The sequence below is a fragment of the Methylomonas rosea genome (assembly GCF_024505055.1).
GTDB classification, from domain to species: Bacteria; Pseudomonadota; Gammaproteobacteria; order Methylococcales; family Methylomonadaceae; genus Methylomonas; species Methylomonas rosea.
Genome location: NZ_JANIBL010000031.1, coordinates 1 through 55970, shown reverse-complemented (window position 1 = coordinate 55970; position 55970 = coordinate 1). Strand labels below are relative to the sequence as shown.

At 53.4% G+C, this 55970-nt stretch carries 50 protein-coding genes; 22 read left to right on the top strand and 28 right to left on the bottom strand.

Features of this window, described 5'->3' with window-relative positions:
* Positions 1-454: 454 nt before the first annotated feature.
* A complete protein-coding gene (locus NP589_RS11380) occupies positions 455-2116 on the bottom strand; it encodes an ATP-binding protein (protein WP_256607089.1) in 1662 nt (553 codons plus the stop codon).
* A gap of 263 nt (positions 2117-2379) precedes the next feature.
* On the opposite strand from NP589_RS11380, the gene ald reads away from it, so the two are divergent.
* Positions 2380-3495: an alanine dehydrogenase gene (gene ald / locus NP589_RS11375; protein ID WP_256607088.1), complete on the top strand. Its 1116-nt coding sequence runs from the start codon at positions 2380-2382 to the stop codon at positions 3493-3495.
* 352 nt (positions 3496-3847) lie between these two features.
* On the opposite strand, the gene NP589_RS11370 is transcribed toward ald, so the two are convergent.
* The 10 genes from NP589_RS11370 to NP589_RS11315 all read right to left on the bottom strand — a co-directional run bounded on the left by NP589_RS11370 (position 3848) and on the right by NP589_RS11315 (position 17000).
* A complete protein-coding gene (locus NP589_RS11370; RefSeq protein ID WP_256607087.1) occupies positions 3848-4855 on the bottom strand; it encodes a cytochrome-c peroxidase in 1008 nt (335 codons plus the stop codon).
* Positions 4856-4976: 121 nt separating this feature from the next.
* Entirely contained in the window at positions 4977-8480 is a 3504-nt protein-coding gene (locus NP589_RS21665) for a response regulator (RefSeq protein WP_305890992.1), read from the bottom strand.
* A 16-nt stretch (positions 8481-8496) separates the two neighbouring features.
* Positions 8497-9012 (bottom strand): YfiR family protein, encoded by a 516-nt coding sequence (locus NP589_RS11350; RefSeq protein WP_256607086.1) that lies wholly within the window; start codon positions 9010-9012, stop codon positions 8497-8499.
* Positions 9012-11912, bottom strand: coding sequence for a TonB-dependent receptor (locus NP589_RS11345; protein WP_256607085.1), 2901 nt, complete (start codon positions 11910-11912; stop codon positions 9012-9014). Before NP589_RS11345 ends, NP589_RS11350 begins: the two co-directional genes overlap by 1 nt.
* 175 nt (positions 11913-12087) lie before the next feature.
* Positions 12088-14109, bottom strand: a complete 2022-nt coding sequence (locus NP589_RS11340) for a two-component system response regulator (protein ID WP_256607084.1) — start codon at positions 14107-14109, stop codon at positions 12088-12090.
* Between the two features lie 46 nt (positions 14110-14155).
* Positions 14156-14578, bottom strand: coding sequence for a response regulator (locus NP589_RS11335; protein WP_256607083.1), 423 nt, complete (start codon positions 14576-14578; stop codon positions 14156-14158).
* A gap of 122 nt (positions 14579-14700) precedes the next feature.
* Positions 14701-15513, bottom strand: coding sequence for an arylamine N-acetyltransferase family protein (locus tag NP589_RS11330; RefSeq protein WP_256607082.1), 813 nt, complete (start codon positions 15511-15513; stop codon positions 14701-14703).
* 99 nt (positions 15514-15612) lie between these two features.
* Positions 15613-16077 (bottom strand): metallophosphoesterase family protein, encoded by a 465-nt coding sequence (locus NP589_RS11325; protein ID WP_256607081.1) that lies wholly within the window; start codon positions 16075-16077, stop codon positions 15613-15615.
* A 22-nt stretch (positions 16078-16099) separates the two neighbouring features.
* Complete coding sequence (locus NP589_RS11320; RefSeq protein WP_256607080.1) at positions 16100-16321, bottom strand: hypothetical protein; 222 nt, start codon at positions 16319-16321, stop codon at positions 16100-16102.
* Between the two features lie 421 nt (positions 16322-16742).
* Positions 16743-17000 carry a helix-turn-helix domain-containing protein gene (locus tag NP589_RS11315; protein WP_256607079.1) on the bottom strand — a complete coding sequence of 86 codons (258 nt, stop codon included), beginning with the start codon at positions 16998-17000 and terminating at the stop codon, positions 16743-16745.
* On the opposite strand from NP589_RS11315, the gene NP589_RS11310 reads away from it, so the two are divergent.
* Positions 16989-17423, top strand: coding sequence for a carboxymuconolactone decarboxylase family protein (locus NP589_RS11310; RefSeq protein WP_256607078.1), 435 nt, complete (start codon positions 16989-16991; stop codon positions 17421-17423). The genes NP589_RS11315 and NP589_RS11310 overlap by 12 nt on opposite strands.
* Positions 17424-17509: 86 nt before the next feature.
* On the opposite strand, the gene NP589_RS11305 is transcribed toward NP589_RS11310, so the two are convergent.
* Genes NP589_RS11305 through NP589_RS11290 form a run of 4 tightly spaced genes read right to left on the bottom strand, consistent with a single transcriptional unit; the run spans position 17510 to position 20062 of the window.
* Positions 17510-18082 (bottom strand): HvfX family Cu-binding RiPP maturation protein, encoded by a 573-nt coding sequence (locus NP589_RS11305; protein ID WP_256607077.1) that lies wholly within the window; start codon positions 18080-18082, stop codon positions 17510-17512.
* A 17-nt stretch (positions 18083-18099) separates the two neighbouring features.
* Positions 18100-18861: an HvfC family RiPP maturation protein gene (locus NP589_RS11300; protein WP_256607076.1), complete on the bottom strand. Its 762-nt coding sequence runs from the start codon at positions 18859-18861 to the stop codon at positions 18100-18102.
* The gene (locus NP589_RS11295; RefSeq protein ID WP_256607075.1) at positions 18858-19736 is read right to left on the bottom strand and encodes an HvfB family MNIO-type RiPP peptide maturase; all 879 of its coding nucleotides are present in this window, start codon (positions 19734-19736) and stop codon (positions 18858-18860) included. The genes NP589_RS11300 and NP589_RS11295 overlap by 4 nt, the downstream gene beginning before the upstream one ends.
* A gap of 17 nt (positions 19737-19753) precedes the next feature.
* Positions 19754-20062, bottom strand: a complete 309-nt coding sequence (locus NP589_RS11290) for an HvfA family oxazolone/thioamide-modified RiPP metallophore (RefSeq protein WP_256607074.1) — start codon at positions 20060-20062, stop codon at positions 19754-19756.
* Between the two features lie 472 nt (positions 20063-20534).
* Here NP589_RS11290 and NP589_RS11285 point away from each other — a divergent pair, with 472 nt between their 5' ends.
* Together NP589_RS11285 and NP589_RS11280 are read left to right on the top strand one after the other, a co-directional pair.
* Positions 20535-21554 (top strand): reverse transcriptase domain-containing protein, encoded by a 1020-nt coding sequence (locus tag NP589_RS11285; RefSeq protein ID WP_256607073.1) that lies wholly within the window; start codon positions 20535-20537, stop codon positions 21552-21554.
* A gap of 2 nt (positions 21555-21556) precedes the next feature.
* Positions 21557-22891, top strand: a complete 1335-nt coding sequence (locus NP589_RS11280) for an AAA family ATPase (RefSeq protein WP_256607072.1) — start codon at positions 21557-21559, stop codon at positions 22889-22891.
* A 237-nt stretch (positions 22892-23128) separates the two neighbouring features.
* Here NP589_RS11280 and NP589_RS11275 read toward each other — a convergent pair whose 3' ends face one another.
* The 6 genes from NP589_RS11275 to NP589_RS11250 form a co-directional block, all read right to left on the bottom strand.
* Positions 23129-23329, bottom strand: coding sequence for a zf-HC2 domain-containing protein (locus tag NP589_RS11275; protein ID WP_256607071.1), 201 nt, complete (start codon positions 23327-23329; stop codon positions 23129-23131).
* Positions 23322-23945: a sigma-70 family RNA polymerase sigma factor gene (locus tag NP589_RS11270; RefSeq protein WP_256607070.1), complete on the bottom strand. Its 624-nt coding sequence runs from the start codon at positions 23943-23945 to the stop codon at positions 23322-23324. The genes NP589_RS11275 and NP589_RS11270 overlap by 8 nt, the downstream gene beginning before the upstream one ends.
* 149 nt (positions 23946-24094) lie before the next feature.
* Positions 24095-24568 carry a nuclear transport factor 2 family protein gene (locus NP589_RS11265; protein WP_256607069.1) on the bottom strand — a complete coding sequence of 158 codons (474 nt, stop codon included), beginning with the start codon at positions 24566-24568 and terminating at the stop codon, positions 24095-24097.
* Between the two features lie 31 nt (positions 24569-24599).
* Positions 24600-25205 (bottom strand): glutathione S-transferase family protein, encoded by a 606-nt coding sequence (locus NP589_RS11260; RefSeq protein WP_256607068.1) that lies wholly within the window; start codon positions 25203-25205, stop codon positions 24600-24602.
* A 129-nt stretch (positions 25206-25334) separates the two neighbouring features.
* Positions 25335-26618 carry a pyridoxamine 5'-phosphate oxidase family protein gene (locus NP589_RS11255; RefSeq protein WP_256607067.1) on the bottom strand — a complete coding sequence of 428 codons (1284 nt, stop codon included), beginning with the start codon at positions 26616-26618 and terminating at the stop codon, positions 25335-25337.
* Positions 26619-26766: 148 nt separating this feature from the next.
* Positions 26767-27312, bottom strand: a complete 546-nt coding sequence (locus NP589_RS11250; RefSeq protein WP_256607066.1) for a carboxymuconolactone decarboxylase family protein — start codon at positions 27310-27312, stop codon at positions 26767-26769.
* 135 nt (positions 27313-27447) lie between these two features.
* Between NP589_RS11250 and NP589_RS11245 the strand changes: the two genes are divergently transcribed.
* The gene (locus NP589_RS11245) at positions 27448-28347 is read left to right on the top strand and encodes a LysR family transcriptional regulator (RefSeq protein ID WP_256607065.1); all 900 of its coding nucleotides are present in this window, start codon (positions 27448-27450) and stop codon (positions 28345-28347) included.
* Between the two features lie 554 nt (positions 28348-28901).
* On the opposite strand, the gene hepT is transcribed toward NP589_RS11245, so the two are convergent.
* From hepT to uvrA, 3 genes are all read right to left on the bottom strand, one after another.
* A complete protein-coding gene (hepT, locus tag NP589_RS11240) occupies positions 28902-29279 on the bottom strand; it encodes a type VII toxin-antitoxin system HepT family RNase toxin (RefSeq protein ID WP_256607064.1) in 378 nt (125 codons plus the stop codon).
* A 32-nt stretch (positions 29280-29311) separates the two neighbouring features.
* The gene (locus NP589_RS11235) at positions 29312-29518 is read right to left on the bottom strand and encodes a hypothetical protein (protein WP_256607063.1); all 207 of its coding nucleotides are present in this window, start codon (positions 29516-29518) and stop codon (positions 29312-29314) included.
* Positions 29519-29655: 137 nt separating this feature from the next.
* The gene (gene uvrA, locus NP589_RS11230; protein WP_256607062.1) at positions 29656-32472 is read right to left on the bottom strand and encodes an excinuclease ABC subunit UvrA; all 2817 of its coding nucleotides are present in this window, start codon (positions 32470-32472) and stop codon (positions 29656-29658) included.
* A gap of 174 nt (positions 32473-32646) precedes the next feature.
* On the opposite strand from uvrA, the gene NP589_RS11225 reads away from it, so the two are divergent.
* The 3 genes from NP589_RS11225 to NP589_RS11215 all read left to right on the top strand — a co-directional run bounded on the left by NP589_RS11225 (position 32647) and on the right by NP589_RS11215 (position 36935).
* Positions 32647-35178, top strand: a complete 2532-nt coding sequence (locus tag NP589_RS11225; protein ID WP_256607061.1) for an AMP-binding protein — start codon at positions 32647-32649, stop codon at positions 35176-35178.
* Between the two features lie 11 nt (positions 35179-35189).
* Positions 35190-35864, top strand: coding sequence for a CDP-alcohol phosphatidyltransferase family protein (locus NP589_RS11220; protein WP_256607060.1), 675 nt, complete (start codon positions 35190-35192; stop codon positions 35862-35864).
* 150 nt (positions 35865-36014) lie between these two features.
* Positions 36015-36935, top strand: a complete 921-nt coding sequence (locus tag NP589_RS11215; protein WP_256607059.1) for a phosphatidate cytidylyltransferase — start codon at positions 36015-36017, stop codon at positions 36933-36935.
* Here NP589_RS11215 and NP589_RS11210 read toward each other — a convergent pair whose 3' ends face one another.
* Genes NP589_RS11210 through NP589_RS11200 form a run of 3 tightly spaced genes read right to left on the bottom strand, consistent with a single transcriptional unit; the run spans position 36936 to position 38805 of the window.
* Positions 36936-37283 carry a hypothetical protein gene (locus NP589_RS11210; RefSeq protein ID WP_256607058.1) on the bottom strand — a complete coding sequence of 116 codons (348 nt, stop codon included), beginning with the start codon at positions 37281-37283 and terminating at the stop codon, positions 36936-36938. It abuts the gene before it with no gap.
* A gap of 5 nt (positions 37284-37288) precedes the next feature.
* Positions 37289-38125, bottom strand: a complete 837-nt coding sequence (locus NP589_RS11205; protein WP_256607057.1) for an amidohydrolase family protein — start codon at positions 38123-38125, stop codon at positions 37289-37291.
* Positions 38126-38139: 14 nt separating this feature from the next.
* The gene (locus NP589_RS11200) at positions 38140-38805 is read right to left on the bottom strand and encodes a hypothetical protein (protein WP_256607056.1); all 666 of its coding nucleotides are present in this window, start codon (positions 38803-38805) and stop codon (positions 38140-38142) included.
* Between the two features lie 359 nt (positions 38806-39164).
* On the opposite strand from NP589_RS11200, the gene NP589_RS11195 reads away from it, so the two are divergent.
* From NP589_RS11195 to NP589_RS11155, 9 genes are all read left to right on the top strand, one after another.
* A complete protein-coding gene (locus NP589_RS11195) occupies positions 39165-40550 on the top strand; it encodes an MFS transporter (RefSeq protein WP_256607055.1) in 1386 nt (461 codons plus the stop codon).
* Positions 40551-40586: 36 nt separating this feature from the next.
* Positions 40587-41048 carry a single-stranded DNA-binding protein gene (locus NP589_RS11190; protein ID WP_064009746.1) on the top strand — a complete coding sequence of 154 codons (462 nt, stop codon included), beginning with the start codon at positions 40587-40589 and terminating at the stop codon, positions 41046-41048.
* A gap of 254 nt (positions 41049-41302) precedes the next feature.
* Positions 41303-41626 carry a hypothetical protein gene (locus NP589_RS11185; protein ID WP_256607054.1) on the top strand — a complete coding sequence of 108 codons (324 nt, stop codon included), beginning with the start codon at positions 41303-41305 and terminating at the stop codon, positions 41624-41626.
* Positions 41627-41679: 53 nt separating this feature from the next.
* Positions 41680-45537 carry a response regulator gene (locus NP589_RS11180; RefSeq protein WP_256607053.1) on the top strand — a complete coding sequence of 1286 codons (3858 nt, stop codon included), beginning with the start codon at positions 41680-41682 and terminating at the stop codon, positions 45535-45537.
* Between the two features lie 7 nt (positions 45538-45544).
* A complete protein-coding gene (locus NP589_RS11175) occupies positions 45545-46540 on the top strand; it encodes a response regulator (protein WP_256607052.1) in 996 nt (331 codons plus the stop codon).
* 258 nt (positions 46541-46798) lie between these two features.
* Positions 46799-47881: an MlaE family ABC transporter permease gene (locus tag NP589_RS11170; RefSeq protein WP_256607051.1), complete on the top strand. Its 1083-nt coding sequence runs from the start codon at positions 46799-46801 to the stop codon at positions 47879-47881.
* A 3-nt stretch (positions 47882-47884) separates the two neighbouring features.
* Entirely contained in the window at positions 47885-48676 is a 792-nt protein-coding gene (locus NP589_RS11165) for an ABC transporter ATP-binding protein (protein ID WP_256607050.1), read from the top strand.
* Positions 48673-49665, top strand: a complete 993-nt coding sequence (locus NP589_RS11160) for an MlaD family protein (protein WP_256607049.1) — start codon at positions 48673-48675, stop codon at positions 49663-49665. The genes NP589_RS11165 and NP589_RS11160 overlap by 4 nt, the downstream gene beginning before the upstream one ends.
* 32 nt (positions 49666-49697) lie before the next feature.
* Positions 49698-50279 carry a PqiC family protein gene (locus tag NP589_RS11155; RefSeq protein ID WP_256607048.1) on the top strand — a complete coding sequence of 194 codons (582 nt, stop codon included), beginning with the start codon at positions 49698-49700 and terminating at the stop codon, positions 50277-50279.
* A gap of 164 nt (positions 50280-50443) precedes the next feature.
* Here NP589_RS11155 and NP589_RS11150 read toward each other — a convergent pair whose 3' ends face one another.
* Positions 50444-50752, bottom strand: coding sequence for a DUF6156 family protein (locus tag NP589_RS11150; RefSeq protein WP_256607047.1), 309 nt, complete (start codon positions 50750-50752; stop codon positions 50444-50446).
* Between the two features lie 323 nt (positions 50753-51075).
* On the opposite strand from NP589_RS11150, the gene NP589_RS11145 reads away from it, so the two are divergent.
* The 5 genes from NP589_RS11145 to NP589_RS11125 form a co-directional block, all read left to right on the top strand.
* Positions 51076-52431: a (Fe-S)-binding protein gene (locus NP589_RS11145; protein ID WP_256607046.1), complete on the top strand. Its 1356-nt coding sequence runs from the start codon at positions 51076-51078 to the stop codon at positions 52429-52431.
* Positions 52432-52435: 4 nt separating this feature from the next.
* Positions 52436-54142 carry an AAA family ATPase gene (locus tag NP589_RS11140; RefSeq protein ID WP_256607045.1) on the top strand — a complete coding sequence of 569 codons (1707 nt, stop codon included), beginning with the start codon at positions 52436-52438 and terminating at the stop codon, positions 54140-54142.
* A gap of 545 nt (positions 54143-54687) precedes the next feature.
* Positions 54688-54834 (top strand): hypothetical protein, encoded by a 147-nt coding sequence (locus NP589_RS11135; RefSeq protein ID WP_256607044.1) that lies wholly within the window; start codon positions 54688-54690, stop codon positions 54832-54834.
* Complete coding sequence (istA, locus tag NP589_RS11130) at positions 54768-55649, top strand: IS21 family transposase (RefSeq protein WP_371929668.1); 882 nt, start codon at positions 54768-54770, stop codon at positions 55647-55649. The genes NP589_RS11135 and istA overlap by 67 nt, the downstream gene beginning before the upstream one ends.
* The coding region (locus NP589_RS11125) for a Mu transposase domain-containing protein (protein WP_443190289.1) at positions 55628-55970 on the top strand (343 nt) is incomplete at its 3' end. The genes istA and NP589_RS11125, both read left to right, overlap by 22 nt.

Genomic DNA, 55970 nt, shown 5'->3' with positions numbered 1-55970 from the left:
GGTTCGGCTGCCGGTTCCGCAAGCGCGGCGTCCGTCGTCGCAGCCGCCGCGCCGTCGAACAAAATACGCGGTTCCAGCGCAAAAGCGTAACAACGCGGGATCGCTTGGACAGATTTGGCTTGTTGGACTTTCGCGAATTTAGGTTTGCCGAAATTCATCGTGATGCCTATAGATTTGGTTGATTGAAACGGTTGCCGATCAGCTTTAGCCTTCAACCGCCCCGATTTACACCCTAACGATGCGACTTTCACCCGATCCGAGAGCAGCGGGCGGCGAGTTTACCATCGCTACCCGACTCGGTAAATCTGCTGAAAAGAATTAGTGAGTCGACGATCCAATTTGCGACGAGCGCCACAGATACCGAACCATGGCGGACTCTATCGATAGCGAATATCAATCTACTATAGAAGCTTATTTAGTCTAACGCCCGGATAATGAGTTCGCAACGCTAAAATCAATGCCTATTCTGCGTGCGCCAATTCTCGACTATACCTTCCACATCCAGATCGTCCGGGCCTTCGCGCCAACTGGTGTAGTAATCCACGTCGTTACTTTTCGGTTCCGGGTTGGGCCGGTAGATTTGTACTCGGGTTGGTAGCGGCGCGGCCTCACCGAGCACTAACGCTTCACCTCTACCGAGCGAGCTGAGAATATCAGCCAAATCGCCTTCCGCCTCCGGCACTAGGCCGCGAATGTATTGCTGGTCGTCCGGATTGGTGGTGCGCAGGCAAATAAACGAGCTACATTGCGCCAGCATGGTTTCCGATAATTCGGTGGGCCGCTGGCTGACCACGCCGATGGACACCCCGTATTTACGGCCCTCCTTGGCGATCCGTTCCATCATTTTCTTGGTGCCGTCGAACTGCCCGCCTTTTTCGCGCGGGATATAGGCATGGGCTTCCTCGCAGATCAATGTGATCGGAAACTCCCGGCGGCGCGGATTCCAATAGTTAAACTCATACGCCAGCCGGCCGACTTGCGCGGACACAGCCGGCCGCACATCGGTAGGTACGGAGCTGAGATCGACGACGGTGATGTTGGCTTTTTTTTGCCCCAAACCCACGAATTGTCTGAGTAAATCCGCCATGCTGGCCGAGTTGTTCCGTTTTTTGGGTTTTAATAAAAAGTCGTAACGCACATCATTAAAACGGCTCTGCATCGTCACCAGAAATTCATCGAACTGGCCAAACAATGCACCCTTGGTTTTCCCGAAGTCCTTGCGCTCCTCGTTGGCGGCCTTGAATTGCATATACATTTCCGCCAGCGAGAAATAAATCGGCGTGTCTATCGAAACCACCCCCAGGCCAATGGCTTTGGCTTCCTTGCGTTTCAATTGTTGCAGCACTTCGCGCATGAAGGACATCTGCATCGATGCGCCTCTGTCGTCTCTATCGATGAACAAGTCCACCAGTTCGGCGTAAGACATCATCCAGTACGGCATCTCCAGGTCCATTGCGTCCACGTAATTGACTTGCTCGGCCGGAAACGCCGATTCGATGCTGCCATCAGGCCGCTTCCAACAATATTCGCCGTGCAGATCCAGCATAATCATATGGGTTTTCGGCATCGCCCGCATAGTATGCTGGATCAAACTGGTCACGGTCCAGGACTTCCCTGATCCTGACTGGCCGATAATCGCAAAATGCCTGCCGAACAAGGCGCGCGGGTCCAGACTCAGGTGATAATCCTTATGACTGGCCAGCTGCCCGATAAAAAATTCGTAATCGCGGAATTTGGAAAAAATCGCGTTGATCTCGCTGAGACCGACCGCATACACCGCCGCGCCCGGCGTCGGATAATGCCGTACGCCGCGAATGAACACATTGCTTTCGTTCAACTCGCCGACCGGGATCAAGGCAATAAAGCGGTCGGTCGCGCGATTGCCGGCGGCGTCAAAGCGGTCGCGTTCCCACATTTTAAACACCAAGGCCAATACGCCGATATGCGACTGGCGGATCACAACATATGAGCCGATATGGCCGGCCAATATTTCTTCATCGCCGAGCTTGATGATGGGGGCCGCCGTCGAATGTTCTTCGGTAATACGGGCATCCATACCGTCGCCTCTGACTTCGGTTAAATGGCCGATCAGGATGTTTTGCGTTTGCTGCGTCATGATGTTCTCTCTGGTAAAGCCGCTGGGCTAAGCTTAGACGATTTTTAAGGTCCGTCCCGCCCGCGATAGTCTATTCATTCGCCTAGGACAGAGCAGCGGTTTTGCGCCAAAATGGCAAACAAAGCGCTACAAACGCTACAACATGGGACTAGGTCCGCCATGGTAAGCCGTTGAACGTTTGGCACTTTTGGTTGACAAAGCCTTACGGTCTGATTATTGCTACCATCAAACCGGCATCATTTAATATTGCACAAGAGGTGAATATGAAAATCGGCGTACCCAAGGAAATCAAACCTAATGAAAACCGGGTATCGGTGGTACCGTCCGGCGTTGCCGCGCTAGTAAGCGCCGGCCACACTGTCACAATGGAAAGTGGCGCGGGCGTTGGCGCCGGCTTCGAAGACTCGCTATACCAAACAGCCGGCGCACAGCTGGTGGAAGGTCCGGAACCGGTTTGGGCCTCCGCGGATATGATAGTCAAGGTTAAGGAGCCGATAGAACCCGAATGGTCGTTGATTCGGCCCGGCCAAACGCTATTTACCTATTTTCATTTTGCCGCCAATCGGCCGTTGACCGAGGCGCATCTGGCTTCCGGCGCCACCTGTATCGCGTATGAGACCGTGCAATTGGCCTCCGGCGAATTACCCTTGCTGACGCCGATGTCCGAAGTAGCCGGCCGGCTGGCGGTGCAGGAAGGCGCGCATTACCTGGAAAAACTCTATGGCGGCCGCGGCATGTTACTTGGGGGCGTACCGGGGGTATTGCCGGCCAAGGTGTTGATTTTGGGCGGCGGGGTAGTCGGCACGCAGGCGGCAAAAATGGCGGCCGGTTTGGGTGCACAAGTCACGGTCATGGATTTGTCGCTGGAGCGTCTGCGCCAGCTCAGCGATATTTTACCCGCCAATGTGCAACTGCTGTTTTCCAGCAGACACGCTATTCTCGAGCAAATCCGCACAGCAGACTTGGTCATCGGCGGCGTACTCGTAACCGGGGCAGCCGCACCCAAGCTGATCCGCGCCGAAGATTTAAAATTGATGCAAGCCGGCGCGGTAATCGTCGATGTGGCGGTAGACCAAGGCGGCTGCGTGGAAACCACACATCCCACTACCCATGCCGATCCTATCTATGTTATCGACAATGTCGTGCATTATGCAGTCGCCAACATGCCCGGCGCAGTGCCGCGCACCTCGACTCTGGCCTTAACCAACGCCACCCTGCCCTATGCCCTGCAACTCGCCAACAAGGGCTGGCAACAAGCGTTGCGCGAGAATTCGGCTTTGCTGAAAGGGCTAAACATCGTGGCCGGCAATGTTACTTGCCAAGGGATTGCCGATGCGTTTGGTTTTAATTATCTGCCGCCGGATCAGTTCCTGAGCTAAACCAATCAGCCTGGCCTGACCGAACAGAATAAGCACTCGAACGTTATTCTGATTATAAGGATGCTTGAGCCATATCAAATATCGTCATCTCGGCATGGATCGCCGGGATCCAGGAGCCAAGGATGGCAAGCGCCTAACACATCCATGTAGTCTGGATTCCGGCAATCCATGCCGGAATGACGTCGTTGCTGGGGCAGCTTTATAATCAGGAACGTTTAACCTGGCCCCTAATTTTCTGGGGCTGTCACTCCCGCAGGCACCGGACCGACGATATTTAGTAGCCGGGCAATAGCCAATCTCATGACAAAAAAAGGGGCCTTTCGGCCCCTTTCCTTTAGCTGCCTGATAAAGCTCAGTTAAAGCTGGAACCCGGTGTTCCTGGCAATTGCGGCATGGTTTGCGCTGGGAATTCGCCTGTCAGCGCATTCAAAAACGCGACGATGTCAGCCACATCGGCATCCGACAATTCTTGATTTAACTGCAATTTACCCATCAACCAAACGGCTTTATCCAAGGTTTTTACCGAACCGTTATGCATGTAAGGTGCAGTCAAAGCCACGTTACGCAGAGTCGGAACTTTAAACATGTGCTCGTCGCTTTCCTTTTTAGTGACTTCGGCCAGGCCTTTGTCTTTTTGGAAGTGATATTGCGCTTCGAAATAGCCGCTGGAGTTAACGGGGAATTTTTGGAATACGCCTGGACCGTTGAAAGCCGGTCCGCTGTGGCAGCTGGTGCAACCCAGTTCCACGGCTTTTTTCAGGCCGCGTTCTTGCTGTTCCGTCAAGGCGTCTTTATCGCCTTTGACATATTTGTCGTAAGCGCTATTCGGCGTGATCAAGGTTCTTTCGTAAGCGGCAATCGCTTTGGTGGCGTTGTCTTTGGTAACGGCCTCAGAGTCGCTGCCGAAGGCCACTTCGAAAGCATGGCGATAACCTTTAATGGTTTTCAAGCGAGCGACCACATCATCCCAGCTTTTCATGCCCATTTCGATAGGGTTGGTGACTGGACCTGCCGCTTGGGCTTCCAGGCTGTCGGCACGGCCGTCCCAGAACTGCACTTTATTGAATGCAGCATTCCAGACTGTTGGCGCGCTGCGGCCGCCGGTTTGACCATTTACGCCCATGGAGTTTGGCCGATTATCTTCACCGCCCAACATGGTGTTGTGGCAAGACGCGCAAGAAACGGTGCCCGTGGAAGACAGACGCGGATCGTGATACAGCATTTTGCCAAGTTCAACCTTCTCGGGGGTTGTGGGGTTATTGGCAGGCGCCGGCGCCGTGGTGGGCAGCGCATCGGCTGCCATAACAGACATCGAACCAGTCAGCGCTAGCGCAGAAACCAGCATACGAAATTTAAACATGAGATCCTCCTAAGTAATTATAGTGAGCCAAGGGCTGCCGAATTGTAAGATATTGACGCTCGGCAGGTAAATTAAATTGCATCTTCAACGACGGCAAGCGGCAAAAGGGCCCAAACCGGCGTTATAGCTTTTGCACCAACTCGCCCAGTTGCGTCAGCGCTTCGTCGATGGCAAATCGGTCGATTTTTTTGGCGATGTCCTCCAACAAGGGCAGATATTCATGACCGGCCATACTAAGCTGCAATTGCTCCAACATCGCTTCGGCCGCGCCTAGATCGCTTTCCAGCAACTGCGACAGTTTGTGCAAATCCGCCGCTATCTCGGCATTGGCAACCGGTGCCTGAGGCTGATCCGGGCCGGGCGTTCGGCTGTCCGCCGCTGTTTGCAAGGCCTGAATTTGAGCAATTACTTTGCGCAAAAATCCTTCCATGTGCAGCAAGTGTTCGGCGGGCGGAATTTGATTTTGCTTAAGCACAATATCGACACCGGCGGCGGCTTCGAATAAATCCGTCGCCCCCAGATTGCCGCTGACGCCTTTCAAGGCATGACAGCGCTCTTCAGCCTGCCTCAGTTCGCCGGCATTGATCAAACCGCGAATCTCGGCGACCGCATCCGGGTAGTGTTCTTTAAAACGGTATAGCTGTTTGCGATAGGCATCCGGATTGCCGCCAATCCGGCGTATACCTTGCACAATATCCAGGCTGGTCAAGGTTTGTAAATCTTCCGGATAATCGGCAATTTCATAAATCTGCGCCGCTTCCTGGCCCTGACCGCCGTCGGCAGTGAGCGGAATCCAGGTCGCCAAGGCTTTGAACAGCCGGTCGGGATCGATTGGTTTGGTGACGTGATCGTTCATACCCGCCTCCAGGCTTTTTTCGACATCGCGGGCCATGGCATGGGCGGTCATCGCGATGATGGGCATGGCGGCATAGCGTTGATCACCCTCGGCTTGCGCCAAGGCCCGAATCTTGACGGTGGCTTGCAAGCCGTCCAGCACCGGCATCTGGATGTCCATCAAGACCGCATCGTAATGCCGTTGCCGAACCATGCTCACTGCTTCCTCGCCGTTCACCGCTTCATCGACCTGAATATCGTGACTGCGCAGCAATTCGCAGGCAAATTCGCGGTTGATTTCATTATCTTCCACCAGCAACAAGCGAATCCCCTGCAGCTGTTTGATGCCGGCAATATCCGCCCCGCCCAGTTGCTTGAATTTATCCACCGCCCCAAGCACCCGCCCGCGGCCCAGTGCGGATAAAATCGCATCCAGTAATGAAGACGGCGATACCGGCTTGATCAAAAAGCCATCGATACCGGCCCGGCCCGCCAAACGCATCACATCTTCGCTACCGTAAGCCGTCACCATGATGATCTTGGGCTGCGGCACCAGGCTGGTGTCGGCACGAATCTGCCTGATCGCCTCGTCGCCGTTCATGCCCGGCATTTTCCAGTCCATCAACACCACATCGAAAGGCTGACCGGCCGGCATGTCCCGCAAAGCGCTCAGCGCGGCGGCGGCACTGGCCGCACAACTTACCCGTAATTGAAACGGCCGCAGCATGTCGCTGATGATTTCCCGGGACGCCTCGTTGTCATCCACCACCAATACCCGCACCTCGGCTAGCAATACGCCTATGCTTTGCTCCAGCGCGTCTTGATGCAACAAGGTGTCCGTAGCAACACCCAAGCGCACGGTAAAACAAAAGGTTGTGCCCTGACCCAGTTGCGACTGCTCGATCCAGATCCGGCCGCGCATCATTTCCACCAGGGTTTTGCAGATGGCCAAACCCAAACCGGTGCCGCCAAAGCGCCGGCTGGTGCCCTGATCGGCTTGAGTAAACTCTCGAAACAGCTTTTTCTGATCGTCTTCCGACATACCGATGCCGGTGTCCCGCACCGAAATCCGCAAATCGATAGTGCTATCGGTCTTGGCCAGGCAATGGAAAGCCAGTTCCAATTCGCCGGCTTCGGTGAACTTCAGCGCGTTGCCGCACAGATTGGTCAACACCTGGCCGAAACGCAAAGGATCGCCCAACAACACCGGCGGAATTTGCGGGTCGTGACGAATCAGGAACTCGATACCTTTCAAGCCGGCTTGGTAACCGATCATATCGGCCAATTGTTCCACCACGCTATCGAAGCGAAATTCGGTTTCTTCCAGCGCTAATTTACCGGCCTCGATTTTGGAGAAATCCAGAATATCGTTAAGAATCCCCAACAAGGTGCGTGCGGAACTGTGCGCTTTTGCCAAATAATTGCGCTGCGATGCCGTCAGTTCAGTCTGTAAGGCCAGATGCAACATCCCCAGCACGCCGTTCATCGGGGTGCGGATCTCGTGCGACATATTCGCCAGGAACTGGCTTTTAGTTTGAGTTGCCGACTGGGCGGCGTCCCTGGCTTCTTTCAATGCCAGCTCGGCCTGCTTGCGCAAGGTCACATCTTCGTAGGTACTGACGAAACCGCCATCGGCAATCGGCCCGCCGCTGACCTCGATGACTCGATTGTCCAGTCGTTGCCGAGTAAAATTGTGCGGCTGAAACCGTCTTATTTCGTCCAATAACTGCCTGAGTTCGGCATCGGGATTTCTGAAACGCAGCTGCGGATCCGTCAAGTCGAACTGCATAAAATCGGCATGGTCTCTGCCCACTGCCAGCATACTTTCCGGATAGCCGCGCACCTCGCTGAGCTTTTTATTCCAAACCAATAATTTTAAATTGCTGTCAAAGGCAATCAAGCCCTGCGACATGCTATCCAACACCGTTGCCAGCATCACGCTGTTATGTGCCAGTTTGGCGTTACTGTGCGCCAACTCGGCGGTGCGGGCGGCCACACGTTCTTCCAGACCTTCATTGATACTGGCCAATAGTTTTTCGTTTTCGGCAAGCTGCCAATTCAAAGCCAGCAGTTCACTATCGCGGGTTTCGATAGTGGCAATCATGGTGTTAAAGGCTTGAATCAGCGCCCCTAGTTCGTCGTCGCTTTCTTGCACGGCGCGCAAGGTGTAGTTCTTTTCACTATTGATAGTCTCGACGGTTTTTTTCAACCTGACCAGCGGACCGGACACCACTTGCTGCAAACTGGACGCCAACAGCAAGGCAAACAGACCGGACATCATGACAATACCCGTCGCAGCGGCTAAAAAATCCCGCCACAAGGAATCCAGCTCCGCCAAACTGGAGGCTATCCATACCCTTCCCAAGGTCCGGCCATCCAAGGCTATCGTTTCGCTAACGGTGCAATATGCATTGTCGAATAGCGGCCGTTCGCTAGCCGAAGGCTCGGGATGGTGCAGCGGACAGGCCAAGCCGGGCTCGTAAAGCGCAAACAGCTGATTGGCGCTATCGTAAATACAGGCCGAAACCACGCTTTCCTTGACGCTTAAAGCTGCCAATGTCGCGTTGGCGACACCGCTGTCATTGAAGGACAAGGCCACGGTACTGCGACTGGCGATGATGCGGGCCAGAGAACTCAAATCCCGGCCCATATCCTCTTTCACCCGCATGTGTTCCTGGGCAATAAAACCAGCTCCCGCCAACAACAACGACAAGATGCTGGTTGCCAGCATGATCAGCACCAGCTTGGTTTTAATAGTCAGATCGCGTTTAAATTCAGCCTGGTTTGTCATGGTGTTCTGGATTGAATTAACGGACGATACGGGCGATTTCCATCAACAACGCGTTGACTTTTAATTGCGCACGGCGCACGGCGTCGGGATTGATTTCCAGTTTGATTTGGCCGTTTTCGCTGTAGAAACCAATACAACCTCCCCGGCCGGCAAACCCCTCGGCATCGCTGACCGTCAGAATCTGATTGCCGCGCACCTGCTGCGTCAAGGCGTGCAACTCCGGCGCTTCATGGTCGATATACAAAATCTGGCAAACCTGCGGATCGTCTATGCCCGACCAGATTTGCAGTAAATGCCCCTTGGTATCCCGGCTGGCCAAGTCGCTAAGCACGTTCACGATAGGCTCGGCGCCGACGATACAGACATGCAGCGTATCGTTCATCAGCGCCGGCCATTCCACGAACTTGGTGAAATTGAACAAATAATTGGCCTTGGTTTTAGCATTCAGCACATCGTCGGCCGCAACGGCCGGGCCGAGGCCGCTGAGCAACACCCACAAACATAAACCCAAGCCCGCTAACCTACCCGCCATCAAAACTCCAGGCGGGCGGTCAATTTCACCGTCAAACCCGGTCCGGCCAGCACGGTAAGCGGCGTACCTAAATTCGGCGAGGCAAAGTCGCTGTTAAATGCCGCATAATTTTTAAAATCGAATAAATTCAATACATCCAAACGTAGCTTCATGCGGGTATCGTGCGGCGTATCGAAGCTTTTGATCAGGGCAATATCGACTTGTTTGTACCCCCACCACTGCCCCGGAAAAATAAAATCGCTACCCGGCGGCGTAAAGGTATCGAAGCGGCAAGCACCAGTTGTGCAGTTGATGCCGGAGCGGGTGTCGGGCGTAGCCAGCGTCAGTTTGGTGGAAAAAATCAAATCCCATGGTAAATCGACGCTGGCGGTCGTCACCAGCTTATGCTTACGAACCCCGGCGGTATCCAGCCAGCCGTTGGTGTGGGTATTGGGATACTCGAACAAATAACTGCTGTTATCGACGAAGGATTGCGGTTTGTTTTCTTCGGAATCGGTATAGGTGTACGCAAAAGTCATACCCCAACCGCTGTCCTTGCTGTAAGGTTTTTCGGCTTTAACAAACACCGAATTGGTTTTGGTCTGTACGCCGTTATCGAACAAGATCAATTGCCCAAACCCCGGCACAGCCTGAAAGGTGCCGCCGAACCCAGACCCAGCTGCGTAAAAACTGCCGTCGGCATTGCGGCCGCCCAGCAAACCGACCAAACCGTTGTAACTGTGTACGTGCGACACGCTGATCTCGGTATGCCAGTCGCCGAAACGATTGCGCATGCCGATATTGAACTGGTCGGCATAGGGTGTGCGCAAATCGTTGCGCATCAAATTGATTTCCCTGCTGCTGCCAACACCGGCACCGGTCAGCGCAGACAATTGCGCCGGCGTATAGTTTAGATACTCGGGGTTCCAGGCAATGCAATCGACGCCGGCAACACAATCGTAATTGGGGTCGCCCTGAAAATTCACGCTAAAACCGGGATAACTGCCCTTGGTCCGTTCCAGTTGCAGCACGTCGTAAATATTGCGGTCGTAGGCTTTGGCGTAGCCGCCGAACAATACATGCCGCTGATCTGCAAACAGGTCGTAAGCAAGACCGAGTCTGGGTGCAATATTATTGCTGTCTGCGGTTCGATTGCCGCCGTTGCTAAGGTAATTTTCGATGTCGTAACCGGCATTGGCGTTTTGAAGGTTGCGCCAGTTGCGTAGCGCGCTGCTGACATCGCCGGGTGTGACATGATTCAGATAACCGGGGTTATATTCGTAATCCCAGCGCACGCCCAGGTTGACGCTCAGATGTCGATTAGGGTTCCAATCGTCTTGCAGATACGCGCCAAATTGCGTGACGTCAGAGTGGGCGGAACCGTCGCTGCCTCCGTTCAACGGCGTTGCCCAGCGTACTTGATACGGATTGCCGGCAGCATTATTCAAATTTAATCCGAACTGCGGGTGGTAAGGATCGCGCTCCACCGCGCCGAGTTCTATCTGTTTTACTTTAGCGCCCAATTTTACGACATGGGTGCCGTGCCAATTCAATCCGCTGAAGGTTAGATCGTCTTGAAAACCCGGTCCGCTCTGCCCCTTGTCCTGGTAATTAGTGGTGCCGCCGCTATTCAGCACGCTCCGGCTAGTCAAATTACCCCCACTCAGAGTACCGTCCAGGCGACGCAACAGCAAACCCGCACTTTGCGTGGCCGGCAGTTGCCGCCAACTGGCATCTTCATAGGTAAAGCGCGCTTCGTTGACCCAATGTTCCGCGCTGTATTGATATTTAAAGTCCAGGCGCTTTTCACTATTACCCTTTGCCAACGCATACGATTCGGCGTTTTGACCGCCAATGCCGAGGGTTTCGGTTTCATCACGCAACTTAAAAGAGACTTCGATCAAGTTGCTATCGTTAAGCGCCCAATCCAGTTTGCCGAAAAACAAGTCCGCCGTAAATGGCCTATTCACACTGCCCAGTTGCGCTTGATACGGCTCGGGTAAACTGGAGCCGTCACCGCTGCTGACATTGGCGTAATCGTCGTTGAGTTTACGTTCGTATGCCATGAAAAAATGCGCCACATCCCTAGCAATCGGCCCGCTTAAGGTTACACCGAACTGGGCTTGCTCGGTATCGCGCTTGCCGCCGGCGAGTTGCTCGCTGGGTGTGACGCTGCGCAAATCCTGATTGGTATGATCGTAAAAGGTTTCGCCGTGAAAGGTGTTGCCGCCGGATTTGGTCTGCACCGAAATTGCCGCGCCGCCGACTTGATCGTACTCGGCTTTATAGTTCTGACTGATGACCTTGTATTCGGCAACGGCCGATTCCGGAAACACATTGCCGCGGCTGGAATCCTGGCCGGCCACCCCGCCCCTCACCACATAGTTTTTCTGACTGACGCCATCGATAAACAAATTAACGCTATCCGGCCGCTGCCCACCGCTTTGCAAACGGGTGCTGCCGTTCTCATCGGTGACCACATTCACACCCGGTGCAAGGTCGGCATAATTTAAAAAATTGCGGTTTACCTGCGGCAGGCGCTGCATTTGCTCAGGGGTTAAATAAGTAGCCAACTCCGCCGAATTGCCCTCGCTCGCGTGCTCGGCAACACTCTCTTCAGCCCCTAGCGCAATGTCCACCACGGCCACTTGCCCAACTTGCAGCGTCAGCTCCTGGCTGTTCTGCTGCCCGTCAGGCGCCAACACTTTGAGCTGGTAACGGCCTGGTTTTAAAGCCATCAGCACATAAGAGCCATCGGCTCTGGAAAAGGTCCGCGTGGAAAAGCCCCGCTCCAGGCTGGTGACGATTATTTGCGCGCCCGCCTGACTGTCGGCCCCCCCGAGCGTGACTTGACCGCGAATCGTCGCCGCACTGATGTCGGCATGCGCCGGGTTACTAACGCTAATTATTGCCAGCAGCACGCCGGCAGCAATTGATTGCCGACGAAATATGAACCTTAGGAACCGTCGATTAAGCCCTGTAAGCCGCTCACCACGAACAACGAAAGCCTGTCGCATGCTATGACTCCGCGCCCGCTTTAACATCGGCAATGGCTGGATATGCCTTACTCATGATGGAGCCAAGCAAGGCATGGGCTCAATCATTGCCGGGCATCGCCAGCGGTTGAGGTGCCGGCTTGCCTAGATAAAAACCTTGCGAGAAATCGATACCCAACTCCACTACCTTGGCTTGTATCTCCGCACTCCCCACAAACTCGGCGACCGTGCGCATGCCCAAGCGCCGCGCAGCATCGACGATGACGCGGGCGATCACTTCGGAATCCGGATTGTCGATAATATTCATGATGATGGAGCCGTCGATCTTTAAATAATCGATCTTTAAACGCAATAAGTGCACGAAATTGGAATAACCGCTGCCGAAATCGTCAATCGCAAAATGACAGCCGTAACCTTTCATTCGATTAACAAACTCGCGCACTTCCTCGTAACTTTCGATACCTTCGGATTCGGTGATCTCCAGGATAATGCGCGAACCGACACCGGGCTGAGAGAGTTTTTCGGCAATGAAGCTCACAGTATTGGCATCGATAATATCCTCTACCGTCAGGTTGATACTCATCGCCTCCGCCGACTCGGGCAAGGCTTGCACGACTTGTTCGATCATGGTGCGAGTCAAGGCGGTATATTGCCGGGTACGTTTTGCGACCCCGAGAAAGCTGGGCGGAATCACGTTGCCGTCTTCGTCTATCATCCGCATCAGCGCTTCGTATTTGACGACTTTACCGCTGCGATTGTCGATGATGGGTTGATAAAAAGGCACGATGCGGCCGTCGGCCAAGGCACTGCGAATCTTTTGGCTCCAATGGATGTTGTCCTTGTAGTGCGATTTGATCTGCATCTGATCGGTATAAATCAAATAATCCCGACGTTCGATTCTGGCTCGCTCCAACGCCAGCGCCGCATGCGTATAAGGATTGTCGGCACCTGAACAGATGCCGGCCGTCACGCGGATATTAATCTTGTCTTCACCGCAATCGATCGCTTCCGATTCCAAATGCTTGATAATCCGATCTATCAATTGCTCGAAACTACCCGGATCGCCGCCGTTTTTTGAGAGTAACGCAAACAAATCGCCGCCGATGCGATAAGCCTGCGCATCGGCGCCGCTCATTTTTTGCAAACGCTCGCCAATTTCCAACAAGACTTTATCGCCGTTGCGCAAGCCGTAAAAATCATTGATGGCTTTGAATTGATCGATATTGATCATACCCAGCATCGATTGCTCGGCATTCGCCAAGTCCTGCATCAATTTTACTCGATTGGGCAAGCCGGTTAACGCGTCCGTGGTCTGTTCCCGAATCAACTCTTCCTGTTTGATCAAATGGGTGACATTCACGCTAGTGGATATAAACTCGCGAATCGCCCCGTCGGCGTCGAGGATGGGCACGATGGTGTTATTGATGTAAATCACCTCCCCGCTTTTAGTCAGATTGCTGTAGGTGCCGCGCCAGATTGCTCCGCCTAGAATCGTGTTCCATAACTCTCTATGCAGGCCGGGAGCCGCGTCGGGATCTTTGAGAATCCGACTGGTTTTGCCGATCACCTCCTCGCGGGTGTAGCCGTAGGTTTGCACAAAGGCATCGTTTACAAAAGTGATCACGCCATGCGGATCGGTCCGGAATACGATATTGGAGACATCCGTGGCATGCCGGTATTCGTTCAGACGTTTGACCCGGCCTTCCAGAGCCCGGCGTAAGCGGCTCAGTTCCAGATGCGTTTTGACCCTGGCTCGCACTTCATCAATATCGAAGGGCTTGGTAATGAAATCGGCGGCGCCCATGGAAAAACCGCGAATTTTTTCGATGGACGCTTCGACTATCGTCACAAAGAGGATGGGTATCCCGGAAGTTCTAGGATCGCTCTTGAGCCGCCGACAAACCTCGTAACCATCCATGCCGGGCATTCTGACGTCCAGCAACACCAAATCCGGCGGCGTGGGGCCTTGCGCCAACTCCACCGCGCGCATGCCATCCGTCGCGACCATGATGCCGTAATCATCCTTTAGTGCTTCGAGTAAACCGTGGATATTTTCGGGAAGATCATCTACCACCAAAATAGTCGGCCTGGGATTGAGTGATAGGGATTTGTGTTTGTTCATCGTCCAGGGAAATAGTTAGACCAGCATTGCCAATTGACCCCAACGATTATAGTCTGCCGTAGCGTTTCCGATAGGCGGCCAACTCCAAATGCAGCCTAACCCGAGCTAAGAGTAGCTCGGGCAGCACTGGTTTGAGTAAATAGTCATCGACAGCCAGTGCCATTCCCTTGGCTTCGTCGCCGACTTCGGCCGCCGCTGTGACAAAAATCACCGGAATTTCAGCGGTTGACGGCTCGCTACGCAGATATTGCAGCACTTGATAGCCGTCCATTTCCGGCATTTTTATATCCAGCAAAATCAAATCCGGCGCCGGCGCGCGCCGCGCTATCTCAAGCGCTTTCTCACCTGACGTAGCGGCCATCACCGCATAGTCTTGCCGCAAAATATTCAGCAAGGTATGCAGGTTTTCGTGAACATCATCGACGATCAGAATTCTTGGTTTTTCTTTTGCAACACAAATATCGTTCATATAACTCCCCCGTTCACCCCGATAGGCGATCAACAAAATTTAGTTCATCCCCAATGAAACCCAAAGCAAACTGCAGACGATACGCGAGGAATTCAGCTGAAGCATCCTGATAATCAGGCAATCTATTGCGAACTGCTTAAATCTAAACGTTCGCCGAGCCGACGCAACTGCTGATTACCAAGTTCGATACCAAACTGTTCACTCAGCAAATCGCTTAAATGCGCCAGGCTCTCGACTGAATGACTGATTTGCTCACCCGCTTGGTATCTCGAAAAATTGGTATTAAACAATTGCACCCAGCCCTCGGCGGTATTGCGGCAAATCAACAAATTTTGCGACAGCAGCGATTGGTCCCAGGTCGTGCAGACCAGATTAGCCGCATCCAGGTCGCAGCGTTGCACCCTCGACCGGTCGAAACTATACAACGCAAACCACTCGCCGTTTTGCAGTCGCTCCAGCACGGTTTCTCCCGATTCCGGCTCCTGACGCAGCCGAAACTGATTGTGGTCCTGGCTTTGCTCCTGCTCGGTATTCAGACGAAGCGGCCGATAATGGCTGGGGCCGCCGAAGCCGGCATCGACCAGCCAGGAGTCGCCTTCAGCCTCCACGATAAAAGCCAAATGCAGACGCGGTCCGCCCTCGCTACGGCCCATCCGCACCCTGGCCATAATTGGCTGATAATCAAATCCCAATTCATCCAGGGCCTGGGCAAATAATCCGTTCAATTCGAAACAATAGCCGCCGCGCCGACTGGCGACGATTTTTTCCATCAACGCCGCCGTTTCCAACTCGGGCACCAAGCCCAACAGCGGATTGATGTTTTCGAACGGAATAGCGCCGAGTTGCGCCTGCTGTAATTGGCTGAGGCCGGCCAGGGTAGTTTCCGGTTTGGCTATGCCGATGCGGTTTAGGTAAGCGTTAAAATCAAAACTCATGGGGAAATCTTTTAGTGTGAAAAAGAGGTTAAACGGAAACGAATCGCGCGATAGCAGAACGCAGCAGGCGATAACGATAACAAATTCTTGTAATCGGTTTCAAACCGCCAACTCGACGATTCGCGCTTCGACTGCCGTGTCCCTGATGACAAGTTCGGCAACGGCTATCGGTAATTTAAACCGGCGTGGACCGGCGCTGCCGGGGTTGAGATACAACACGCCATCGCGTTCTTGAATCGATGGTTTATGCGAATGCCCGGAGATGACGACGCGAATCCCGGCCGCGACCGGATCGATGAACAGCTCGGTCAGATCATGGACCAGATAAATTGCAACTTGCCCTACCGTGATGCTGGCGCTGACCGGCAATTCCTCTGCCCAAGCACCTTTGTCGTTGTTACCGCGCACCGCTGTGATCGGTGCCAACGCTGTTAATTGCTGCAACACCTCCTGTTTGCCGATGTCGCCGGCGTGAATAATCCAGTCGCAGCCTTGCAAAATCGCCAGCGCTTCAGGGCGTAACAAGCCGTGGGTGTCGGAGATGATACCGATGCGGTGGGGCATAATTGTAATATTAACCCTTTTATCAACCCGTTCGACCAGACGAAGACGGCGTTGCGTTGGTCGGCGCTTGTTTCAAGTGCTCCGGCGCATCGTCGCCGATTACAAACGGAGCGTTACCATCCCAAAGCACTACGTATTGTCCTAGACGGCGCTTGCGTTCCAGAGTTTTGTTGACGGCTAATTGCAAACAATCCAACATTGCTTGAGTGTCGGGGCTTAGGGTAGGTTTGGATGGTTCACTCATCGGGGCCGTGCTTTTAACAATTCAAAAAATCGCGAAGTGCTCACGGTTCCCATGCTTTCCATACCCGAGGATATGATTGTGAACCCCGTCCGGGATACTCCAGCGACCCAAACCACGGAGCGGTCAATCTGAATTCTAATTATGTCTTAAGGTGCGCGGAGAATTTGAGCAATATATGTACGTTTCAGGACCGATTCAGGGCGATTTTGCTTCTGCAATTTTATAGGACAACTGTAAACCGGCCAAAACCAGACATTCAGAATGATGCAAAATCAATCTGTTGTATGGCCACTCGTGATCTAAGTTGGAACGTTCAAGAACTTACGCTCCGATGTCAGAGAAATTTCTAAACGCGTCTAAATGCGCCAGGCGCGAGCCCAATATGGCGTTTGAAGGCTTTGCTGAACGCCGGCACCGACTCTTAGCCGCTCCTTTCCGCCACGCGCTCTAGGGTCATGTTCGGCGCCATCAACCAGTGAGCAGCAATTTGCAGGCGCCATAGCGTCAGATATTCGATGGGCGAATGGCCGATCAGGGCGATAAGTTTCTCCGATAATACCGACTTGGAAACGCCCGCCTTGGCACATAATTCGCTCAGCGTCCAAGACTGCGTGGCGGTTTGGCAGAAGCGCCGGCGGCCCTGAAAGCCTATATCGAATTGACGGCTTTGTTTGATCAAACGTCGTTTAGTCCTACCGAACGGCAAGTCATTTTGCTGGCCATCAGCGCCGAAAACCATTGCACTTACTGTGTCGCGGCGCATTCGATGATCGCCAAGCAGATGACCAAAGCCGATCCGGGGATTGTCGAAGCCTTACGCTACGGCAAACCGCAGCGGGACAGCCAATTGGATGTTCTGGCCGGCTTTAGCCAAGCGGTGGTGAAAAACCGCGGCGTAGTTTGCGGCCAAACCTTGGACAAATTTATCAAAGCGGGCTACAGCCGGGCGCAGGTATTGGAAGTGTTGCTGGGCATGGCATTCAAAACCTTGAGCAGCTACACCAACCAGTTTACTCATGTGCCGCTGGGTACTGTTTTTCAGGCCGAAGCTTGGGAAGAACCCCGTTCAATGCGGCAGCCGGCCGTGTGCTTGAACGCTTAGCTGGTCAAGGTATGTGCCGAATGATTCATCTTAATTGTTCGTGGCTGAGCGGAAACCCAGAATAATCACTAACCCGATCCCCGGATTTACGGGGATTTTGCCGATACTGCGGCGGCACGTCTGTTTAACCAGGCATCAACGCCCACTCGTCCACTGCCGCTCAATACCAACGAACTAAGCATGAACAAGTAGAGCAACGGCAATTTGTAATTGCCATAACCGTGATCGCTGATGGCATAGCCTTGCCATAATTCGGCCAGGCTGTGCCATTCCGCCGGCCAGTGTACGGCAGCGATGGCGACCACGGTCAACACCATCAGGGCGGCGCTGAAAAAGCGGGTCAACAATCCTAATATCAACGCAATCGGGGCGATGATTTCCAGGCCGATGGCCAAGGTCCAGCTAAAGTCGGCGGGCAATAAGCTGAACGGAAACGGAAAGCTCAAATCGGTAAACCAATTCTCGCCATGGAGCTTTTCCAGGCCGGCTTCGCCAAACTCGTAAGCCAGCAACAGGCGTGGAAAGATCGGCGCCAAGCCGTGTAAGTTATGATCTAACCAGCGAGAGATTTGGCCGGGCGCGGCGCATATCTGCTCGATGCAGGATGGAATCAGGCAGGTCGAACAATCGTTGTCCGTGGATTTGGCAAGGTCGGTCATGATTAAGGCTCCAAAGTTCAAAGCGGGCGGACGTCGATAATCGCGCCCTGGCTATTTAGATCGGCCAGAATTTGCTGGCCGAATTGGGTGAATTCTAAAAATTGCGCATCCGTGAGGTCGTCACCTGTCATCGCCTGTAAAGCCTGTTGTCCGCTCAAACCGTTATTCAACAACAATATCAGCTTCGCCGTGATCGGGTTCAGCGCAATAAACCGCACCTGATCCTCGCTATCGCGAAAACCCAGGATATGGCTGGCCGTCTCGGGTGGTTCTCTGGGCAGGCAGTTTGGGCCGATGTGTTGCACCGGCCAGTGGTAATGCAGCAACTGTATGACCGGCGCAAACACAGGTACATTGTTTAGCAATTCGGCATCAGACAACGGCTTTCGCGTCACCGGTTCGGCCTCGGCAATAGCCAGCTGCAATTCCATCCATTCGAAATGCGCCAGTTCTACTAAAAACGGCCAATCGTCGGGATGTCGCCGCTCGTGTTGCAGATACTGCACAAACTCGTCGGGGATTTGCCGGTAATACGGCGTCAGGCAGCGATGTTCGGCAATAAAATCCAGCAGCAACGCCCGCCAGTCTGCTTTTGACAGCAGACTGTGAATGACCGGAAAGCAGGCGGTCAGGCTTTCGTCGAATTTGTTGTAGAGCAGATCGACATACACAGCCAGTCGCTCAGGGGCGAATCCCGATGGTAATTCAGCCGTTTGCGGTTGACGCAAATAACTCAAAAACTGTCGTTGCTGGTGTTGAAACGCCAGTGTCGGCTTCATGCCGCCACCTCGCTGAGGTCGTGAACACGGCGGCAAAGCTGATGGTGCTTTTGCAAGTCGCGAATCCGCTCCACTTCGACCACTAAATCGGCCAATGGCGGCATGTTGTTGTCGCGTTCCACCAAGGTCGGAAACACGCCAAAGCGGCTATAGGCTTCGTGCAGCAAGTCCCAAACCGCTTCGATGGTGTCCTGGCCGTGGGTGTCGATGATCAGGCCGGATGGCTCCCGGTCGTGACCAGCGACATGGCCGTAAACCACGCGCTCGCCGGGCAGGCCGCGTAAGAACTCGAACGGGTCGTAGCCGTGATTGACGCTGTTGACGTAGATGTTGTTCACGTCCAGATGCAGATAACAGTCGGCTTCGGCCAATACCGCATTGATGAACATCAGTTCGTCCATCTCCGCCTGCTGCGGCTGCACATAGTAAGACGCGTTTTCCAGGGCGATAGGCCGTTCCAGAATGTCCTGCGTCTGGCGTATGCGTTGGGCGACATGCTTGACCGCCTGCTCGGTAAAGGGGATGGGGTATAAATCATAACAATGGCCCTCGTCGCCGCAAAAGCTCAAGTGCTCGGTGTACAGGGCAAAATCATGGTGATCGAGAAACTGTTTCAGCTCGGCCAGAAACGCCGTATCGAGCGGCGCGGGGCCGCCCAACGACAGGGCCAAACCGTGCGCCACAAAACGATGGCGCTCGGTCAGGCTGCGGAACTGCTTGCCAAGCTGACCGCCGACGCCTATCCAGTTTTCCGGTGAAACTTCGAAAAAATCGATGCCGGCCGGCACGCCGGCTTGCAACGCGGGTAACAGCGCACGGCGCAAGCCCAGACCGGCACCGGCAAGGCCGAAAATATTAGGATTGGATAGATACATCGGCGGTAGCCCCAAACTTATTTGCCTGCGGGTGCGTCTTTAGCGTCTTCGGTTTTGTTAGCGCCGCAACTGGCTTCTTTGGCTTTGTCAGCACCGCATTTGCCTTCAGCCGCCTTATCGCCCGCCGCAGCCTTAGCCTTATCGGCCCCGCATTTGCCTTCACCGCATTTACCTTCCTTGGCTTTTTCGTCGGCCGCCGCCAACTGAGTAGGATTGATGCTGGACATCGCAAAGGGATTTTCGCCGGCTTGAATGACCGGAGCCGCGCTCAGTAAGGTGGAAGCCAGCGCGCTGCTCAAAGTCAAGGACAAGGTTTTTTTGTTCATGGTGTTCTCTCCGATAGATAAATGAATGAATGATCAGGACAAGCAACAAGGCCTTCCTGCCCCATCAGTCGGAGCCGTTTTGAATTCCTTACAATTTTTTTTACAAGCGGTTTGGAAGAAACGGGAGTTGGAGAAGCGCTGTCAACTACGAGTAAAATAACAGTGACGTGACCGGCAAAAACCGATCCAGTGCTAACGGATGTGATTTAATTTTCTGTCACTTGAATAGGCAAATAAGCTGCCAGTTGAAATGTAGGTGCGATTAGCTTGCGTAATCGCACATCTCGAAGTCAACATTCCTCCGATTACGCTATCGCTAATCGGAGCTACGCGGGCTAGAAAGGGACAACAGTTGTATTTTTAGAAATGATGCTATATATTCTGAACATGCTTAGGTGACTAGGAGCATCTCCAGTCAATTAGCCTTGGCCTCTACCCGCGTTTACTAGATTTACTTGCCCCAATCGGTGTTATGTCGATTGAGGGCAAGCTAAAATTGAATGATAAAAAACGCCAATTTCCCATTTTCCTCTCCATTTTTTCTAACTTGAAAATGTATCTTTCTCTTCAGGAAGCCTTCGACTGCGCATTCCATCATAAGTTTTCGTTTAACGACTTTATAACTTTGAATGCCGAACAGGAGTGCCAAAAACTGGGTCAAAAGATATTTAGCCCATCGCCAAAATTTAAAAAATACCTTCAATTTCTCAATAAGTATATATTTGATTACGCAAAAATAAATGAGAATGTCGTATACTCTTACAGGCAAGATAAAAGTCCATTTGACGCCGTAGCTAGGCACGCGAATAACAAGTATTTCTTTCAAACAGATATTAAAGATTTTTTCTCCAGCATCAATGCTAATGATGTTGAGATAGTTATTGATAAAAATCTAAATGCCACACCAATTTCTGATATTAGAGATTATAAAAATCAATTATTACGATTGACAACCATCCAGGATCGCTTGCCTATCGGCTTTCCTACTTCTCCAAATATTAGTAATACATGTCTATTTCCATTCGACAATGAAATCGAAGATTTTTGCATAGATAGAGGAATAACTTATACTCGCTACTCTGACGACATTATTTTGTCATCAAATGATAAAGACATACTAGCGCCAGCTAGAGACTTTGTTGTTAACAAACTTATGTTTTTTTATGGGGAACGAATAGAAATAAATCATAAAAAAACCAAGTTCACCCATAAAGGCGGAAAAATAAAATTACTCGGGTTGGTTATATTGCCATCTGGAAAAGTCAGTGTTGACATGAAGATGAAAAGCCACCTAGAGATATTGCTCCATTTCTATATTAATGACCGGGAAAAGTACGCAGATTATCTTAAGAATAACTATGACGGAGACCCGGCTAAGATATCCGGGCAGTTAAACTACATCAACGCTATTGATAACTCCTATCTGGACAAGCTGAGAAAAAAATATGGTAACTTTATTGTTGATATTTTTTATCACCAGGCGATCAAATAACAATGATTTTCAGCTGCACAATAAATAACGTACAACACATAAAAGAGCTTGCATTCTTTGTGGAGCTTAACAATCAGATTATGTGTATAGTTGGGAAAAATGGAACCGGAAAAACCACATTAATCAGGGCAATAAAAAACCTAAGTGTGACGGATACTTTTGCAAAAACTGCTGCACCTTATATTTTTTTCAGTGACAGTCAAATATCGTATCAATACAACGATAAAAATTATGTCTTTCGATACAACGAAAAATTAAGAACAATTGATACAAAAGACATTATTGACAAAGCTGTCAAAAATAATATTTATGTTGAATTGCCAATTCCTCATGGGGAAAGATTTGGGAATTTTCAAAAACTAGGCGATATTGATGAAGAGCTAAGGAGAAAAATTGCACTAAAAGAATATGAAACACCTAATGAGCTAATTGCATTTCTATCTGAAATATATCAGACAGATCGGTTTGAAAACCTAAAAGAAGTTTCCATAAAGAAATCAAAATACTATTTCATTTTAAGGGAAGGGAATTTTTACATACGTGAAGATTATCTAAGCTCGGGAGAGCATTTTGTTATCAATCTATACAAGATGGTTCAGCGGAGATGCAAGTTAATTTTTATTGACGAGATAGATATATCCTTAGACGCCTCAGCGCAAGTAAATTTACTTAATGAATTACGGAAATTTTGTAGGGAATATGAAGTCAACATAATATTCACAACACACTCCCTCGCCCTCATGAAGAAATTGAATGACTCCGAGCTCTACTATATGGAAAGTAGTAATGGAATTGTGACTATAAGAGAAGCTTCCTACAACTATGTCAAGAGCTTACTTTTTGGGTTTAAGGGATGGGACAGATATATTCTCACAGAAGACGAAATGCTTCAAAATTACATTGAGCACTTAATTGTGCATGAAAACATTTCTGCGCACTATACATACAAAATTATTTATATTGGCGGGGCCAATAGGGTAGTGGATTTGATGAATAGAAACTCAGAAGATGAGTTTTTGTCAAAAAAAGAAAATGTTATTACCGTGCTTGACGGAGACCAAAAAATAAATCGCAGCTACCAAGACAATGAAAAAATAGTATTTATTCCTTTTTCAAGCGTTGAAAAACAATTATTTGAAAATTTTACTAACAATGACGTTCCTGAAACATTTATTTTCACCAAAACGCCAGAAAATCCAAAAGAGCTATATAAAAGCATACGACAACAATCCTATATGTCCGACGCCGAAATATTTTTATTCATTAATCGTCAAAAACAAACCGAAGTTAATGATTTTGCTAGGATTTTATCCAACTTTCTTAACCCACAAGCGTAGCAAACTCTGCGTCGCTCGGTAGGATACGGTAAACAACGTGCACCGCATCGTTCGCGATTGGTACGGTTCGTAAACTCACCACATTCTACGCCTGCTTTTGGCGAGATATTTGCCGCTGGCTCTTCTGTTTCGCCCGACATTCAACACAATATAAAAATACCGCGCAGCCCAGCGATCATCTGGTTCGACCAGCGTATTGCGACATCAATACGACGAAACTAATCCGCTCCGGGGCGCTTACGACTTCCCATCCAAACGCTTTTGCAACTGTTCGGTGTAACGCTGACCGGCCTTGCGAATAAATTGCGATTGGCTCTGGAAGTTACGGCAGCCGGAACACATCATCATATGCAGGCCAATCGCCAAGCGTTCGCTCAAGTCGAGTTTTTTATCCAAACCCCGTGACACCAGCGCGGTAATATCGCGACAACTACGCATGACGATGCTCCTTTTTTGTTTTCGATGGATTGAACCAGCGAATTTCCAAGCATTCGCGCAGCCTTAAGCGGGCGCGGTGCATGGTGACCCAGTAATTGGCGTCGCTGATGCCGGTTTCCTGGCAGACTTCTTCAGCTTCCAGCCCCACCAGTTCGCGTAACATGAACACCTTGGCCATTTTCGGCGGCAGATTGCTATGGCAGGTTTCGTAGATGGCCCAGAACTCCTGCTGCTTGAGCGCCGCTTCGGGGTCGTTCCAGGTACTCGGGCCGCCGTTCCAGTGACCGTTGCTCATGAAAAACGCGTCTATGTCGGCTTCATCTTCGTCGCTATCGAGTTGGTCGAACTCATTGGTGACGACTTCACGGGCGCTACGCCGCCAGTGGTCGGCAATCTTGTGTTTCAAAATGCCGATCAGCCAGGTGCGCAAACCGGACTTACCGTCGAAGTGGGTGGAGGATTGCCAAGCGGCCAGCAAGGTTTCCTGCACGGCATCGTCGGCCAGTTCGTTATCCTGCATTTGCAGCAAAGCGTAACGAAACAACACGGGCCTATGCTCGGCCAGTAGGGCTTGGTTCAATTGATCGGGTGGGTTCATTTCTGCGCTCAGCAACATGCGTTATTTTCCTCAGTCGGATCATCACTGTACTGAGTCGTTTGGAAAGGCCCATACCTTACACAAAATAGTCGGCTAGCGAAAAAACATGATTGCTAAGCACGCTCCAGGCAAGCTCGTTGGGATTTTCTCCAGATACCAAGAGGGTCTTACAAACCCAAATCGCTTAAATTGGCATGCTCGTCGGGGCGGCGGCCCAGCGGCCAGTGGAACAGGCGCTGTTCTTCCTTGATCGGCAAATCGTTGATGCTGGCAAAACGCCGCTGCATGAAACCTTGCAGGTTGAACTCCCAGTTCTCGTTGCCGTAACTGCGGTACCACTGCCCGGAATCGTCGCGCCATTCGTAGGCAAAACGCACCGCGATGCGGTGGTCGGTAAACGCCCATAATTCTTTGATCAAACGGTAATCCAGTTCCCTGGCCCATTTGCGCTGCAAGAATTCGCGGACTTGGTCGCGGCCCTTTGGAAATTCGGCGCGGTTGCGCCACAGGGTGTCTTCGGTATAGACCAGGGCTACGCGGTCCGGGTCGCGCGAGTTCCAGGCGTCTTCGGCCATGCGCACTTTTTGTGCGGCGGTTTCAGCGGTAAAGGGTGGGACGGGGGTTTTGATTTCTTGGGTCATGCTATTTCTCCGTGATGAAAAGTTGAGTACTTTATGACTGCCACATACCGGGCATGGTCACATATCCTGGTAATGCTCGAATACGATGGAACCAGGCGATGATGTTGGGGTAGGCAGCGATGTTCAAACCGCCTTCCGGCGCCAGCGCCAAGTAGGGATAAACGGCAACGTCAGCGATGGATACCGAATCGCCGACCAACCAATCCTGGTGTTGCAGATGGCGGTCGATAATGCCCAACACTTTGTCGGCGGTTTGTCCGGCAGCTGCCGTATCGATAGGACTACCGAATTTGTGGTGTACCCGCAGTTTGGCGGGGCCGTTGGCGACTTCGTTGGCGGCGGTCGATAGCCAGGCGGCGATTTGCGCCAATTGGTAGGCATCGTCCGGCCACCACTGTGTGCCGCCGTAACGTTTTGCCAGATAGACCAAAATGGCCTGGCTGTCGCGAACGATCAGTCCATCGTCATCCAGCACCGGCACCTGGCCGAATGGGTTGCGTCGCAAATGGTCCGGGCTGCGCTGTTCGCCGCCGCGTAAATCCACGGGTTGGGTTTGATAGGGCAACGCCAGCAAACTCAGCAATAAGCGAACTTTGTGGCAATTGCCGGATAGGGGCATATCGTACAGGGTGATCATGTTGGACTCCTTTGGTTAGGGTAGCGCTGCTTAAGTCTGTTCCGTCGCTCCCGCGAAAACGGGAGCGACGGAACCTTCAAAGGCATGGATTCCCGCCTTCGCGGGAATGACGATTTAGTCAATGATTGTTTAACTGAAACTTTCAAATTGCACCCGGTCGTCGGCGATGCCGAGCTGGCGGGCGGTTTGGCGCACGCTGTCGATCAAACGGCTTGGGCCGCAGACGTAAATGACGCTATCGGCGGCTGCGTTTGCAAGCAAAGCGGGGACGTCCAACCGGGTCGGGTTTTGCGCTTGGCTAAAATAAAACCGGCAATGATCGGGGAATTGCCGTTGCAAGTCTTCAACAAACGCCATTTCCTGGGGCGTGCGGCCGGTGTAATGCAGTTGAAATGCCGCGCCCCGTGCGGCCAAGGCTTCGGCCATGGCTTTGATCGGTGTGATGCCGATACCCCCGGCTATCAACAGCGCCGGACGCTCGTCGTCGTGCAATGGAAAATAATTCTCCGGCGCATCGGCGTTGAGGCGGGTGCCCATTTGCCAGCCGTCATGCAATGCCGAAGAGCCGCCTTCGCCGTCGTCGACCCGCAGCACCGCGACGCAGTAGCAATCCCGTTCTCCCGGCGCGTCGGTCAATGAATACGCGCGGCTGGTAATCGTTCCATCCGGCAGTATGATCGGCACACGCAGATGTGCGCCGGCTTGGTAAATGGGCAACGGCTCGTCGTCGGCATGGCGCAGTTCGTAGCCGCGAATGCGCGGCGTCAGTTGCCGAATCCCGCTGATGGTCAATGGCAATAGGCCCGTGCCCAATGCGCGAGAGCTTGGTTTATCCTTCGTTATAGGTTGGCTTCGGGTTTGTTCGATCAATGTTTCGACTTCGCGCTGGCTGTAGCGCGGCGTGATGTATTTAGGGCAATTCCAGTCGAAGGCCTCGACCCGGATCACGATACCTCGCTCGACCGGGGCGCGAGAGTCGGGCGATTCCAGTTTCGCGAGTAACTCCGGTTCGCTGCGTTCGTCCACCACATGCGCCCGTCCCCAGATTTTCAAGCGTTGCCGGCCTGGGTAGTCCATCAATAGCAAGCTAACCCGGTCGTCGCCGCGCAAATTACCGACCGACAGGTATTGGCGGTTGCCGCTGAAATCGGCATAAGCAATAGTTTGTTGATCCAATACTTTCAAAAATCCCGCAGGGCCGCCTCGATGCTGCACATAAGGCCAACCGGTTTGGCTGACGGTGGCTTGATAAAAGCTGTCGCGTTCGGCGATGAAGACTTGTTCGAAGTCGCTCAGCGCCACGGTTTCGATGTCGCCGAGTTCGGCTGTCCGGTAGGCCGCGCGGCTGCCCATTTCGGTTTGCACCGCTTGGACGTTGGCTGTAAAGCTGATTTTGGCAAACGCACGGGCCATGGTCTTTACTCCAAATTGAGGTGAAAGGTTGACGGCTACTCTGGCACAGTCTTCAGTCGTGTTGAATAGCCATAATTTGCAATACTTTATTCCATCCATCGGAATAAACCGGGCCAAACGCCATCCCTACGCTTCGCCCGGTTAGGGTTTAGGCGGCTTGTTTTAATGCGATTTTCGGGAAATCGATGTCAACCCGGCTGGCTTTGCCCAAGATATTGGTCAGGATGTTCATGCCGACATGGGTGATCACCTCGACGATCTCGGCCTCGCTGAAGTCGACGTCACGCATGGATTGCAGCTCGGTATTGGTCACCTCGCCCTTATGCTCGACCAGGGCGCGGGCGAACTTGACAGCCACCGCCGCCTTGGCATCCTGGCTGGTGCCGGCGCGGTTGGCTTCGATTTCCGCGCCATTCAAACCGGCTTTGCGGCCGATGGCGGTATGGGCGGACAGGCAGTATTCGCATTGGTTCTGTTGCGCCAGCGCCAGCGCGATGCGTTCGCGGGTGCTAGCGTCCAGCGAGCCGTGATTGGCAATGTGATGCAAGCCGAGAAAGGCTTTTAAAGCATCCGGCGAATGGGCGAATACCCGTAGAAAGTTGGGTACCATGCCCAGTTGACCCTGGATGGCTTCAAACAGGGCGCGTTGTTCGGTGTTGGCGGTTTCGTTGCTAATGCTGGTAATACGGCTCATGAGTGTTCTCCAAATAATGAAAGGTTTGTCATACGCCTGAGTGAAATTCAACAGGCGGATACAGTGTGATCTATTGCGAAAAATTAAATAATATCTAAAATATTCAATTAACTATTCCGATGAGTGGAATTAAACATGAGCAGATTACATTTGATGAGTGTCTATGTGGCGGTGGTCGAAGCCGAAGGCTTTGCCGGTGGCGCGCGCAAGCTGCAGATGTCGCCGCCGGCCGTAACGCGGGCGGTGGCGGCATTGGAAGAACGCTTGGGGGTTAAGTTGCTGAACCGCACCACCCGCTACGTGCGGATGACCGAGGCCGGCCAGAAATATTACGAAGACGCCAAACGCATCATCGCCTTGGCCGACGAAGCCGACGATGCTGCGCTGGGCATCAACGCCGAACCGCGCGGCCAACTCACGGTGACCGCCTCGGTATTGTTCGGACGCTTGTTCATCATGCCGGGCATCATCGAGTATTTATGCCGCTATCCGGCGGTGGAAGTCAACGCCTTGTTCGTCGACCGGGTAGTCAACATGCTGGAGGAAGGCGTGGATGTGGCAATCCGCATCGCCGAGTTGCCCGATTCGTCGTACCGGGCGTTGCGGGTGGGTTCGGTCAGGCGGGTAGTGTGTGCGTCGCCGAATTATCTGGCCGAACACGGCATACCGCAAACGCCGGACGATTTGCCCAAACATCGCATCATTCTGGCCCGCGGCTTGAATCCGAACAACGAAATGCGCTTTCAGCGGGATGGTCAACTGCAATCGGTCAAGGTACAACCGATGCTAAGTGTCAGCGACAACGATTCGGCGGCCAGTGCGGCGATGGCCGGACTGGGCATCGCCCGATTACTGAATTATCAAATCGCCGAACCGCTACGCACCGGCCAACTGAAGATCTTGCTCGGAGAATTCGAAAGCCCACCGCTTCCCGTCCATATCCTGCACCGCGAAGGTCGCCATTCCTCGGCCAAAATCCGTTCGTTCGTCGATTTGATGGCAGAGCGTTTGCGGGCTGAGTTGTCGCTAAATTAAATAACTGAATCTCTGTCGGGCTAAACCTGAGGGATAAAGTTATTATTAACACCCCTAAATACCGTCCCTTCCGCGTAGGCCAATACCGTGAAGTTAACCAAGCCAAAGCGGCGTCGAAGCCGGTCAATTCGCTTCGACTCCGCTCAGCGAACGGTTTAACTTAACGGCATTGCCGCTTAGGCGGGAGCCCAGCGACTATAGTGGATTTGCTGCGCGGGCTAATGGCTCCCGCCTTCGGGGGAATGACGAATCCAGGGAATTTAAGGGCCGGGTTAATAAAGTACGAAGGATGATCACTTAGGTGGGTTTGATTATTCTCTAAATCAGCTTTAATACGAAGCTAGGCTTGTAGCCGGAGTTTCCGAGTTTTATCGACGGTGGCAATACCGCCAGGACTGATTGGTCATTTGCAAAACTCCCAGAATGTCGGCTTTGGCAACATCTTGAGACATTCGACTTGGCGCAGAGCTTCTGACGGCTTAGGGTCGGACGCTGCCGAAGAATAAAGCTAATGCTTAGCGGTTGCTTTGGGAGCGCCTGAACCGCCTATCGGCTTACTTATTCCCATTGGGGCATTCTGACCCAAACTCATCTAACGCCCCCTGCCAAGCTACTATCCACTCTTCCAAAATCGCATACTGCCTTTTGGTGACGATGGCTTGCACGATGCCGTCGTTGAGGTCCAGGTAGTCATGCACCAGCACGTTGCGAAACCCAAGGATTTTCATCAGCTCGGCATGCTGATCGGCTGGCAAGTCGCCGCGGTTTTTCAATTCGTCCAGTGCTTCGCGCGACTGGCTGACTGTCAGTTGGTATTTTTGCTCGACGAAATAACGCGCCATGCCGATGAAGGCTTCGATATAGACTTGTAGTGCGCGCTGTATCGCCAGCAGGTCGCGCATCAGCGCCTGTTCATAGGCAATATCTCTCATAATCCTTTTCCCATTTCGACCAGATGCTTTGCTCAATGCGTCTGACATGCGGCACGTTGCGGTCGTACCATTATGATAGCCGACTGCAAGATACTAACTTGCAGCAAGACCGGCGCGGTTTCCAGATCGACGATGCTGATTTGCTTGTAGCGTTTTAACTCGCGTTCGACTTCGGCTTCCCGCATTTGCGGACGCACCGCCCGTTCCAGCGGATCGGTCTCGAAATCGCTGAAAATCACCGCTATGTCCCAATCGCTATCTGGCCGGGCGGTATTTTGGCTCTGGAGCCTTACAGATAAATCGCATCGACTGCGGCATGCGCCTAAATCGCTTGGCTTATTTCTGCTTGCAGCTCGTTCATGGTCTCAACGGTAACTCACGCGAAAAATCGCTTTAAATACGTCCCGGTGTGTGACGTCTTGTGCTTGGCAATCTGCTTGGGCGTGCCCTCCGCCACCAATATCCCGCCACCGCTGCCGCCTTCCGGCCCCATGTCCACAATCCAGTCGGCGGTTTTGATCACGTCCAGGTTGTGCTCGATGATGATCACGGTATTGCCATGATCGCGCAGGGTGTGCAGCACGGTCAGCAATTGTTTGATGTCATGAAAGTGCAGACCAGTGGTCGGTTCGTCGAGAATGTAAAGGGTGGTGCCGGTGTCGCGCTTCGATAGTTCTTTCGCCAGCTTGACGCGTTGCGCTTCGCCGCCGGATAGGGTCACGGCGTTCTGGCCCAGCGTGATGTAACTCAAACCTACGTCGATCAGGGTTTGCAGCTTGCGGGCCAGGCTGGGGATGGCGGAGAAGAATTGGGTGGCGTCTTCCACGGTCATTTCCAGCACTTCGTGGATGGTCTTGCCTTTGTAACGGATTTCCAGGGTTTCCCGGTTGTAGCGTTTGCCGTGGCAGATATCGCAGGGGACGAAGATGTCGGGTAAAAAGTGCATTTCCACCTTGATCACGCCGTCGCCGGCGCAGGCTTCGCAGCGGCCGCCCTTTACGTTAAAACTGAAGCGGCCGGGCGTGTAGCCGCGCGAGCGCGCTTCCGGCGTGGCGGCAAACAATTCGCGTACCGGCGTGAAAATGCCGGTGTAGGTGGCCGGGTTGGAGCGCGGGGTGCGGCCGATGGGGCTTTGATCGATGTCCACCACTTTGTCGAAGTGTTCCAGTCCTTCAATGGCTTCGCAAGGTGCAGGGATGCAACTGGCGCCGTTAATCAGCCGGGCGGCGTGGCTATATAAAGTGTCGTTGATCAGCGTCGATTTGCCGGAACCGGAGACGCCAGTGACGCAGGTCATCAAACCCACCGGGAAACTGACATCGACGTTTTGCAGATTATTGCCGCTTGCTTTACGGATAGTGACTTGTTTACTTGGGTCACGCGGCGTGGTTTTTTTGGGGATGTCGATGCTCAAGCCGCCGGACAAATACTGGCCGGTCAAGGAATTGGGGTCCGCAAGAATATGCGCCGGCGTGCCTTGCGAGACGATTTGCCCGCCATGCACTCCGGCACCGGGGCCGATGTCGACCACATGATCGGCGGCGCGAATCGCGTCTTCGTCGTGTTCGACGACTATCACAGTATTACCCAAGTCGCGCAATCGATACAGCGTGTTCAGCAAGCGCTCGTTGTCGCGCTGGTGCAAGCCTATCGACGGTTCGTCCAGCACATACATGACCCCGACCAGACCGGCGCCAATCTGGCTGGCCAAGCGTATGCGCTGCGCTTCGCCGCCGGACAAGGTGTCGGCGCTGCGGTCCAGAGTCAAATAATCCAAACCCACGTTGACTAAAAACTCCAGCCGCTCCTGAATTTCCTTGTTGATCTTGGCGGCGATCTCGCCACGGTGCCCCGGAATATTCAGCCCCTGAAAAAACCCGAGCGTTTGTTTAATCGGCAAGCGGGTGACGTGATGCAAGGGTTGTTCATCGACAAACACATTGCGGGCGCCCAGATTCAAACGCGCACCGTCGCACACCGCGCAAGTCTGTTGCGCCAGGTATTTGGATAACTCGTCCCGAACCATTTGCGAGTCGCTTTCATGGTAGCGGCGTTCCATATTCGGAATGATGCCTTCGAACGCGTGGCGGCTGGTTTTGGGTTTGCCATTACCCATCTGAAAGGTAAAGCTGATTTTTTCGTCACCGCTGCCGTACAGAATAGCGGCCTGAATGTCTTTGGCGATATGTGAAAACGGTGCTTCCGGATCGAAGTTGTAATGCGCGGCCAGCGCACAAATAATCTGGTAGTAATACGCATTACGTCGATCCCAACCGCGCACCGCACCACTGGCCAAACTGATCTCCGGATTGTGCACCACCAACTGCGGATCGAAATGCTGGCGCACGCCCAAACCATCGCAACTGGGGCAAGCGCCTTTTGGGTTATTAAAGGAGAAGATGCGCGGTTCCAGTTCGCTGAGGCTGTAGCCGCAATGCGGGCAGGCGTAACGTTCCGAGAACAGCAGCTGTTGATCGCTTTCCATGGAGGCGGCAATCGCTAGGCCTTCGGATAAGCGCAGCGCGGTTTCAAAGGATTCGGCCAAGCGTAGCTGGATGTCGTCGCGGATTTTAAAGCGGTCGACAATCACTTCGATGGTGTGTTTCTTCTTCAAGTCCAGGGCCGGCGGCTCGTCCAGTTCATAGACTTCGCCGTCGATGCGGGCACGCAAAAACCCTTGTGCTTTCAAATCTTCCAGTAGCAACACGTGTTCGCCCTTGCGGTCGTTGATCACCGGCGCCAGCAACATCCAGCGCTCGCCTTCCGGCTGCGCCAAGACTTGATCGACCATCTGGCTGACGGTCTGTGCTTCCAACGATACACCATGCTCGGGGCAACGCGGAATGCCCACCCGCGCGTACAGCAGCCGCAGATAATCATATATCTCGGTGATGGTGCCGACCGTGGACCGCGGATTGTGCGAAGTGGATTTTTGCTCGATGGAAATCGCCGGCGACAGGCCCTCGATATGGTCGACATCCGGTTTTTCCATCATCGACAAAAATTGCCGGGCGTAAGCCGACAATGATTCGACGTAGCGACGCTGGCCTTCCGCGTAAATGGTGTCAAACGCCAACGAAGACTTGCCGGAGCCGGACAAGCCGGTGATGACGATCAACTTGTCACGCGGCAAGTCCAGATCGATGTTTTTCAGATTATGAGTGCGGGCGCCGCGTATGCTGATGGTGTCCACTGCTGTGTATTCCTGGGATTTTTAACAACTGGATACTATACGAGGCTTTAGCCACTAAGGGAAAGTGCCGGTTTGTATTAGTTAGTTCCCCGAACTGGCGGCAAGCATATTGATGTGGACTTTTTTCGAAACCGTTGGCTAAGATGGCACAATTTTATTTTGTCATCCGTTGCCATGGCCATTCTGACCAATCTATACCAACTCCTTGACCAAGCGGCAGCGGAGTTTCCGGAACGAATCGCCTTGGTTGGCAGGGTCGGCCTGCGCGACGATTGCTGGACTTATCGCCGTTTGCATCAGGTCGTGGAGCGGATCGCCGGACAACTGGTTCACCAGCAAGGTTTCCGGCCTGGCGCCTGTCTGCTGCTGCGCGGCCAACCCAATCCGCAGTTGGTGGCCGCTTATTTCGCCTGTTTCAAAGCCGGCTTGGTGGTAGTGCCGCTTGATCCGCATTTATCCATCGAGTTTATTACCCGGGTTGCCGAATCGACTCAGGCCAGGGCCGTGCTGGGTAACGATCAACTCCCGGGTTTCGACGCCTTACCGCAGCTTTCAGTAAGCACTTTAGCCAATGCGCCGGCAGCACAGGCGGATTTTGACTATCGGCCACTGCCGGACGATATCGCCGAAATCGTCTTTACCTCCGGAACCACCAGCAACCCGAAAGGGGTGGTGCTCAGCCATCGCAACATTCTCAGTAGCGTCAACGCTATTCAAGACATTTACCCCAAACAACGCTCGCTGCGGTTTCTGTCGCTACTGCCGCTGTCACACCTGTTCGAGCAGACGGCAGGTTTGTTCGCGCCATTGCTGTTAGGGGCGACGATTTATTTTTCCGGTAATTTTCAGTCTGAAGTGGTAATGCGTAAGCTGGAGGCCAAGCGCATCGATGGCGTGATAGCAGTGCCGCAGATGTTGGAGATGATCTGGCATGCATTGGAAAAACAGATTGTCGAAAGCTGCGGCCAGTCGCGTTGGCGGCTATGGTGGAAAATCACTGAACGCTTGCCGTTTACCTGGCGCCGGTTTTGCGCCGAAGGCTTGTTCCCGGCCATGGCCGGCACGCCGGTTTTTTTCGTCAGCGGCGGCGCGCCCTTGCCGGTAAGGCTGGAGCGGCATTGGGAGTTATTGGGCGTGCGGGTGATTCAAGGTTACGGCACCACCGAATGCGCACCGGTGATTTCGGTTAATCGCTATGATGACAGGATGCCGGGATCGGTCGGCTGGCCGGTGGCCGGCGTCACGGTGACCTTGTCGGAGCAGGACGAAATCCTGGTGCGCGGCCCCAACGTCAGCCGCGGTTATTGGCAAAATCCGGAAGCGACGCGGCAGGTTTTTAGTGATTCAGAAGGATACCGCACCGGCGATTTGGGCGCGTTTGGTGCGCGCGGCGAGCTGTATATCAAGGGTCGCAGCAAGGACATGATCGTGCTGGCCAACGGTTTGAATGTATTTCCGGAAGACATCGAGCTGGAACTGGGTAAACAGCCGGGCATCGGGCCCTGCATGGTTACCGATTTGCTTGACCGCCACGGCCGGCAAGGTATCGCAGCGATCCTGAGCTTTCCGGAACCGATGCCGGAAGACGAGCGGCAGCGCCGCGCCCAGGACGCGGTGCGCAATGCCAACGCGGTGCTGGCGCCGCATCAACGGATTTCCGACATCCGGTATTGGACGGGCGATTTTCCACGCACGCCCTTGCTGAAAATTCAGCGTTGGAAAGTCAAATCCCGGTTTGTCGATACCGAATCTACTCAGGATGCTGTTGCCGATACGGTCGCGGTTAGCACTCGCTCGGCGAGCATCGAACAATTGCTGGCGAATGTCTGCCGAGTGGACATTAAGTCCATCAATGACCAAACCGATTTGGTGCTGGATTTGGGCTGCGATTCGCTGACCCGGGTCGAACTGGCCGGAATGATCGAAGCGCAGCTTGGCATCATTTGCGACGATGCCGAGCTGCTCGCGATCCGCGAGGTTGGTGAGTTGAAAGCGCTGCTGGGCCGTAGCGAGCGAGCGGCCAAGAAGATGCGTTTTCCGAGTTGGCCGTTGTCCGAGCTTGCCGTGGTTTTGCGCGGACAGATTCAGGGCGTTTTATTGCCGGTCTTACAAGGGCTGGTGAGTAGCTCGTTCGACGTCAAAGGCCTGGAGCATCTGGAGCAGGTGAAATTTCCGGTCATGTTCATTGCCAATCACGCCAGCCATGTCGATACTGTATCGCTCCTGCGCGCATTGCCGTGGCCGGTTCGCCGCCGCTTGTGTATCGCGGCGGCGGCCGACTATTTTTTTAGTCAAAAACTTATTGCCGGCTTGCTAAGTTTATCCATCAACGCCTTTGCGTTCAGCCGTGACGGCTCGATACGCGGCAGCCTGGATCATTGTGGCGAGTTGATGGACAACGGTTGGTCGCTATTGATTTACCCGGAAGGCACGCGTTCGTCTGACGGCCGTTTGTTGCGGTTCAAGCCCGGCATCGGTTATCTGGCGACCGAGCTGGGGGTGCCGGTGATTCCAGTTGCTATTTCCGGCGGCCACAAAATTCTGCCGAAAGGCGCGCGCTGGCCGGTTCGGAGCTCGGTGCAGGTCTGCTTCGGCGCGGCGATTCATATCGTCGCCGATATGGATAAACAGCAAGCGACGGACTTGTTGCACACTTGCTTGGCGAATCTACTTGCCGAGCAACAAACTAATCCCTCCCAAGAATAGGATGAACAGGCATGAACCAAGAATCCGCACATTCCGACCGCCGCCATGTACCCGCCAGAGACTTAGGCTGGTCCAAGTCCCTGGCTCGCCTGCTGGCACAGGCCAATGTTTCCGCCAATGCGATTTCGCTGGCAGGCGTCGTTGCCGCAGCGCTGGCTGCCGGAGCCTTAGCCGCCACCCGCCAAGCCTCTGGCATTCCTCAGCATATCTTCTGGGTTGCGGCGGGATTGCTGGTCGGCACGCGCTTGTTATGCAATATGCTGGACGGCATGGTGGCCGTTGAGTGGGGTAAGGCGTCGCCGGTTGGCGCCTTGTACAACGAAATCCCGGACCGGGTCGCGGACCTGTTGATACTGGGAGGAGCCGGATTCAGTGCGGGCGGTCATGAGTTGCTGGGATATGCGGCGGCATTTACCGCTGTGTTTACCGCATACATACGGGTGGCAGCGCGTAGCGTCGGCGCACCTAGCGATTTCGGCGGGCCGATGGCCAAGCCGATGCGGATGGCGATCGTCATTGCCTGTTGCGCATATCTCGGATTTACACCGGACGATTGGCATCCGCGATTCGGCGCTGCCGGTTACGGCCTGATGGCGCTGGCTTTGGCGATTATCGCCTTGGGTAGCGTGGTGACTTGTATAGTCCGGGTGCGCCACGCCGCGCAGTACTTGAATGCCAATGCTTGATTATTAACTCGGCCCTTAAATTCATTGTGGTCGTCATTCCCGCGAAAGCGGGAATCCATTAGTAGCAACCGGGCTCCCGCTTTCGCGGGAGTGACATATTAAGGGCTGGGTTAATAATCGGCCCGAACACAGGTCTTATGGGAGGTAGATTTGTCCACGCTCGTCGCTAATCCATTGTTAAATCCCTTGTTCGCACCAGCCGCCGAGCGTATCGGACTGTTGCTGGGCTTGTCGCTGTTATTGATCTGCTGGGTGTTGCGCACACACGGCCGCGACCTGTTCCGGCAAGGCTTGTTCGTTAAATGGCGCACCTGGGCGATCATCGCCCCATTGTATTTGGGCGCGGTATTCGGCGGCCCGTTGGCGGTCGGCGTCTTGGTGTTGGGCATGACTTGGCAGGGCTTGCGCGAGTACGCCGAACTGGTCGGTCTGGTCACTCACTACCGGCGGGTGTTGAAGCTGATGGGCATCACTGCGGTGCCGGTCGGCTTGGCCTCATTGGACGGTTTTTACCTGCTGGCGCCCTTGCTGTTGCTGGTTGCGGTCGCGCAGCCTTTGGCGTTTCAAGCGGTCAGTACCGGCATTAGGCAACTGGCTTTGTCGTCCTTCGGCTGGGCGTATATCGCCTGGTTGCTGGCGCATTTGCTGTTGATCAGCCGCTATATTCCCGGCGGTGACGGCGTATTGCTGGTGATCGGTGCGGCGGTGGCGCTCAGCGATAACACAGCCTTTGCGGTCGGATCGTTATTTGGCAAGCATAAACTGACGGCGCTGAGCCCGAACAAAACCTGGGAAGGCGTGATCGGCAATTTGCTGGGTGCCTATCTTGGTACCGCGTTGATGAGCTTTGCGTTGCCGGAAAACCTGTTTTGGCTATTGTTGATAGGCTTGCCGCCGCTGATTGCGATTGGTTCGGTGTGGGGTGATTTGTTCGAATCTGCGATCAAACGCGAAGCAGGAGTCAAGGATGCCGGCAGTTGGCTGCCCGGCTTCGGCGGCTTGTTGGACCGGATCGACAGCCTGATTTTGGTCGCGCCGCTGACCTATTACTTTCTGCGCTTGGTGGCCTGATCAAAGCCCCATCAGCACCATGCCCAACACCAGGCACAGCATGCCGGCTACATTGACGGCTTTAATCGGTATTCCGTACCAGAGCCAACCGAATATCGCCGCCCAGATGAAGGTCGAGGCATAGATCGGATACAACACCGCCGGCGAGCCGCCTTTTTTAAAAGCGGCGATGAACAACGCCATCACCGCGATATAACAAGCCACCCCGGCCCACAGTTTTAAATTCAAAAGGTAAGACCATATTCCTGAATTCGCCGCTTCTGCGCCGGACTTGTATAGGTATTGACCAGCCGCGCCTGCTACCGAGGCGACGATGAAAAACAGGATGGAGAGGAACGGCGTCCGCATGAGCTTTACCGGGTTAGGGTTGAGGTGGTTTGCAATATTGATAATAGATTACCGCCGAGTATCTTGGCTTTTTCCGAAGCGGGAACGGCCAATGCGTCGATCTTATCCAGAGCTTCGCGCAAGCTGCCGCACATCACCGGAATATCCGAGCCGAAAATCAATTTGCCGGCGCCTAGCTTAGCGCACAGCCGCCGAATTTTTGCTGCTGTTGCTATGTAGCTGGAGGTGTCGACGAATACGTTGTCGCGTTGACGCGCCAACGCCAGCGTTTCATCAAAACATTGCACGCCGGCATGGGCAATGATGAATTTGACCTGCGGAAAGTGTTTTATCAAACCGTCGGCGTGTGAACTGGCCTTGGTCAAGCCCAAGTGCATGAAAACTGGAATAGCTTGGCCGGCTGCCACCTCACACAGCGCCGCCATTTTTGCACCACACAGATCGGTGGGATACTGCACCAAGGCTAGTTTTAACCCTTGCATGCCTTGGTCTAAGCAGCGTTGCAGTTCATCCGGGGCTTGCGCGGATTCCGGATTGATGAAGGCAAACCCCCAGAAGCGGTCCGGCCTTCGCTTGATGGCCGCCAGCACCGCATCGTTACGCGGATTAGTTAGCAGATTGCTTTGGAAGGCAGGAGAAGAAACCAGTTGCCTGGCCTTTAGCATTCCCAAAGTCCGAAACAGAAAATGCCAACGAAACACCCATGAGTCGGCAATAGTTACCGGTCCCAGATCGCGCACCCCGACACCGACCAGCACAGTCTTGTCTATGCCGAATGCGTCCATTTCCGCCAGAATCGGCTGGTAGCTGTCGATAATGTGGCGATGGCCATCGATGATCATTTCAGGACCCCAAATTATGCATGCTGGAAGCTGCCGGATTCGATAAAAGCCAGCATCTGCGCCAATAGCGTGTCGTCACTGTATACCTGATCATGGCTCAATGGCGTCGTCAAAATTGGCATGTCACTGGGGATTGCAAAACGCGAATCTTCGCGACAGCGAGCGAAGTCATCCGCAGTCAACCCCAGTTCTGCCGCCTGTGCGGAAACGCCACTTTCCAGAACATAGCCGCAATCAGTACGAAGCTCGGGCAAACGGTCTTTGCGGTCGCCGGCCAGATCCAGCAGAATTTTGCCGAACTTCAGCAGCGGCAACGGGCCGTAACGCCGCAATGACAATCGCGGTACGCGTTCCTGCAACGGCGAACGCACGTACACCACGCGACCAAGGTTCGGCAAGGGACTGTCAGCCAGGGCGCGGCGCAAAATAAACCCGCCGGAAATGTAGCAGATGAAATGGCAGCGCTCGAATTCACGGAGATCGTGTTTATCAAGGAAATGGCAAAGTTGTCCGGCGGCAAAGTCAATCCCGAAATATTGGCAATGATTCGGTAGAAACACACGGAAATGGCTGTGGCGGCGATAATAATCCAGCACATGGCTCTTACAGGCAGCGTCCGCGGTGATGCCGAGCAGAATGACCAAAGCCTGATTATTCTCGGGTTTTAATCTGGTATCCACGCATTCTCTCCGGTAGATAATGATGCTCGCTGCTTAGCATAGCAATTCTGTAAAAATCAATAAATGCGCGAGTATTTGCCGCAGTACAGAGACAGCTTCGCTTTGTGGCGGATACGAATTAATTGGATAAATAAACCTTGTCGGCTAGCGGTCAACTAAGCGCAGACCGTCGAAATCGATCAATTTGTCATGATTCATAATGCGCATTCAGGTTGGCATTGCACTGAAATCCACTCAATATGTCGTTGAACGCCGTTTGCTGTTGACTTGCGATTTAGGCCGCTCTGCTGGAGCAGGGTAGCGATAAACTGGTACTATAAGCGTCTTAAACCATATCAAGGCGAAGAGGAGTTACAGGTTTGACACAGGTTCAGGATATTACCAGTCCGATGACGGCCATGGAGAAGCGGGCTACCGTATCGCTGGCCAGTATCTATGCGCTCAGGATGCTGGGTTTGTTCATGCTGCTGCCGGTGTTGTCGCTGTTTACCGAACAAATGCCGGGATCTACGCCGAAACTGGTCGGCCTGACGATGGGTATCTATGGCCTGACCCAAGCCATTCTGCAAATTCCGTTCGGTTTGTTATCCGACCGCTTCAGCCGCAAGACCGTAATAGTGATCGGTTTGATATTATTCGTGGCCGGCAGCGTTTGGGCGGCGCTGGCGACCGATATTTACGGGGTTTTGATTGGCCGAGCCTTACAGGGTTGCGGGGCTATTTCCGCTGCGGTAATGGCGTTGCTTGCAGACTTGACCCAGGAAGTACACCGCACCAAAGCCATGGCTACCATAGGCGCCAGCATCGGCGTGTCGTTCGGCGTAGCCATTACGATGGGTCCTGTCATTGCCCATCATTTCGGGATTGCCGGTATCTTCTGGATGATTGCGGTGCTGGCGGCCTTGGCGATTTTAGTGATTCTGTTCGTGGTGCCCAACCCCGAAAAAATTACGACGCATCGCGATGCCGAATACATCCCTTCTGAACTGGGTTCGGTGATCAAAAATGCCGATTTGTTGCGCCTGAACTACGGCATTTTTGCGCTGCATTTGATCCTGATGGCCAGCTTCGTCGTGGTGCCGCTACTGATGCGCGATACCGGCCTGCAAGGCGGCAGTCACTGGATGGTGTATCTGCCGGTGTTGGTGACGTCGATGGCGATGATTATCCCCTTTGTGATCATCGCTGAGAAAAAACGGCAGATGAAGAAGGTGTTTATCGGTGCGATTTTTACCCTGGTGATTGCTAATATCGGTTTTGTATTATTCCACGGCGAATTGACCGGCTTGATCGCCTGCTTGTGGATCTTCTTCTGCGGTTTTAACTTGCTGGAAGCTACCTTGCCATCCTTGATTTCCAAAACCGCGCCCGGCGATTTAAAAGGCACCGCGATGGGCATCTATTCCAGTGCGCAATTCCTCGGCGCGTTTTTAGGCGGTGGTGCCGGCGGCTGGTTGTATGGTGAGTTCGGCGCTGCGGCGGTGTTTATGTTTTCAGCGGGCGTCGCCGCCAGTTGGATAGTCATCGCGCTGTTCATGTCGCCGCCGCGTTACTGGGCGAACTTGCTGTTGTCCTTGCAAGCGATCAAACCGGAACGTGGAGCGGAATTTTCCAAGGCTTTGCTGGCCATCAATGGCATTGAGGAAGTGCGGCTGCATTTCGAAGAAAATGCCGCTTATCTTAAAGTCGATAACCAGCAGCTCGACAAAAACCAATTAGGTCTTTTTTTGAAGCAGTGGCAGTAAGCTGCTGTTACTCGCAATTTTTACACGGAGAACACCATGCTAAATAAAGTTATGCTGATCGGCCGCCTCGGCGCCGATCCGGAAGTACGCTATATGCCCAGCGGCGACGCGATTACCACCATCCGCTTGGCCACCAGCCGCCGCTGGAAAGACCGTAATACCAATGAACGTAAGGAAGAAACCGAATGGCATCGGGTGGTGTTTTTCAGCGGTCTGGCAAAAATCGCCGGCGAGTATCTGAAAAAAGGCAGCCAATGTTATGTGGAAGGCCGGATCCGCACGCAGAAGTGGCAAGGCCAGGATGGTCAGGAGCGTTATACAACGGAAATCGTGGCCGACAATATGCACATGTTGGACAGCAAAAGTGGCGGCACCGCCAGCTATTCAGACAACAACACGCCGCCGGCCAGCAGTTACGACAATCGCCCGTCCGCGCCTTCCGGCTCGCAAGCGGCACCGGCTTCTTATGACGATTTCGACGACGATATTCCGTTTTAATTACCACTTCATATAAAACAAAAAGCCCCTGCTCAGGGGCTTTTTTATAGCGCGCGAAATCTGTTTATTCGGTGCCGTCATAAACGCTACTTGCTTCAGCCCCCCTTAATCTGTTGAGATCGCCAGCCCCAGATATTTGCCACAACAAACTCATCTGGTAAGCTAGCACGTTAGACTGGTACCAATAAAATTTAGAGGGGCGCATGCTTTTCGGTTCGCACAAGTTTCCTATAGTGGATGACGCAGCGTGTTGGTTGGCACTTGCGAAGCTGCCTGTGCAAGACGCGGGGTCTAAAACCCTGACTGCCAGCACTGCACAACAGCCGCTAGACACGCTGCATGCCTATCCTTGCGATTTCTATTGGCATGAGAATGCTCGGATTAAGTCCTTCGACGCACTCAGAATAGGCTTGGAGAACCAGGCGCATAATCAGCACGTTCAGTGTTTCCTTGACATCAAGAACACCTGCCATCGCGCCGAAGCGATAACGTTAATAGCCAACAGCTTGGCATCTGACCACCTGCATTACCGTGGCATCGGCAATAGAGTGACTGTCAGCATTGTTTCGCATGCATAAGTTCTGGCGTTGTTTGCAGTCCGGAAGCGCAAATTGCCGGCAGTTTCATCGTCATGCTTAACATCCGCTTCCGCCACATGCCGATAAACCCGACTTCGGTTCTGTCTTTGGCGATTCCTATCGTTGCCGGTTTACTGCAATGGTGGCTATGGGCCGCGCTGTCGCCACTGACCTGGATATTGTTTTACCCGGCAGTATTTTTAAGCGCCTACTTGGGAGGATTGATCAGTGGCCTGATCGCTACAGCCTTCGCCGTTTTAATCGGGATGTATTTTTTTATTCCGCCCGAGGGAAGTTTTAACGTCTCGGACGTGCGCTATTACTATTCCACGGCTATTTTTGCCTTGATGGGGCTGTCATTTAATTTGGCTTTCGAACAATTACGCCGTTCCAAAGTCGAGTTGCAGCGAATTGCCAGTTTGGAATCAGACGTTAATCATCGGCGATTGAACCAAGCGCTACGCGCTGCCGACGCCGGTATCTGGGAGTGGAATTTACAGACTAACGAAAATCAATGGGATGAAGGCCTATGGCGTTTGTACGGCTTGGAGCCGTTTTCTTGCCAAGCCTGCTACGACGTCTGGCTGTCCACTGTGCATCCGGATGATCGCGCCATCGTGCAAGCGGCAATTCACCAAGCGGTAAAGCAAAATAACGAGTTGAACGTGGAATGGCGGCTTGCCGAACTGGTTGACGGCCGGGAACGCTGGCTAATGTCGCGTGGACAGCCGGAATTGGACGGGCAAGGCCGGACAATACTGTATCGAGGTATCGTGGTAGACATCACCGAACGCCGACAAATGGAACAAACCCTTATTGAAAAAGAACGATTGCTGGCAGACTCTCAGGCCGTTGCTCATATTGGTTCGTGGGTCCGCTACCTACCGGGCGGGCAAGCTATGTGGAGCGAGGAAACCTTCCGGGTATTTGGACTTTCATCCGCAACTGATCAAGCCTTGAGCATGGAACAGCTTTACGAAATGGTGCATCCCGATGATCGTGCAGCCAGACGTGCATGGCATCAGGACTGTTTGGCGGGTGATAGCGGTAACGGTTTGGAATACCGCATTTTCACCGCGCAAGGACAGCAGCGTTGGGTGTTGTCCAAAGCCAAATTGGAAACCACTGTCGATGGTCAACCCTTGCGCTTGATTGGAACGGTGCAAGATATCACCGAAGCCAAAGTCGCGGCCGCCGAAAAGCAACGTTGGGTCGATGCTTTCCGCTACTGCGGGCACGGCATAGCCATCGGCAACCCCGAGACGGGGCGTCTGGTGACCTGCAATCCGGCGTTCGCCGACATGTTGGGTTACGACAATGCCGATCAGTTTGAAGGTCAATTTATTCTATCCCTGTATGCGCCTGAACACGTCGAGTCGGCCAGACGCCGTCTCTGTGAAGCCGACCAATTCGGCAAGATACGCTACGAATCGGTTTATCGGCGCAAAGACGGTTCTGAGTTTGATGTGGCGGTGGATTTGGTCAGCGTTAAAAATGCCGAGCAAAAGGTAATGTACCGGGTTGCCACGGTACAGGACATCAGCGTGCGTAAAAAACAAGAGATGGAACTGCTGCAATATCGGGATCATTTGCAAAACCTGGTCGAACAACGCACGGAAGAACTCAACCAAGCATTGCAGCGCGCAGAGCGTTTGACGCGGGTAAAAAGCAGTTTTGTGGCGAATATGAGCCACGAAATCCGCACACCCATGAATGCGGTACTGGGGTTTTGTTATTTACTGGAACAGCACGCCCTGAACGAAGAAGAACGCAGTTTGGTGAGGAAAATTCGCGATGCCGGGCGCTCCTTGTTAGCGATCATTAACGATATTCTGGATTTTTCCAAAATCGAAGCCGGACGCCTGGAGATCGAAAACCTACCTTTCCGGCTCAGCGATATGTTCGACCATCTCGCGGCATTGATGGCGGCGTCGGCCGACCAAAAAAATCTGGAATTGATCATCATCCCGCCAGCGGGTATCGATGCCCTGATTGGCGATGGCTTGCGTATCCAGCAAGTCTTGATTAATTTGCTCGGCAATGCGATTAAATTTACCGAACGCGGCGAGGTCGTGTTGCGCGTTACTGCCGATGACTGGCAAAACGGCGATACGGTGGCGGTACGCTTTGCCGTGCGCGATACCGGTATCGGTATTTCCGAACAGCAACTGGACGAGGTGTTTGCCGCCTTCACCCAGGCCGACAATACTATCAGCCGCCGCTTTGGTGGCTCCGGCCTTGGATTGACAATTTGTCGCCAGTTGGTGGATTTAATGGGTGGCGAGTTACGGGTAAGCAGTGTAGCCGGCCAAGGCAGCGAATTTTGGTTTGTACTGCGTTTGCAGCGCCACCTTGATTTCAATCAGACGCAAGCCATCCCACCCTTGCACAATTTGAAATTGCTGGTGGTCGATGATTGTGAGCATACGCGCGAAGCAGTGCATATGTCGGCGCGGGGTCTTGCTTGGGATACCACTCCGGTCGCTTCGGGCCAGGCGGCAATCGTCGAGCTCTTAGCCGGTCTTGAGAGCGCCGCACCCTATGATGTGGTGCTGCTGGATTGGCCGATGCCGGGAGTCGACGGTATGAGCGCAGCGGAATCGATCCGCGCCTCTCTGCCCGCCGTTGAGCTCAATCAGCCGCGAATAGCTATTATCCTGATGATCAGCGCGTCTTATTCCCGTGAACGGCTGGCGGCTCAGCCCGACATGAATCATGTCGATGGGATATTGAATAAACCGGTAACGCCTTCCGCATTGTATAACGCCGTGGCGGCGGTATTGTCGAAATCGCCGCAGCCGCCGGTAGCCGCACCCGATACATCGTCAATTCCGGCAGGGACCCGTATTCAAGGTTTGCGGATACTGGTGGTGGACGATAGCGACATCAATCGCGAAGTGGCCAGCCGCATTTTAGAGTCCGAGGGCGCACAAATCAGTTTGGCAAGCGACGGTCAAGACGCCGTGGATTGGCTGTTCAACCATCCTGACGCAGTGGATTTGGTGTTGATGGATGTGCAAATGCCGCGCATGGACGGTTATGCCGCCACTCGACGGATACGCGAAAACCCGGCTTGGGCTGATTTACCCATTCTGGCACTCACGGCCGGGGCGTTTAAAAACTTGCAGGATGCGGCACTGGAAGCCGGCATGAACGATTTTATTGCCAAGCCATTTAACGTGCCGAAAATGTTGGCTTTGATCACGCGTTGGGCTGCAAACAAATCGCCGCTCGGGCTTTTAGGTCTTGCACCCGCCGATCCGCATGACCGGGTAATTCCCAACGACCAATCCGCCCCACTCTTCACGGCGACACATCCAGATCCAGACGATTGGCCGGGAATCGACTTCAACACCGGCCTAAAAATGTGGCGCAAGCTCGATCTATATCAGGCCTATCTAGCGCGGTTTGTCGATCAGTACCGCTATGCCGGACAGGAAATCAGTGTTGCCGCCGAGCAAGGGAAGCTTGCCGAGGTAGCGGCCTTGGCGCACAAACTAAAAGGCGCGGCGTACGGTTTGGCTTTGACAGATGTAGCCACACTCAGCGCCGAACTCGAAACGGCCTTGAGTCACGGTGAGCCGCTAGCTGCGGCCTCCGCAGCGCTGCAACAAGCGATTGACGTGGTTATCATCAGCATCGGCAACTTAAGCCCAAACACAACGCCACCGCTTGATTATGACATCCAAGCCGAAGCGCAGGGTGGTATCCCCCCCCTGCTGGGCGAACTATTAACGGCGCTGGATGAAGATAACCCAGGTCATGCCGAGCGCACACTGGTTAAACTGGAGGGCTTGGTAGACGCCGATTTATTGGCGCCGCTTGCCATGCAAATTCGCGACTATAATTTCCGGGAAGCTGAAAGCTTAGCTCTGGCGTTAATAAACCAGCTCGACACACCAACCCAGTAAGAAACCCATGCCTAATAGTCCTATTTTGATCGTGGATGACGAGCCCGCGAATTTGGCGATACTCCGCGAAATTCTCGAACCCGCATATCATTTGGTCTTTGCGCGTAACGGTCAGGAAACTCTGCTGGCGGTTGCCAAACACAGGCCGAGTTTAATTTTGTTGGACATTCAGATGCCGGACATGAACGGCTACCAAGTCTGTCGGGCTTTGAAAGCCGATCCGGCCACCGAAACCATCCCGGTCATATTCGTCACGGCTTTATCTGACTTGGGCGATGAGGAGCAAGGATTTGCGGTGGGTTGCGTGGATTATTTGAGTAAGCCGGTGGTGCCCAGTCTGGTGCGCGCGCGCGTGAAAACTCATTTGTCGCTGGTTAGAGCGACACAATTGGAAAAAAGCCACCGCGATGCAATCTATATGCTGGGCGAAGCCGGACACTATAACGACAACGACACCGGGGTACATATTTGGCGAATGGCCGCTTATGCCAAAGCCTTGGCCCTAAATGTCGGCTGGACATGCGCCGATGCCGAATTACTGGAGTTTGCCGCGACAATGCATGATACCGGCAAAATCGGCGTACCTGACGCTGTACTCAGTAAACCTGGCGCGCTGAATGAGGAAGAATGGCGCATCATGCGTCGGCATTGTCAGATTGGTTACGATATTCTGTCGAAAAGCGATGCACCGATTTTTAAACTGGCCGCCGAAGTGGCCTTGTCGCATCACGAAAAATGGGATGGCACCGGTTACCCGAATCGACTGGCGGACCTAAACATTCCCGAATCGGTGCGTATCGTCGGTGTGGCCGATGTGTTTGACGCACTGACCATGCGTCGGCCTTATAAGGAAGCTTGGCCGGTCGATAAGGCGGTCGCGACTATCCGCGAGGGTGCCGGGCAGCATTTCGACCCGGCGATGGTAGCCTGTTTTCTGGACATCCAACCACAAATTCTGCAAATCAAGGCCGACTGGGAAATTCGCGAATTAGCGCAAACTTGATCGGTGTTGATGCGCTTTTTCCTGCCGGCATAGCGATTTTGAGGACGCGGCAGCATAACTGCTAATCAGGAATTTTTTTAGGCCGCATTGCGCTTAAAAAATACTTCTCTATCGGCTATTGCCATGAGTCTGCGTTCTGCGCATACTTGCGGCTACGTATTATCAGCACCAACAGGGATGAAAAATTCAAAGATCCTACCACCAGCCACCCATAGTGCTCCAACTTGTGCCATCAGCGCGATTCGTCAGGCAAAGGCAGTGGAAATTGCGCTATCCGGAGATTGGGTACTAGATGCGCAATTACCCCCGCTGGAACCGGTACTGGCGCAGATTGAAACCAATGCTATCAAAAAAATCATATTCTCTACTACGGCGCTTGGCCGTTGGGACAGCATGCTGGTGACTGAGTTAATTAAGCTGATTGACTACGCCTCGCAGAAAGGTGTGGCGGTAGATAAAGCTAGCTTGCCGGCATCGATTCAAGGCTTGCTGACCCTGGTTTCTGCCGTACCGGAGCGTGTCGATGCGCACCGCGACCAAGCTCAGACGTCCTGGTCTCAGGCTTTAGTAGTCAGTACCGGCAAAGCGGTTCAGCACAGCAAGGAGATGCTGATCTTTGTCGGCGAAATGATCATCAGTACTTTCGCCACCCTGCGCGGGCAAGCGCATTTTCGCCGCCAGGATTTATGGCTGTATATTCAAGAATGCGGACCGTCGGCGTTGCCTATCGTCACCTTGATCAGCTTGCTGGTCGGTTTGATTCTGGCCTTTGTCGGCGCGGTGCAGCTATCCCTTTTCGGCGCGCAAATCTATATCGCCAACCTGGTTAGCTTGGGCATGACTCGGGAAATGGGCGGCTTGATGACCGCGATTATCATGTCCGGCCGCACCGGCGCCGCCTATGCCGCGCAAATCGGCACGATGCACGTCAACAGCGAAATCGACGCGCTAAAAACCATGAATTTGGACCCGATGGCGTTTTTGGTGTTGCCGCGGATGTTGGCCTTGATCATCATTATGCCGCTTTTATGTCTTTACGCCGACTTGATGGGCATCATCGGCGGCGGCTTTGTGACGGTGAATTTTTTCGATGTATCGCTGACCGAATATCTGGACCGCACCGCCAGCGCAGTAAAGATGAAGGATTTTATTATCGGCTTCGTGAAATGCTCGGTGTTCGGTATTTTGATTGCGCTATCGGGTTGCATGCGCGGTATGCAGTGCGGCCGCAGCGCCTCGGCGGTCGGTGATGCCGGGACCTCGGCGGTGGTCACTGCCATCGTCTTTATCGTGGTGGCCGACTCGGTGATGACCATCATCTGCAACCGGCTGGGAATCTGAACGATGGCCGAAGCCTGCATCACGGTAAAAGACCTGACGATGACCTACGGCGATTTCGTGATTCAGCACGATCTGAATTTTACGATCAATCGCGGTGACGTATTCATCATCATGGGTGGTAACGGCTGCGGCAAAACGACCTTGTTGCGGCACATGATAGGCTTGAAAGCACCGGCAAAAGGCGATGTTTGTTATGGCGAACAAGGTCTCTGGCAAGCCGATCCCAAAGCCCGCCAGCAAATTTTGGCCCGGACCGGGGTGTTGTTTCAAAGCGGCGCCTTACTCAGTTCCATGACCTTAGCCGAAAACGTCGCGCTGCCCATTACCGAAGCCACCCTGTTGCCGCCCAAAAAAGTGCGGGAAATCGTGTCCTATAAGCTAGCGCTGGTCGGATTGGCCGGATTTGAAGATTATTATCCTTCCGAGCTCAGCGGTGGCATGCAAAAGCGCGCCGGTCTGGCGCGGGCTATGGCCTTGGACCCGGAAATCTTGTTTTTCGACGAACCGTCGGCCGGGCTGGACCCGATCACCGCCAAATTGCTGGACGATCTGATTCTTAGCTTGAGCAGCGCCTTGTCGGCCACCATCGTCGTGGTCACCCACGATCTGGACAGTATTTTCGCGATCGGCAATAACTCGGTGTTTCTGGATGCCGAAACCCGCACCAATATCGACGGCGGTCCGCCGCAGAAATTGCTGCATGAATCCAAGCACCCCAACGTGATTCGATTTTTGAATCGCGGCGATCAAACCGAACAAAATAGTAGTAATCGACAGATGAGGAGTCCGGCGTGAGTAAACAAGCCAATCCATTAGCCATCGGCGCGTTTTTGGTCGGCGCGTTGATCTTGCTGACGGCGGGCGTAATGATCTTTGGCGGCAGCGATTTTTTTAAGGACAAAAAGCGCTTCGTCATCTTTTTCGACTCGGCGCTGAACGGCTTGAATGTCGGCGCGCCGGTGAAGTTGCAGGGCGTGCAGATCGGCAATGTCAACGAAATTTCTCTGGTAATGGATTCCGCGACCGGCCGAATCTTCAAGCCGGTGGTGATCGAAATCGATCCAGCCTTGCTGCAAGACTTGTCGGTACAGCAATCCGGCGGTCACAGCAAAAAACAGCGGATGCAGGACGCTCAACGTATGATCGATGCCGGCTTAAAGGGCCGGTTGGAGACCCAAAGTTTGCTGACCGGCTTGTTGTATGTGGATTTGAATTTTTACAGCGACAAGCCGATCAATCTGGTCAAACTGGATTATAAGAATCTGCCGGAACTGCCCAGCGTACCGACCACAGTTGACGAAATCCGCAACACCGCCGACGAAATCTTCAACCGCGTGCGGCAGTTGCCGTTGGAAGCGATTACCAAAAATATGGCGGATACCTTGAATTCGATGCATGGGTTGTTGGAGTCGGACGATACCAAGAAATCGATGGCGGCGCTGGCCAAATCCTTGCAAGAGACCCAACGGCTGATGAGTTCGCTAAACGATCAGATTGGGCCGCTAATGGTCAATGCCAATAGCGCTTTGACCGAGACCCGCACTACCCTGCAGGATTTTAATAAGGAGTTATTGCCGGTGTTGAGAGCCGCCGAACAAAGTCTGAATGCCGCGACCAAGATGATGGAAGGCTCGCAAAATGCTTTGACCGCGGTGGAAACCATGGCCGCACCGGATGCGCAACTGGGGCAAACCTTGGTGGAAATGCGCAACGCCGCGCGTTCCTTGAAGGATTTGACCGAGTCGCTGGAGCGGCGGCCGGAGTCGTTGATTTACGGCAAATAGATTGGGCTGTTAACAGATTTAACCAGATGAATATGAAAAACGTAATTTATTTACCGAAGCTATTTTTAGCGTTGCTACTGACCGCTTGCACTAGCACGCCGATGCAGTTTTATATGCTCAGTGCCGAAACCGGCGCGCCGCCGTCGGTCACTGCTTTGCCCGCCGGCACCGTGTTAGGTTTAGGGCCAATCCATTTGCCGGCTTATCTGGATCGTCCGCAGTTGGTCACCGCCTTGAGCGAGCATCAATATCAACTGGACGAGCACAGCCGCTGGGCTGAGCGCCTGGATGAAAATATCGCCCGCGCCTTGGGGCTATCCTTACCCAAACAACTGGGCATCGAACAAGTGGTCCGCTATCCGTGGGCGCCACGCCAAGCGATCGATTACCAAATCAGCTTAGACATCCTGGAGTTGCATCAAACCGCCGCCGGCCAAAGCCGCTTATCGGTGCAGTGGCAATTGAAAAAAGCCGATAAATCTGTGCTCGGCAAGCGCTTTGAGTGCAGCGAAGCAGCAGGTAACGGTGCCGAAGCCAGTGTTGCCGCGCAAAGCCGTTGCTTGGCAAGATTTAGCGCCGAATTGGCTAACGCCGTGCGTTTGGCTGCATATTGATCGACCCGCATTAGCGTAGGGTAGACAGGCTTTTTGTGCCCACCCGAAATTGCAGCAATCAAGCAAGTAAAAGTGGGTAAAAAACCTTGCCGATCCCGTAATCTGCACTGTCTTTTCGGTTGGAAAATCAATTTTCCACTTCAAATCAAGATCGCGCCCTAGAATTATTCCACCGCCAACGCCGCCCCCGTTTCGTCGAAGCGCAATACATCAATCTCGCCATCCGCGTCGGTAATTTCTGCTTCGGCCAGTGTGCCGTTCGCATGGTAGGCGTAGACATGGCGCAATTCCACATCGCCGTAGACCAGTTTTTCCAATAGCATCAGGCGCTGATCGGCATCGTAACAGCCGCGAAAGTAAGTGTTGCGGTTCTCCAGATGGCTTTCGTCTGCCAGTTCGTTGACCAATTTCAACGGTAGTTTTACCCCGCTATAGCTGATGAAATAGCGGGTGACGCAGTTTTCTAATTCCACTTCAAATTCCCAGGTTAAAAAACCAATTCCCGCAATATTTGTGCCGAAATAGCTAGCCCGAATTATCTAGGGTCGCCAGTGATCTTGCCCAGCAATGCTGTGACAAATCGCTCGCGGCCGCCGCAGATTGTCGGGTTTGCTACAGCGTGCCGAGCAGCAATCCGGCGGGGAAATGTAACAATCGCAGCAAAGCTAGAGCGTATAAGCCAAGCGCATCCACCAATCACTGAAGGGAGAGCTGGATGCGCTTGGCTTATCCACCCTATGCCGCTCCTACTGGCTTTGTTTTTGCTTGATCTAGGTTTTTAATCAGCCTAGTGCCTATGAAACTGTTTCTGGATTGGTCGTCTTATGAAAACGCCGGCATGGGCGATGCCTACGCCGATATTCCCAAGCATGGCGCCGATTTCGCCAAAGCCGTCGCAGTGTGTATCGGTAGCCGGCAATGCGAACGGGACGCCAAGGGTGTGATGTGTCCGAGCTTTCGGGTAACGCAAAATCCCGGCCTGTCGCCCGGCGGCCGAGTGAGAGCCTTGAAAGCGGCTTTGAACGCCGATAACGACGCAGCGTTTTTCAATCCGGAATTGGCCGAAACCATGGCCTTGTGTGTCAGTTGCAAAGGCTGCAAGCGCGAATGCGAGAACGAGGTGGATATGGCTTTGATCAAAGCCGAGTTTCTAGCGCAGCAGGTAAAGCGTAACGGCGTTTCACTGAGGCGGCGGCTGTGGGCGGAGCTACCGAAAATACTACGTTGGCGCGGACTGGGGCCTTTAATCAAGTGGCGCAATCGTTTACCGCTGCTGGCGCGTTTAGGTGAAGCCTGGCTGGGCATCAGCGCTAAAGTCCGCTTGCCGGAACCCGCCGCGCAAGCCTTTCAAGTGCCCACGCAATCAGAGTTAAGTTTGCATCCGGAGTTGGCCGACAAACAAGTCGTATTGCTGGTCGATACCTTCAATTATTACTTCAACCCGGCCGCCGCCGAAGCGGCTAAAAAACTGCTGAACACCGCCGGCTACCATGTGCATATCGCTACGCCCCTGGCTAATGATGAATCGAATCGGCCCTTGTGCTGCGGACGCACTTATTTTTCCAACGGCATGATCGACAAGGCCCGCGCCGAAGCGTCACGTATGGTCACCGCACTAGCCGAACATGTAGCTGCGGGCCGCACCATTATCGGTCTGGAACCATCTTGCATCCTCAGTTTACGCGACGAATATTTGAAGCTGGGTTTGGGCGAGCCGGCACAAAAGCTGGCGGAAAAAATCCTGTTGCTGGAAGAGTTTATCGTCCGCGAGCAAGCCGGCAAACGTTGGCCTATCGAGTTTCAAGCCATTCCCGGCGTCCAAAGTTTACTGTTACATGGTCACTGCCATCAAAAAGCCGTCGGTGCAATCAAGTCGGTACGCAAACTGCTGAAACAATTGCCCGATCTTAAATTCGAACTGATCGAATCGTCTTGTTGCGGTATGGCCGGCAATTTTGGCGTCGAAGCCGAGCATTACGATCAAGCCCAGGCCATGGCCGAGTTGGCGCTATTCCCGGCCTTACGCGCCGAACCTGAAGCGCTGCTGGTCAGCAACGGTTTTTCTTGTCAGCAGCAAATCGGCAATGGCGGCTTCGCCAAGCCGCTGCATTTAGCCGAAGTACTTTGTTTAGCCTTACCGTCACAGGACTGATGCGATGAAATTAACCATAGATAAACGCTATCTCCAACAACTGCTTACCGATCACCCGCGCTTGCAAAGCTTAAATGATCAATTGCGTTTTGGTACCAAGGCGCAAGTGCCTTACGATTTACTCAGCGAGGCAGAACTAGCCAGTCTGGCCGGCATCTATTCGCAAGAGGGCGAAGCCTTACAGCATCAGGCGGCATTATTGATCGCACTGCAAGCGGCTCTGGCCGACAACAGCCATCGCTACAATGTCGATCAACTGGAAATGCTGCTGCCGGCGATTGCCAATTATTTTTTGGACGGCGGTATTCGCGGCTGGTTATTTCATGTCGAGCCTTCCGGCAGAACTTTGGCTTATCTGATTACCCGCCTGGATTACACCCCGCCGGGTGAAGAAGAAGCCGGGCGGATCTTGATCGAATTGAAAGCCAACACCAAGGGTAAAATCATGGTTGAGAGCCTGATTATCCGCAGCAAGGATTTGGCTGACAAAACCATCCCGGAAATCTTTGCCACCAAAGGCTATTTAAAAGAAACCCCGGAATTAATTGCCAGTTACGACGAGGCCTCCGTGCGCTATTTCGATTGGCGGGCGCGCTACGGCGAGCAGTTTTCCGGTTGGGGGACCGGCGAATACGCCGAGGACCCAACCGCCAGCCATCGCAGCAGCGACTGGACGCGGAAGAATACGGTGGTCATGTCCTCCGGCGGCGGGATTTGCCGCCTGGTCAACGACGAAAATATCCTCAGCGAGCGAGCCTTGAGCCTGGATGCGTCCGGCGACATTCTCGGCACTTATCTGCGCAAGGCCGGCAAAAGCATGCGCTACGACAGCAAAACCGAAAGCGCGATGGAAGCCGCCAAGGCCGATGTGCCCAAAGGTATGTTCACGGAAATGCCGGTGCATGGCTATATTCTGATGTTTCACCTGGAATTGCATCACCATGTCTGGGTGTATGTCGATGATACCCAGCCTTATGTCTATCAGCCGGAATTGAAGCAAAAGCTGATCCTGCCGCCGGAGCAAACCGATTTGATCGACATCCTGACCGCGGAAATGGACATGTTGATGGACGACATCGTCGCCGGCAAATCCGGCGGCACCACCGTGCTGTGCGCAGGACCGGCGGGGGTGGGCAAAACGCTTACTGCCGAAGTCTATTCGGAAATCATCAAGCGGCCCTTGTACCGGGTACATTCCGGGCAACTGGGCTTAAACGTCGCCGAGATGGAAAAAACCCTGAAGGACACCTTGATTCGCGCCCAGCGCTGGGGGGCGGTCATGTTGATCGACGAAGCCGACGTTTACATCAAAAGCCGCGCGGACAACCTGGCTTCCAACGCCGTGGTTGGTGTGTTCTTGCGGGTGCTGGAATATTTCAACGGCCTGCTGTTCCTGACTACTAACCGGGTGGATGACATCGATGAAGCTATCATCTCCCGCTGCATCGCGATGCTCCGCTATCACGCCCCGGATCATGCGGATCGCTGCAAAATCTGGCGGGTTATGACCGAACAATTCGGCTTGCCGGTCAGGGACGAATTGATAGACGAACTGGCGGCCATCTTTCCCGGTGCCACCGGTCGCGACATCAAGGGCCTGACAAAGCTGGTCGCCAAATTCTGCCAGCAAAAGAAACTGGCGCCGGAGTTGGAAGTGTTCAAGCGCTGTTCGGTGTTTAGAGGCTTGGAGTTGCTGGACGAAGCCGCCTAGTTTGCAAACCGAGATAACTATGCAACGAGGCTTTCATTGTACTCGCCGATAACGGAGATTGTTTTTCGGTTGATTCTGGTGACGGTGCTGGGCAGCAACCGCAGAGCACGCGTCAGGCTCAACAACGGTTTTTTGGATTGGTGCCGCTAATGCTTACAATCAGCTCAGACCGGCTTGATTTGGTGTGAGGCGAATTTTAACGCGTGCGGGATTGCCCCTTCTTTGCCCTGTGTCTTTAGGCTTATCGTAATTTGTCGAAAGTCGAGCAAACTTTGATACCCGGTGGGATAACTAAACGGAAATAAAAGACACTTTTCAGTCTGAACAGGTAAGGAATTTTACCCATAAAAAAGCCCCTTTTGCGACAGTGTTTTGCAACACGCATCATTATCTGGGGCTTTAAAAATTGAAAAACACTATATTTTCAATAACTGCTAAACGGCGTGCAAAACTTTCCAGGGTCCTGGGGAAAAGAGCGTTGAAAAGTTTCCACCCCAGGTTGTTCAATGACCGGCTTTTTGCCGGAGACCCCTGGAGTGATAAAAATGGATGTACTACCCGAAATCAGGCGACTGCATTTTGTTGAAGGCGTGACCATCAGCGAGTTGGCCAAGCCCGTCCCACCATTCGCAAGCATCTCAACACGATTGATGAACCAGTTTACCCAACCCGCCAACACCAACCTTATTTGAAACTTGGCACCTATATCGAACAACTGACGAACTGGCTAGAAACCGATGCCGCCTTGCCTGGCAAAAAGCGCAAACGCACCGCACAGCGGTTATACGAATGCCTGCAAGTCGAAGGTTATGTCGGCGGTTACAGCGCGGTACAGCGCTTCGTCAAAGCGTGGAAGCAGTTACGTTCATCGACGCCGTCGATCAAACAAGCCTTCGTGCCCTTGTTATTTCCCGCCGGTGAAACCTGTCAGTTTGATTGGAGCCATGAAACCACTTCGGTAGGCGGTGTGGAACAGGTGGTGAAAGTGGGTCACTTTCGCTTAAGTCACAGCCGACAAATGTTCGTCGTCGCTTACCCCTGTGAAACCCAGGAGATGGTGTTTGATGCCCATAATCAAGCCTTTGCCTTCTTTGGTGGTGTGCCAAAACGGATGGTGTACGACAATCTTAAGACCGTGGTGGATGCCGTCTTTGTGGGTAAAGAGCGGCGCTTTAACCGGCGTTTTCTAACCTTGGCCAACCACTACTTGTTTGAACCGGTGGCGTGTACCCCAGAGTCCGGTTGGGAGAAAGGCCAAGTGGAAAACCAGGTCGGCAATATCAGCGAATGGCTGTTCACGCCAACCCCCAAGTTTGTCGACTTTGCCGAACTCAACGCCTGGCTTGCCCAGCGTTGTCGAGAGTTGGCTTTACGCCCGCATCCCGATCAACCGTCGCGCACGATTGCCGATTTGTTCGCTGAAGAACAGCCATTGCTCATGCCGATCAAAGCCGTCTTTGATGGCTATGTACCCACAGGGCATAAATGGAAACGATGCGCCGTGTGACCTCGTTGTGTTTGATCAACATCCATCGCAACCGTTACAGCGTGCCCGCGCAATGGGCTAATCAGGTGGTATCGGTGCGCGTCACGGCTGACAAGATCCGCATGGTGACCAATGGCCAAGTCATCGCCGAGCATGCGCGTCGTTTCGGGCGGGACCAGTTGATCTGCGATCCCTGGCATTATTTGCCGGTACTGGAGAAGAAGCCTGGGGCGTTAAGAAACGGCGCGCCGTTTGTGACCTGGGATTTGCCGGTGCCCATCAAAGTCGTGCGCGACCGTATTCTCAAACAGGACAAAGGCGATAGAGCGTTTGTCGAGTTGC

Coding starts and splice junctions, on each gene's coding strand:
- NP589_RS11270 (WP_256607070.1), bottom strand. CDS start 23,945: ATGTTGCTGAGCGCAGAAATGAACCCACCCGATCAATTGAACCAAGCC.
- NP589_RS11350 (WP_256607086.1), bottom strand. CDS start 9,012: ATGGCGGGTAGGTTAGCGGGCTTGGGTTTATGTTTGTGGGTGTTGCTC.
- NP589_RS11255 (WP_256607067.1), bottom strand. CDS start 26,618: ATGGCCCGTGCGTTTGCCAAAATCAGCTTTACAGCCAACGTCCAAGCG.
- NP589_RS11335 (WP_256607083.1), bottom strand. CDS start 14,578: ATGAACGATATTTGTGTTGCAAAAGAAAAACCAAGAATTCTGATCGTC.
- NP589_RS11260 (WP_256607068.1), bottom strand. CDS start 25,205: ATGATCACCCTGTACGATATGCCCCTATCCGGCAATTGCCACAAAGTT.
- NP589_RS11135 (WP_256607044.1), top strand. CDS start 54,688: ATGGATGTACTACCCGAAATCAGGCGACTGCATTTTGTTGAAGGCGTG.
- NP589_RS11165 (WP_256607050.1), top strand. CDS start 47,885: ATGGCCGAAGCCTGCATCACGGTAAAAGACCTGACGATGACCTACGGC.
- NP589_RS11225 (WP_256607061.1), top strand. CDS start 32,647: ATGGCCATTCTGACCAATCTATACCAACTCCTTGACCAAGCGGCAGCG.
- NP589_RS11190 (WP_064009746.1), top strand. CDS start 40,587: ATGCTAAATAAAGTTATGCTGATCGGCCGCCTCGGCGCCGATCCGGAA.
- NP589_RS11300 (WP_256607076.1), bottom strand. CDS start 18,861: ATGAAGCCGACACTGGCGTTTCAACACCAGCAACGACAGTTTTTGAGT.
- NP589_RS11285 (WP_256607073.1), top strand. CDS start 20,535: ATGTCGATTGAGGGCAAGCTAAAATTGAATGATAAAAAACGCCAATTT.
- NP589_RS11155 (WP_256607048.1), top strand. CDS start 49,698: ATGAAAAACGTAATTTATTTACCGAAGCTATTTTTAGCGTTGCTACTG.
- NP589_RS11370 (WP_256607087.1), bottom strand. CDS start 4,855: ATGTTTAAATTTCGTATGCTGGTTTCTGCGCTAGCGCTGACTGGTTCG.
- NP589_RS11250 (WP_256607066.1), bottom strand. CDS start 27,312: ATGAGCCGTATTACCAGCATTAGCAACGAAACCGCCAACACCGAACAA.
- NP589_RS11140 (WP_256607045.1), top strand. CDS start 52,436: ATGAAATTAACCATAGATAAACGCTATCTCCAACAACTGCTTACCGAT.
- NP589_RS11295 (WP_256607075.1), bottom strand. CDS start 19,736: ATGTATCTATCCAATCCTAATATTTTCGGCCTTGCCGGTGCCGGTCTG.
- NP589_RS11380 (WP_256607089.1), bottom strand. CDS start 2,116: ATGACGCAGCAAACGCAAAACATCCTGATCGGCCATTTAACCGAAGTC.
- NP589_RS11180 (WP_256607053.1), top strand. CDS start 41,680: ATGCTTAACATCCGCTTCCGCCACATGCCGATAAACCCGACTTCGGTT.
- NP589_RS11245 (WP_256607065.1), top strand. CDS start 27,448: ATGAGCAGATTACATTTGATGAGTGTCTATGTGGCGGTGGTCGAAGCC.
- NP589_RS11305 (WP_256607077.1), bottom strand. CDS start 18,082: ATGACCGACCTTGCCAAATCCACGGACAACGATTGTTCGACCTGCCTG.
- NP589_RS11290 (WP_256607074.1), bottom strand. CDS start 20,062: ATGAACAAAAAAACCTTGTCCTTGACTTTGAGCAGCGCGCTGGCTTCC.
- NP589_RS11325 (WP_256607081.1), bottom strand. CDS start 16,077: ATGCCCCACCGCATCGGTATCATCTCCGACACCCACGGCTTGTTACGC.
- NP589_RS11340 (WP_256607084.1), bottom strand. CDS start 14,109: ATGAACAAACACAAATCCCTATCACTCAATCCCAGGCCGACTATTTTG.
- hepT (WP_256607064.1), bottom strand. CDS start 29,279: ATGAGAGATATTGCCTATGAACAGGCGCTGATGCGCGACCTGCTGGCG.
- NP589_RS11330 (WP_256607082.1), bottom strand. CDS start 15,513: ATGAGTTTTGATTTTAACGCTTACCTAAACCGCATCGGCATAGCCAAA.
- NP589_RS11320 (WP_256607080.1), bottom strand. CDS start 16,321: ATGAGTGAACCATCCAAACCTACCCTAAGCCCCGACACTCAAGCAATG.
- NP589_RS11275 (WP_256607071.1), bottom strand. CDS start 23,329: ATGCGTAGTTGTCGCGATATTACCGCGCTGGTGTCACGGGGTTTGGAT.
- NP589_RS21665 (WP_305890992.1), bottom strand. CDS start 8,480: ATGACAAACCAGGCTGAATTTAAACGCGATCTGACTATTAAAACCAAG.
- NP589_RS11210 (WP_256607058.1), bottom strand. CDS start 37,283: ATGCGGACGCCGTTCCTCTCCATCCTGTTTTTCATCGTCGCCTCGGTA.
- NP589_RS11265 (WP_256607069.1), bottom strand. CDS start 24,568: ATGACCCAAGAAATCAAAACCCCCGTCCCACCCTTTACCGCTGAAACC.
- NP589_RS11220 (WP_256607060.1), top strand. CDS start 35,190: ATGAACCAAGAATCCGCACATTCCGACCGCCGCCATGTACCCGCCAGA.
- NP589_RS11145 (WP_256607046.1), top strand. CDS start 51,076: ATGAAACTGTTTCTGGATTGGTCGTCTTATGAAAACGCCGGCATGGGC.
- ald (WP_256607088.1), top strand. CDS start 2,380: ATGAAAATCGGCGTACCCAAGGAAATCAAACCTAATGAAAACCGGGTA.
- NP589_RS11205 (WP_256607057.1), bottom strand. CDS start 38,125: ATGATCATCGATGGCCATCGCCACATTATCGACAGCTACCAGCCGATT.
- NP589_RS11175 (WP_256607052.1), top strand. CDS start 45,545: ATGCCTAATAGTCCTATTTTGATCGTGGATGACGAGCCCGCGAATTTG.
- NP589_RS11280 (WP_256607072.1), top strand. CDS start 21,557: ATGATTTTCAGCTGCACAATAAATAACGTACAACACATAAAAGAGCTT.